Annotated in this window: 41 protein-coding genes, 1 rRNA gene, 1 other RNA gene and 1 pseudogene (1 of these 44 running past the window's edge); 33 read left to right on the plus strand and 11 right to left on the minus strand. The window is 73.9% G+C overall.

The features are described from left to right. Positions 1–111: ribosomal RNA gene (gene rrf / locus QSK52_RS19530) — 5S ribosomal RNA — on the plus strand; the annotation flags it as partial. Positions 112–333: 222 nt separating this feature from the next. Next, positions 334–819 carry a hypothetical protein gene (locus tag QSK52_RS19535; RefSeq protein WP_285737382.1) on the plus strand — a complete coding sequence of 162 codons (486 nt, stop codon included), beginning with the start codon at positions 334–336 and terminating at the stop codon, positions 817–819. 33 nt (positions 820–852) lie between these two features. Here the strand turns inward: QSK52_RS19535 and QSK52_RS19540 are convergent, their stop codons facing one another. The 5 genes from QSK52_RS19540 to QSK52_RS19560 all read right to left on the minus strand — a co-directional run bounded on the left by QSK52_RS19540 (position 853) and on the right by QSK52_RS19560 (position 6,193). Beyond that, entirely contained in the window at positions 853–2,166 is a 1,314-nt protein-coding gene (locus QSK52_RS19540; RefSeq protein WP_285737383.1) for a DUF58 domain-containing protein, read from the minus strand. 79 nt (positions 2,167–2,245) lie between these two features. Next, positions 2,246–3,250, minus strand: coding sequence for an AAA family ATPase (locus tag QSK52_RS19545; protein WP_435053295.1), 1,005 nt, complete (start codon positions 3,248–3,250; stop codon positions 2,246–2,248). Next, positions 3,229–4,461, minus strand: coding sequence for a DUF4350 domain-containing protein (locus tag QSK52_RS19550; protein WP_285737385.1), 1,233 nt, complete (start codon positions 4,459–4,461; stop codon positions 3,229–3,231). The genes QSK52_RS19545 and QSK52_RS19550 overlap by 22 nt, the downstream gene beginning before the upstream one ends. Next, a complete protein-coding gene (locus tag QSK52_RS19555; RefSeq protein ID WP_285737386.1) occupies positions 4,458–5,135 on the minus strand; it encodes a DUF4129 domain-containing protein in 678 nt (225 codons plus the stop codon). The genes QSK52_RS19550 and QSK52_RS19555 overlap by 4 nt, the downstream gene beginning before the upstream one ends. A gap of 5 nt (positions 5,136–5,140) precedes the next feature. Further along, the gene (locus QSK52_RS19560) at positions 5,141–6,193 is read right to left on the minus strand and encodes a glycerophosphoryl diester phosphodiesterase membrane domain-containing protein (protein WP_285737387.1); all 1,053 of its coding nucleotides are present in this window, start codon (positions 6,191–6,193) and stop codon (positions 5,141–5,143) included. A 227-nt stretch (positions 6,194–6,420) separates the two neighbouring features. Here QSK52_RS19560 and mtrA point away from each other — a divergent pair, with 227 nt between their 5' ends. Genes mtrA through QSK52_RS19575 form a run of 3 tightly spaced genes read left to right on the plus strand, consistent with a single transcriptional unit; the run spans position 6,421 to position 11,031 of the window. Beyond that, positions 6,421–7,098, plus strand: a complete 678-nt coding sequence (gene mtrA / locus QSK52_RS19565) for an MtrAB system response regulator MtrA (protein WP_030459579.1) — start codon at positions 6,421–6,423, stop codon at positions 7,096–7,098. Positions 7,099–7,100: 2 nt separating this feature from the next. Beyond that, entirely contained in the window at positions 7,101–9,203 is a 2,103-nt protein-coding gene (gene mtrB, locus QSK52_RS19570) for an MtrAB system histidine kinase MtrB (protein ID WP_285737388.1), read from the plus strand. After that, a complete protein-coding gene (locus tag QSK52_RS19575; RefSeq protein ID WP_285737389.1) occupies positions 9,178–11,031 on the plus strand; it encodes an LpqB family beta-propeller domain-containing protein in 1,854 nt (617 codons plus the stop codon). Before mtrB ends, QSK52_RS19575 begins: the two co-directional genes overlap by 26 nt. Here QSK52_RS19575 and QSK52_RS19580 read toward each other — a convergent pair. Then, entirely contained in the window at positions 11,015–11,806 is a 792-nt protein-coding gene (locus QSK52_RS19580; protein ID WP_285737390.1) for a ComF family protein, read from the minus strand. The two genes, QSK52_RS19575 and QSK52_RS19580, sit on opposite strands and share 17 nt — an antisense overlap. 388 nt (positions 11,807–12,194) lie before the next feature. On the opposite strand from QSK52_RS19580, the gene hpf reads away from it, so the two are divergent. Together hpf and QSK52_RS19590 are read left to right on the plus strand one after the other, a co-directional pair. Beyond that, on the plus strand, positions 12,195–12,890 hold the full coding sequence (gene hpf, locus QSK52_RS19585) for a ribosome hibernation-promoting factor, HPF/YfiA family (RefSeq protein WP_352230295.1): 696 nt from the start codon (positions 12,195–12,197) through the stop codon (positions 12,888–12,890). Positions 12,891–13,017: 127 nt separating this feature from the next. Then, positions 13,018–13,743 carry a response regulator gene (locus tag QSK52_RS19590; RefSeq protein ID WP_285737391.1) on the plus strand — a complete coding sequence of 242 codons (726 nt, stop codon included), beginning with the start codon at positions 13,018–13,020 and terminating at the stop codon, positions 13,741–13,743. 26 nt (positions 13,744–13,769) lie between these two features. On the opposite strand, the gene QSK52_RS19595 is transcribed toward QSK52_RS19590, so the two are convergent. Beyond that, positions 13,770–14,972 carry a winged helix-turn-helix domain-containing protein gene (locus tag QSK52_RS19595; protein ID WP_285737392.1) on the minus strand — a complete coding sequence of 401 codons (1,203 nt, stop codon included), beginning with the start codon at positions 14,970–14,972 and terminating at the stop codon, positions 13,770–13,772. 219 nt (positions 14,973–15,191) lie between these two features. On the opposite strand from QSK52_RS19595, the gene secA reads away from it, so the two are divergent. Continuing rightward, entirely contained in the window at positions 15,192–17,972 is a 2,781-nt protein-coding gene (secA, locus tag QSK52_RS19600; RefSeq protein WP_285737393.1) for a preprotein translocase subunit SecA, read from the plus strand. Positions 17,973–18,061: 89 nt separating this feature from the next. Here secA and QSK52_RS19605 read toward each other — a convergent pair whose 3' ends face one another. Beyond that, positions 18,062–18,631 (minus strand): Rv3235 family protein, encoded by a 570-nt coding sequence (locus QSK52_RS19605; protein ID WP_285737394.1) that lies wholly within the window; start codon positions 18,629–18,631, stop codon positions 18,062–18,064. A gap of 333 nt (positions 18,632–18,964) precedes the next feature. On the opposite strand from QSK52_RS19605, the gene QSK52_RS19610 reads away from it, so the two are divergent. From QSK52_RS19610 to QSK52_RS19635, 6 genes are all read left to right on the plus strand, one after another. Beyond that, on the plus strand, positions 18,965–19,474 hold the full coding sequence (locus QSK52_RS19610; protein WP_285737395.1) for a DUF6912 family protein: 510 nt from the start codon (positions 18,965–18,967) through the stop codon (positions 19,472–19,474). Between the two features lie 206 nt (positions 19,475–19,680). After that, positions 19,681–20,868: an MFS transporter gene (locus QSK52_RS19615; RefSeq protein WP_285737396.1), complete on the plus strand. Its 1,188-nt coding sequence runs from the start codon at positions 19,681–19,683 to the stop codon at positions 20,866–20,868. Positions 20,869–20,900: 32 nt separating this feature from the next. After that, the gene (locus QSK52_RS19620; RefSeq protein WP_285737397.1) at positions 20,901–21,728 is read left to right on the plus strand and encodes an aldo/keto reductase; all 828 of its coding nucleotides are present in this window, start codon (positions 20,901–20,903) and stop codon (positions 21,726–21,728) included. A gap of 19 nt (positions 21,729–21,747) precedes the next feature. Continuing rightward, the gene (locus tag QSK52_RS19625; RefSeq protein ID WP_285737398.1) at positions 21,748–22,404 is read left to right on the plus strand and encodes an HAD family hydrolase; all 657 of its coding nucleotides are present in this window, start codon (positions 21,748–21,750) and stop codon (positions 22,402–22,404) included. 95 nt (positions 22,405–22,499) lie between these two features. After that, a complete protein-coding gene (locus tag QSK52_RS19630) occupies positions 22,500–24,083 on the plus strand; it encodes an aldehyde dehydrogenase family protein (RefSeq protein ID WP_285737552.1) in 1,584 nt (527 codons plus the stop codon). Positions 24,084–24,377: 294 nt separating this feature from the next. Beyond that, positions 24,378–29,315, plus strand: a complete 4,938-nt coding sequence (locus tag QSK52_RS19635) for an NAD-glutamate dehydrogenase (RefSeq protein WP_285737399.1) — start codon at positions 24,378–24,380, stop codon at positions 29,313–29,315. A gap of 95 nt (positions 29,316–29,410) precedes the next feature. Here QSK52_RS19635 and QSK52_RS19640 read toward each other — a convergent pair whose 3' ends face one another. Continuing rightward, on the minus strand, positions 29,411–32,131 hold the full coding sequence (locus QSK52_RS19640; protein ID WP_285737400.1) for an FtsK/SpoIIIE domain-containing protein: 2,721 nt from the start codon (positions 32,129–32,131) through the stop codon (positions 29,411–29,413). Positions 32,132–32,471: 340 nt separating this feature from the next. Between QSK52_RS19640 and QSK52_RS19645 the strand changes: the two genes are divergently transcribed. The 3 genes from QSK52_RS19645 to prfB all read left to right on the plus strand — a co-directional run bounded on the left by QSK52_RS19645 (position 32,472) and on the right by prfB (position 36,895). Next, entirely contained in the window at positions 32,472–34,334 is a 1,863-nt protein-coding gene (locus tag QSK52_RS19645) for a serine/threonine-protein kinase (protein ID WP_285737401.1), read from the plus strand. 172 nt (positions 34,335–34,506) lie between these two features. Further along, complete coding sequence (locus QSK52_RS19650) at positions 34,507–35,757, plus strand: serine/threonine-protein kinase (protein ID WP_285737402.1); 1,251 nt, start codon at positions 34,507–34,509, stop codon at positions 35,755–35,757. A 34-nt stretch (positions 35,758–35,791) separates the two neighbouring features. Then, positions 35,792–36,895 (plus strand): peptide chain release factor 2, encoded by a 1,104-nt coding sequence (prfB, locus tag QSK52_RS19655; RefSeq protein WP_285737403.1) that lies wholly within the window; start codon positions 35,792–35,794, stop codon positions 36,893–36,895. 154 nt (positions 36,896–37,049) lie between these two features. Here prfB and QSK52_RS19660 read toward each other — a convergent pair whose 3' ends face one another. Continuing rightward, positions 37,050–37,238 (minus strand): hypothetical protein, encoded by a 189-nt coding sequence (locus QSK52_RS19660; protein ID WP_285737404.1) that lies wholly within the window; start codon positions 37,236–37,238, stop codon positions 37,050–37,052. Positions 37,239–37,499: 261 nt separating this feature from the next. Here QSK52_RS19660 and ftsE point away from each other — a divergent pair, with 261 nt between their 5' ends. From ftsE to QSK52_RS19710, 10 genes are all read left to right on the plus strand, one after another. Then, positions 37,500–38,189 (plus strand): cell division ATP-binding protein FtsE, encoded by a 690-nt coding sequence (gene ftsE / locus QSK52_RS19665; protein ID WP_285737405.1) that lies wholly within the window; start codon positions 37,500–37,502, stop codon positions 38,187–38,189. Positions 38,190–38,200: 11 nt separating this feature from the next. Then, complete coding sequence (gene ftsX / locus QSK52_RS19670; protein WP_285737406.1) at positions 38,201–39,109, plus strand: permease-like cell division protein FtsX; 909 nt, start codon at positions 38,201–38,203, stop codon at positions 39,107–39,109. Positions 39,110–39,160: 51 nt separating this feature from the next. Continuing rightward, a complete protein-coding gene (locus QSK52_RS19675) occupies positions 39,161–40,321 on the plus strand; it encodes a S41 family peptidase (RefSeq protein ID WP_285737407.1) in 1,161 nt (386 codons plus the stop codon). A gap of 44 nt (positions 40,322–40,365) precedes the next feature. Continuing rightward, positions 40,366–40,848 (plus strand): SsrA-binding protein SmpB, encoded by a 483-nt coding sequence (gene smpB / locus QSK52_RS19680; protein WP_285737408.1) that lies wholly within the window; start codon positions 40,366–40,368, stop codon positions 40,846–40,848. A gap of 123 nt (positions 40,849–40,971) precedes the next feature. Beyond that, positions 40,972–41,350: a transfer-messenger RNA gene (gene ssrA, locus QSK52_RS19685) on the plus strand. A 193-nt stretch (positions 41,351–41,543) separates the two neighbouring features. Then, a complete protein-coding gene (locus tag QSK52_RS19690; protein ID WP_285737409.1) occupies positions 41,544–42,914 on the plus strand; it encodes a nitrate/nitrite transporter in 1,371 nt (456 codons plus the stop codon). Positions 42,915–43,086: 172 nt separating this feature from the next. Beyond that, a complete protein-coding gene (locus QSK52_RS19695; protein WP_285737410.1) occupies positions 43,087–44,232 on the plus strand; it encodes a uroporphyrinogen-III synthase in 1,146 nt (381 codons plus the stop codon). 260 nt (positions 44,233–44,492) lie between these two features. Next, on the plus strand, positions 44,493–46,793 hold the full coding sequence (locus tag QSK52_RS19700) for a HelD family protein (protein WP_285737411.1): 2,301 nt from the start codon (positions 44,493–44,495) through the stop codon (positions 46,791–46,793). A 326-nt stretch (positions 46,794–47,119) separates the two neighbouring features. Beyond that, positions 47,120–48,595: an NAD-dependent malic enzyme gene (locus QSK52_RS19705; RefSeq protein ID WP_285737412.1), complete on the plus strand. Its 1,476-nt coding sequence runs from the start codon at positions 47,120–47,122 to the stop codon at positions 48,593–48,595. Between the two features lie 428 nt (positions 48,596–49,023). Then, entirely contained in the window at positions 49,024–49,305 is a 282-nt protein-coding gene (locus QSK52_RS19710) for an HU family DNA-binding protein (RefSeq protein WP_030459611.1), read from the plus strand. Positions 49,306–49,380: 75 nt separating this feature from the next. Here the strand turns inward: QSK52_RS19710 and murA are convergent, their stop codons facing one another. Further along, positions 49,381–50,736, minus strand: coding sequence for a UDP-N-acetylglucosamine 1-carboxyvinyltransferase (murA, locus tag QSK52_RS19715; RefSeq protein WP_285737413.1), 1,356 nt, complete (start codon positions 50,734–50,736; stop codon positions 49,381–49,383). A 215-nt stretch (positions 50,737–50,951) separates the two neighbouring features. Between murA and QSK52_RS19720 the strand changes: the two genes are divergently transcribed. From QSK52_RS19720 to QSK52_RS19745, 6 genes and pseudogenes are all read left to right on the plus strand, one after another. Further along, positions 50,952–51,530 (plus strand): YqgE/AlgH family protein, encoded by a 579-nt coding sequence (locus tag QSK52_RS19720; RefSeq protein WP_388033955.1) that lies wholly within the window; start codon positions 50,952–50,954, stop codon positions 51,528–51,530. 57 nt (positions 51,531–51,587) lie between these two features. Then, positions 51,588–51,863, plus strand: a complete 276-nt coding sequence (locus tag QSK52_RS19725; RefSeq protein ID WP_285737415.1) for a DUF3039 domain-containing protein — start codon at positions 51,588–51,590, stop codon at positions 51,861–51,863. A gap of 74 nt (positions 51,864–51,937) precedes the next feature. Beyond that, positions 51,938–53,575, plus strand: a complete 1,638-nt coding sequence (locus QSK52_RS19730) for a beta-N-acetylhexosaminidase (RefSeq protein ID WP_285737416.1) — start codon at positions 51,938–51,940, stop codon at positions 53,573–53,575. 220 nt (positions 53,576–53,795) lie between these two features. Beyond that, positions 53,796–54,692, plus strand: coding sequence for an FAD binding domain-containing protein (locus tag QSK52_RS19735; protein WP_285737417.1), 897 nt, complete (start codon positions 53,796–53,798; stop codon positions 54,690–54,692). 38 nt (positions 54,693–54,730) lie between these two features. Continuing rightward, positions 54,731–55,642 (plus strand): annotated as a pseudogene (locus tag QSK52_RS39690) ((2Fe-2S)-binding protein); the annotation flags it as partial. Then, positions 55,639–57,671, plus strand: the 5' portion of a protein-coding gene (locus tag QSK52_RS19745) for a xanthine dehydrogenase family protein molybdopterin-binding subunit (protein WP_285737418.1). 289 nt of this gene lie beyond the right edge of the window; only the first 2,033 of its 2,322 coding nucleotides appear in the window; it begins with the start codon at positions 55,639–55,641; its stop codon lies beyond the right edge, outside the window. The pseudogene QSK52_RS39690 and the gene QSK52_RS19745, both read left to right, overlap by 4 nt.

A 57,671-nucleotide genomic window follows, 5' to 3' on the forward strand; every position in this document is an offset into this window, starting at 1 on the left:
GGTCATAGCGTGAGGGAAACGCCCGGTTACATTCCGAACCCGGAAGCTAAGCCTCACAGCGCCGATGGTACTGCAGGGGGGACCCTGTGGGAGAGTAGGACGCCGCCGAACAATCTTTCAGAGAAAGGGCTCCAGCCATGCGGCTGGGGCCCTTTCCGCATTTCCGGGCCAGGTCGGAACGGGCCAGCTGCCATCCGAATACCCGTCCGTATTCCGAGCGGAGGCGTCATGATGATCGGCATGACGACGACTGACGGAGCCGGGCCGAGGGCGCACCACTACGGGTACGCGCACCGGGTGCTGCCGGGGCTGGTGCGGGATCTCGGGGGGAAGATGCTGGACCACGAGCCGACGGCCGGGTTCACCGGCGGGCTCACGGCGATCTGGCAGGGGTACGGCGAGAAGCTGTCGGAATCGGAGCGGTTGCCCGCTGACGGGCTGTCGGCGGACCTCGTCCAGGGGGACGGTTACCGGGCTCTGTTCGTCGTCCTGCCGCCCGCGGGGGCGCCGTCCGAAGCGCACTTCGTCGCGGTGGTGCAAGCTGCCGGGGCCGAGGGGTGTCGGTACCTGACGCTCGAACACGGGGTCAGCCCGGTCGACGGCCAGGCGTACACGGTCCTCGGCGAATGGACGGCTGACGGCCGGCACCTCAACCTCGGGTCCGGGCCTGCTGCGGAGCCGGGGGACTTCCTCGCAGCGGTGGGGCGGGTTCTGGCCCAGTCCGTTCCGGTCCACGCGGCCACCCGGGCCGGCGTGCCGGAGAGCGGGAAGTCCGGGGGACGGGGGCTGCGGGGGCTGCGGGGGCTGTTCGGGCGGTGAAGTGGTGGCTCCGGGCCGGACGTTGGGGAGGGCTCAGAGGCGGCCGGCGGCCTTGAGGGCGAGGTAGGTGTCGGAGAGGGCGGGGGCGATGGACTCCGGCGGTGCGTCGAGGACGGTGACGCCGCGGCGGGTGAGGAGGTCGGCGGTGCGGCGGCGGTCGGCGCGGGTCTGTTCGGCGGCCGCGGCGCCGTAGACGTCTTCGACGGTGGTGCGGGGGGCGTGGACGAGTTCGTCCAGGCGGGGGTCGGAGACGGAGGCGAGGACGAGTTCGTGGCGCTTGGTGAGGAGCGGGACCTGCGGGAGCAGGTGCTCCTGGATCTGGTGGGCGTCGAGACCGGTGAGCAGGACGATCAGGGAGCGGTGGGGGGCCATCCGCAGGGCGGTGGAGGTGAGGGCGCGCAGGTCGGTCTCGATCAGGGCGGGTTCGAGCAGGGCCATCGCGTCGGTGAAGGCGGGGAGTACCTCGGCGGGGGAGCGTCCGGCGACGGCGGCGCGGCGGTGGCGGTCGTGGGCGAGCAGGTCGACGCGGTCGCCCGCCTTGGTGGCGAGGGCGGTGAGCAGGAGGGCGGCGTCCAGGGCGGCGTCCAGGCGGGGGGCGTCGCCGACGCGGCCGGCGGAGGTGCGGCCGGTGTCGAGGACGATCAGGACGTGGCGGTCGCGTTCGGGGCGCCAGGTGCGGACGGCGACGGTGCTGCGGCGGGCGCTGGCGCGCCAGTCGATGGAGCGGACGTCGTCGCCGGGGAGGTACTCGCGCAGGGAGTCGAACTCGGTGCCCTGGCCGCGGGTCAGGACGGAGGTGCGGCCGTCGAGTTCGCGCAGGCGGGCGAGGCGGGAGGGGAGGTGCTTGCGGCTGGTGAAGGGGGGCAGGGCGCGGATGCGCCAGGGGGCGTCCAGGTTGGCCTGGCGGCCGGCCAGGCCGAGCGGGCCGAGGGAGCGGACGGTGACCTTGCCGGAGTGGTGGTCGCCGCGGCGGGTGGGGGCGAGCGGGGTGGTGAGGCGGCGGCGTTCGCCCGCGGGGACGGTGACGGTATGCCGGGAGGCGGTGAAGGCGGTGCCGGGGGCCCAGGCGGAGGGGTACCAGGCGTCGCGGATCCGGGCGCGCAGCGGGCGGCCGGAGGGGTTGGCGACGAGCAGGTCGACGGTGGTGGCCTCGCCGAGGCGGACGGTCGGGTCGCCGGAGCGCTCCAGGGTGAGGCGGCGGACGGGGGCGGCGAGCACCAGGTCGGCGGCGACGGCGGCGAGCAGGGGCAGCACGACCGCGCCGACGCCCGTCCAGGAGGGGAGGACGATTCCCACCAGGAGGGCGCCGAGGGCGGCGACGAGGGCCGTTCGGCCGGTCAGGGCCATGGGGTGCTGGGCTCGCTTTCTGGCGCAGGGGAGTTGCGGGCCGGGGGAGGGCGTCCCCCGGCCGCGGGGGTGCCGGGTCCTAGCGGGGCGCGGGCGTCTGGGCGAGGACGGCCTGGATGACGCTGTCGGCGGTGATGCCCTCCATCTCGGCCTCGGCGCGCAGCTGGACGCGGTGGCGCAGGGTCGGCAGGGCGAGCGCCTTGACGTCGTCGGGGGTGACGTAGTCGCGGCCGGCCAGCCAGGCCCAGGCCCGGGAGGTGTTGAGCAGGGCGGTGGCGCCGCGCGGGGAGACGCCCATGGCGAGCGAGGGCGACTGCCGGGTGGCGCGGACCAGGTCGACGATGTAGGCGAGGACCTCGGGGGAGACGGTCAGCCGGGCGATCTGGGCGCGGGCGGCGGCCAGGTGCGCGGCGTTGGCGACGGGGCGGACGCCGGCCGAGGCGAGGTCGCGCGGGTCGAAGCCGCTCGCGTGCCGGGACAGGACCTGGAACTCCTGGTCGCGGGTCGGCAGCGGGAGGATCAGCTTGAGCAGGAAGCGGTCGAGCTGGGCCTCGGGCAGCGGGTAGGTGCCCTCGTACTCGACGGGGTTCTGGGTGGCGGCGACCAGGAACGGTTCGGGGAGCTTGCGGGGTTCGCCGTCGACGGTGACCTGGCGCTCCTCCATGGCCTCCAGCAGGGAGGCCTGGGTCTTGGGCGGGGTGCGGTTGATCTCGTCGGCGAGCAGCAGGTTGGTGAAGACCGGGCCGGGCTGGAAGGAGAACTCGGCGGTGCGGGTGTCGTAGACCAGCGAGCCGGTGACGTCGCCGGGCATCAGGTCGGGGGTGAACTGGATGCGCTTGGTCTCCACGTCGAGGGCGGTGGCCAGGGTGCGGACCAGGAGGGTCTTGGCGACGCCGGGGACGCCCTCCAGCAGGACGTGGCCGCCGCAGAGCAGGGCCACGACGATGCCGGTGACGGCGGCGTCCTGGCCGACCACGGCCTTGGCGATCTCCTCGCGCAGGCCGGTGAGGGCGGCGCGGGCATCGCCGGTCTGCGCCGGGACGGTCTTGAGCAGCTGGTCGGTCACGGCTGTCGTACCTGCCATTCCATGTCGTCGAGCTCGTTGGCGAGCCGCAGCAGCGCGGCGTCGTCGGTGGGGGCCGGGCCGTACAGCAGGTGCTGGAGGTCGGCGGTGGGGCGTCCGAGCCGGGCGGCCGCGGCTTCGAGGAGGGCGGTCGGGTCGGGGTCCCCGGAGGTGTGCGGGAGGCCGAGGGCGGCGGCGGTGCGGCGGCGGGCGGCGCGGCGCAGCGTCTCGGCGGCGTGGCCGCGGGCGTTGGCGCGGCGGTAGAGCCGGGCGCGGCCCTCGGTGGTCTCGGAGGCGCGGACGACGGCGGGCAGCCGTTCGGTGAGCACCGGTCCGAGGCGGCGGGCCCGCCAGGCGACGGCGAGCAGTCCGGCCACCAGGAGTTGCAGGGTGCCCCAGTACCAGCCGTCGGGGATGTGGTCGCCGAGGCTCTTGGGGCGGCCGGTGGAGGTGGCGTGGTCGACCTGGTCGAGGGTCTGCCAGACCAGGTGCGGGTGGGCGCCGAGCAGGCCGAGGGCGAGGGCGGCGTTGCCCTCCTTGTCCAGGTACCGGTTGGTGAGCGGGTCGCCGTTGCCGAGGACGACGACCTGCTGGGTGCCGCGGGTGCGGCTGAGCAGCAGGTCGCGGCCGCCGACGGGGTAGCAGGCGGTGTCGCCGGGGCGGCCCTCGTAGCTCTGGCCGCCGAGGTCGACGGCCCCGGCCTCGCGGGCCTCGGGCAGGGTGCAGCTCGGGGTGGGCGCGGTGCCGGTGGGCTCGGCGTAGCTGGAGGCGGTGACGCCGGGGGCGAAGGCGTTGAGCAGGGGCTGCTCGGGGGCGATCAGGACGAGGCGGGTGCGTTCGCCGCGGGGGAGCGCGGAGAGCCCGGCGAGGTGCTGGTAGCTGAGCTCGTCGGGGTAGGTGAGGACGACGGTGGTGTCGTCGGCGCGCAGGGCGGCGGCGAGGTCGTCGGTGCGGGAGGCGGTGCGGGAGGAGATCCCGTGCCGCTGCAGCAGTTGGTCGACGGCGCGGGTGCCGTGCGGGTCGCCGCTGCGGGGGTCGAGCGGGTCGTGGACGGAGCCGCCGGGGATGCCGGCGATCAGGCCGCCGACCAGCAGCAGGACCAGGACGCTCAGCAGCCACCAGCGGGAGCGCCGCCAGTGGGCGCGCAGGCGGCTGCGGGCGGGGGCGGGGTCCGCGGGCGGGGCGGCGGGGGCGGCCTCGGCGGTGGCGGGCGGCGGTGCGGTGACGGTCATGCGGTTCCTCCGCCGGCCGGGACGGGCGTGGGGCGGGTGCGTCCGAGGGTCCGGTCGAGGTCGGCGAGCAGCCGGTAGGAGCGTTCGTCGGCGGGGTGCTCGCCGAACGCGATGTCGTCGAACAGCCGTGCCGCGGAGGCGAGTTCGCGGGCCTGGCCGGGCAGGGCGCGGCCGGCTTCGGCGGCGGCCTCGTCGGCGGTGCGGCCTGGGCGGGGGGAGAGGACGGTGCGCTCCTCCAGGCCGCGGACCAGGGCGCGCATCTGCTCGCGGACGGCGTCCTCCCACGCGCCCCGGGCGGCGTGCGCGGCGGCGTCGGCCCGGTGCTGGGCGGCGCTGCGCGGGCCCTGGGCACCGGTGAACAGCCCGCCGGCGGCGCGGGCGGCGCGGCGGGGCGCGCCGTAGCGGCGCCAGAGCACCACGCCCAGGACGAGCAGCAGGAGCAGCAGCACGACGAGCGCGGCGTTGCCGCCGCCGCCGAGCGGGGAGGCGACGCCGTCCACGGTCTTGCTGAACTCGTCCTTGATCCAGTCGAGGAGGCGTTCGACCGGCCCGGGCTCGTTCTGGTGGTAGACGGCCTTGCGGAGCTCCTCGTGCGCGGCCTCGCGGGCGGCGTCCCGCGGTACGTCGACGGGGGCGCCGTCGGTGAGCAGCGCCCCCTCCCCCCGGAATCCCATGGCGGTCAGGCTCCCGACGGGGCGGCCGCGGCGGGCCGGGCGTAGCCGGGCAGGCCCGCGGCGTGGGCGAGTTCCAGGTCGAGGGCCTCGCGGCGGATCCGCTGGTCGGCGTAGATCAGGGTCTGCAGGGCGCCTTCGAGCGGGATGGTGACGGTGCGGGCGACGATGCCGCAGACGGCGACGGCGGCGATGCTGATCGCGGCGGGGCCGTCCCCGGCGGCGCCGTTGCCGGGGGTGCCGCCGAGGACCATGGCGACGATCTCGCCGGGGCCGGCCAGGACGGTGGCGACCACGGTGAGGCAGATCCGGAAGACCAGGGTCAGGCCGAAGATCCGCCACCAGGCGCCGCGGGTCAGCCGCCAGGAGCGCTTGAGCGCGCCGAGGACGGGCTGCTTCTCCAGCATCAGGGCGGGCACGGCGAGGGTCAGTCGGATCGACAGCCAGATCACCGGCGGCACGGTGAGCAGCAGCAGGGCGAGCAGGCCGGGCAGGTCGGTGGCGAAGGCCAGCAGGGCCAGCGGGACGATCGCGAGGGCGAGCGAGCCGATGCCGATCGCGGCCAGCAGCAGGCACAGGCCGATCAGGCGGCCGAGCTGGCCGCGGACCCGGGCCCAGGCTTCGGCGAGCGGGGTGTCGCGGCCGAGCAGGCCGTTGCTGACCACGGGGGCGAGCAGGCCGGAGGCCAGGACGCCGAAGAACAGGGCGAGCGGGGCCAGGTAGTTGTTGGACAGCACCGCGTCGGTCCGGCTGCCGCTGGTGTGGATCCACCAGTCGATGCCGGCCTGGAGGAGTTCGAGGACCGCGGCGAGGGCCAGGGTGAGCCCGAACGCGGCCCGCCAGTTGCGGCGGACCAGGGCGAAGGTGCCGTCCATCAGTTCGCCGAAGCCGAGCGGCCGCAGCGGGATCAGGCCGATGCCCGGGCCGGTGGGGGCGGACTGCGGGGGGAGGGGCGCGGCGGGGGCCGCGGGGGGCGGGGTGGGCGCCGAGTGGCCGGTTCCGGTGGGGCCGGGCGGTGCTTCGGGAGAACCGGGTGAGGTCCAGCCCGGGGTCTCGGTCATCGACGCTCCTCGTCGGGGCACCCTGGCTCGGGTGCTTCGGGGTGCTTATCGTGCCATGGTGCGCACGCGTACCCCAGGGGTATCCCGTTGCTGATCCACAACGGTCCGGACAAGCCCACCGAGCCACAACCTTTGCGATGGTATGACTGGTTCGGCGGGGGGGTGGAGGCGCGGAGCGGCGGGGCCGTGCGGCGCAGGTCACATTCGGGTGATGAGAAGATGGAGACATGAAGGGACGTGTCCTCGTCGTCGATGACGACACCGCACTGGCCGAGATGCTCGGCATCGTGCTGCGGGGTGAAGGTTTTGAGCCGTTTTTCGTCGCTGACGGGGACAAGGCGCTGGCCGCCTTCCGGGAGACCAAGCCGGACCTCGTACTGCTCGACCTGATGCTGCCCGGACGGGACGGCATCGACGTGTGCCGCCAGATCCGGGCCGAGTCGGGCATTCCGATCGTCATGCTCACCGCGAAGACCGACACGGTCGACATCGTGGTCGGCCTGGAGTCCGGCGCCGACGACTACGTCACCAAGCCGTTCAAGCCCAAGGAACTGGTCGCCCGGGTGCGCGCCCGGCTGCGCCGGGCCGAGGAGCCCACGCCGGAGCAGCTGACCATCGGCGACCTGGTGATCGACGTCGCCGGGCACTCGGTGAAGCGCGAGGGGCGCGGCATCCCGCTGACCCCGCTGGAGTTCGACCTGCTGGTCGCGCTGGCCCGCAAGCCCTGGCAGGTGTTCACCCGCGAGGTGCTGCTGGAGCAGGTCTGGGGCTACCGGCACGCGGCCGACACCCGCCTGGTCAACGTGCACGTGCAGCGCCTGCGCTCCAAGATCGAGAAGGACCCGGAGCGCCCGGAGATCGTCGTCACCGTGCGCGGTGTCGGGTACAAGGCCGGGCCCAGCTGAGGATGAGCGACACCAGGGCTGACCGCTCCCCGTCGGACGACATCGCCGGCGGGGAGCACGCTGTGCGCGGCGACGTGCTGAGCTCCACCACCGGTCGGCCGCACCGGCGCCGGTGGTGGGCCGGGCTGCTCGCCCCGCTGGTCCGCCCGTTCCGGCACCCGGTGGGCCGGGTGCTGGCGCTGTACCGCCGCTCGATCCAGCTGCGGGTGGTCGCGATGACCCTGCTGCTGTCCTTCGTCGTGGTGCTGGTGCTCGGCGTGGTGGTGGTCGCCCAGGTGCGCACCGGCCTGCTGGAGGCCAAGCAGAAGTCCGCGCACGGGCAGGCCCTGGGCGGCTTCCAGATCGAGCAGGACAAGATCAACGAGGCGATCAACCTGCAGGCCAAGGCCGGCGCCACCGCCGACCCGACCCGCGACCAGATCAACGCCTGGCTGACCAAGCAGGTCTCCGACCTGGCCTCCGGCGGCTCCGGCGTCTACTCGGTGATCGCGCTCGCCCCCGGCGACCAGGAGGCCAGCGCCCCCAGCGCCGGGCTGCGCGGCGCCCGCTACTCCGGCTCGATCCTGCCCGACTCGATCACCCCGGAGCTGCGCGCCAAGGTCGCCGCCGACTCGTCCAACCCGCAGGAGCAGCCGGTCAAGCTGCACCGCGCCCCGAACAGCCAGACCCCGCCCGGCGACGACAAGGGCCTGGCGATCGGCAAGCAGTTCACCGGCCCGGACGGCACCCCGTACCAGCTGTACTACGTCTTCTCCTTCTACCAGGAGACCTCCACCCTCAACCTGGTCATCGGCACCCTGGCCACCGCCGGGCTGTTCCTGGTGATCCTGCTCGGCTGCATCGCCTGGGTGGTGGTCCGGCAGGTCGTCACGCCGGTGCGGATGGCCGCCGGGATCTCCGAGCGGCTCGCCGCCGGGCACTTCGACGAGCGGATGAAGGTCACCGGCACCGACGACATCGCCCGCCTCGGCGAGTCGTTCAACCGGATGGCCAACGGCCTGCAGGCGCAGATCCGCAAGCTGGAGGAGCTCTCCCGGGTGCAGCGCCGCTTCGTCTCGGACGTCTCGCACGAGCTGCGCACCCCGCTGACCACCGTCCGGATGGCCGCCGACCTGATCTACGACAGCCGCGAGGACCTGGACCCGATGGCGGCCCGCTCCGCCGAGCTGCTCCAGGACCAGCTGGACCGCTTCGAGTCGCTGCTCGCCGACCTGCTGGAGATCAGCCGGTTCGACGCGGGCGCGGCGATCCTGGACGCCGAACCGGTCGACCTGCGGGGCATCGTGACCCGGGTGGTGGAGGCCGCCGACCCGCTGGCCCGGGCCAAGGGCAGCGCGGTGCTGATCCGCGGCGCCGAGGAGCCGGTGCTGGCCGAGGTCGACGGCCGCCGGATCGAGCGGATCCTGCGCAACCTGGTGGTCAACGCGCTGGAGCACGGCGAGGGCCGGGACGTGGTGATCCGGCTCGGCTCGGGCGAGGGCGCGGTCGCCGTCGGCGTGCGCGACTACGGCATCGGCCTCAAGCCCGGCGAGGCGTCCCGGGTGTTCCACCGCTTCTGGCGGGCCGACCCGTCCCGGGTGCGGACCACCGGCGGCACCGGCCTGGGCCTCTCCATCGCGGTCGAGGACGCCCACCTGCACGGCGGCTGGCTGCAGGCCTGGGGCGAGCCCGGCGGCGGCTCGCACTTCCGGCTGACCCTGCCGCGCACCCGCGGCGGCGAGATCTCCCGGGCCCCGTTCCGGCTGGAGCCGGAGGACTCCCGGTACAACCGCGGGATGTCCTCGGCCGGCGCCCCCTACCGCCGCACCGCGCGCGGCGCGGGCGCGCTGCCCGCGGGCGAGTCCACGTCCGTCCCGGAGACCCCGGACACCGAGCGGCACACCTTCGGCTCCGGCCTCGGCGGCGTGCTCAGCATCGGCCCCGGCCTGGGCCGGCCCGCCGCCGCCCCGGTCTCCGACCCCTCGGACGTCACGGGTTACGGTGCCACCGGCGCGCAGGTCGTGGTCGACCGCGGCCGCCCGACCCAGCCGGCCCCGACCGATCCGGACGGCGCCGAGACCGACCAGGAGGGGACCGCCGGTGGACAGGACCGACAGGACGGCTGACCGGCGGGCCCTGGCGATCGGCTGGGCCGTGCTGCTGGCCACCGTCACCACCGGCTGCGTCTCGATGCCCTCCGGCGGCGCCCCCCAGCGCCTGGAGGCCCCGCAGAACGCCGCCGACGGCCTCCAGGTGCACGTCTACCCGGTCGCCCCGCGCAAGGGCGAGAGCCCCCGCGACCTGCTCGCCGGCTTCCTCGACTCCTCCAACGCCGACCAGGCCAACTACGACACCGCCAAGCAGTACCTGACCGCCGCCGCGGCCAAGTCCTGGAAGCCCGACGCGGGCGTGGTGGTGCTGGCCGGCGCCCCCAGCCCGAGCGGCCCCACCCCGTCCGACGACGACGTCACCGTCCGGCTGACCGTCGAGGGCAAGCAGGTCGCCGCGCTGGACGAGCAGCACACCTACCAGGCCCACTCCGGCGAGTCCTACCAGCGGGCCTTCACCTTCGTGAAGGAGTCGGACGGCCCCGACAAGGGCGAGTGGCGGATCAGCGACCTGCCCGACGGCCTGATCGTCGACCAGACCAACTTCAAGAACACCTACAAGCCCGTCCACCGGTACTTCTTCGCGCGGACCGACGCCTCCGCCGCCCGCCCGCAGGGCGCCCAGGTGCTGGTGCCCGACCCGATCTACCTGCGCCGCCGGATAGACCCGCTGACGGAGGCCGCCCAGGCCACCGTCGACGGCCCCTCGCACTGGCTCGGCCCGGTGGTGACCTCCAAGCTGGGCGGCGTCCGGGTGGAGAGCGCCGCGATCGGCGACAACCGGGTGGCCACCGTCAAGCTGCAGGGCGGCGACCCGGCCGCCTGCAAGCAGATGGCCCAGCAGCTCTTCCAGACCCTCGCCGACCAGCAGAGCAAGCTGGACCGGCTCGACCTGTCGGTCAACGGCGCCGCCTGCTCGCTCAGCAGCGCCGAGGCCGCCCTGGTCGCCCCCGGCGCGCTGGCCGGCGCCGACAACGGGGTGCAGGCGTTCATCCAGCTGGAGGACGGCCGGCTCACCCGCTACCTGCCGGAGGTGACGGAGCCGCTGCCCGTCCCCGGGGTGCTCGGCCAGGCCCCGCAGGCCGGGCAGTTCCACCCCGGCACCGTCGCGGTCCGCCGGGACGCCGCCGTCGCCGCCGTGATCGGGGCCGACGGCCGCGACCTGGTCGAGACCGAGCTCACCGAGGGCGGCAAGTACGGCGAGCCGGTCGTCAGCAGCCGCTCCACGCAGCCCGGCAGGGGCCTGGCCTCGCCCAGCTGGGACGGCCGCCAGGACCTGTGGCTGGTCGACCGCGACCCGGCCGGGCCGCGGGTGCTGATGGTGCGCGGCCGCACCGTCGTCCCGGTGCAGGTCGAGGGCCTGGACGGGCGCACCGTGCAGTCGCTGCGGATCTCCTCCGACGGCACCCGGATCGCCCTGCTGCTCAGCCAGGGCGGCGGCCCCACCCGGCTGGTGCTCGGCCTGGTCGAGCACGGCGGCACCGCCGAGGCCCCCACCGCGAGGATCACCGCGCTGCGCGACATCGCGCCGCAGCTGTCCGAGGTCGCCGCCGTCTCCTGGGGCGACACCGACCAGCTGGTGGTGCTCGGCAAGGAGACCGACCGGCTGCAGCAACTGCACTTCCTGGGCACCGACGGCTCGCAGTCCACCGACTCCCCGCTGCAGGGCGGCGAGTCGATGACCGCGCTGTCCGCGACCGAGGCCCGGCCGCCGGCCGACCCGACCAGCCCGTCCGGCCCCGCGGTGCTCACCTCCTCCGAGAACGGCCTGTACCGGCTCAAGGACAACCAGTGGCACGAGGTGCCCAGCAAGTCCGCGGCCAAGGCGTTCATCTACCCGGGCTGAGCCCGGCCTCCCCGGCGGCCTCCCCCGTCGCCGCACCGCGCCGCCCCGGCACCGCGCCGCGCCGGGCGGTGGCCGCGACGGTGGCCGCCGCCCGCGGCGGGCAGCCCGCCGCGCGCAGCGCCCGGGCCGCCTCGGCCAGGCTCGCCCCGGTGGTGACCAGGTCGTCCACCAGCACCAGCCGGTGCCCGGCCAGCCGGGGCGCGACCCGGGCCGGCACGGCCAGCGCCCCGTCCAGGTTGCGCCGCCGCTCGGCCGCTCCCAGGCCCGCCTGGTCGGCGACCGGGCGGCCGTGCCGCAGCACCGGCGCGACCAGCGCGGCGACGCCGCCGCGGCGCAGCTCGCGGGCGGCGGCGCGGGCCAGCCGCAGCGTCGGGTCGTGGCCGCGGGCCCGGGTCGCGGCGCGGGCCGAGGGCACCGGCACCAGCAGCAGCGGGGCGGCGCCCGCTCCGGTGGCGGAGCGCACGGCGGCGGCCAGGGCGCCCCCGAGCGGGGCGGCCAGTCGGAGCGCGCCGCGCTCCTTGTGGGCGAGCAGCAGTTGGCGCACCGGTCCGGCGTAGGGCGCGGCGGCGTGCACCGGCGGCAGTCCGGGCGGCGGGCGGTGCGGCCCGGCGGGCCCGGCGGCGGCGCCGTCGAGCAGCGCGCGGCAGGGCGGGCAGAGGCCGGAGAACCCGCTCCCGCAGCCGGCGCAGCGGGCGGGGAGCAGCAGGTCGAGCAGGGCGGCGAGGACCGGGGCGGGGTCGGATCCGGGCTGGTGGGCGGTGCTGCGACTCGTCACGGAACCCCTCCGGAACGCTCGCCGGGCGGCGACACAGCCATACGGTGGGCGGTGCCGGGCGTGTTGTCCAGCCGTTCGCCGGTGTTTCACCCGTAGGTGGGTAAACAGGGGGGAACAGCCGGGCCGCCGACCGTCCGTCGGTACGTTCGTTCGACCGAGGGGGTGCCGGAGGAGCGCTGGGGAGGCGAGATCCCCGCGGCAGGTGTTGCATGAGGCTTCCAGGGGTTTCGAACGCTCCTGGTGGGGAGGAAGTGAGGTAAGGGCCGGTGGTCCTCGCTGGTTCTCCGGGCGGTGCCCGGCGGGCGGCGGCGGCCGGCCGGTCCGGCTGGGTCTCACGCCGGTTCGGGACGCACTCCGGGCCGGTCAGCACGAGGGATCGGAGTTCTGCGTGGACATCGTCGTCAAGGGCCGCAAGACCGAGGTGCCCAAGAGGTTCCGCGAGCACGTGGCCGAGAAGCTGGAGAAGGTCCAGAAGTTCGACACCAAGGCGATCAGCCTGGATGTCGAGGTGTCCAAGGAGCCCAACCCGCGCCAGGCCGACCGCGCCGACCGGGTGGAGATCACCCTCCGCAGCCGGGGTCCGGTGATCCGGGCCGAGGCGTCCGCCAGCGACCCGTGGGCGGCCCTGGACCTGGCCTCCGCGAAGTTGGAGGCGCAGCTGCGCAAGTCCGCCGACCGCCGCCGGGTGCACAAGGGCGGCACCAACGGGCGGGCGCCGGTCAGCGTCGCCGCGGCGACCGCCGCGCTGGCCGACCTGCCCGCGACCGAGGCCGCCCCGAGCGTCAACGGAACGGCCCGCAAGACCGTCGCGGGCAACCTGGAGGTGGAGGGCGACGGGCCGCTGGTGGTCCGCGAGAAGACCCACGCCGCGGCGCCGATGTCGCTGGACCAGGCGCTGTACGCGATGGAGCTGGTGGGCCACGACTTCTACCTGTTCCAGGAGAAGGACAGCGGGCTGCCGAGCGTGGTCTACCGCCGGCACGGCTACCACTACGGCGTGATCCACCTCAAGGAGGACATGGCCGCGGCGGTGGACGTCGCCGGGGCGGGCGGCGCGATCAACAACGGGGCCGACGAGGACTGACGACGGGCCCCGCCCGCGCGCCCGGGGTCACCCAGCCGGGCGGTTCGGCGGCGCAGGGTGACCGGGACGGGCCCCGGCCGTGGAATGATGGGCGCGTCGACGTGACCTGAGGGCGGGGGAGGGGCGGATGGGGGAGCTTTCGCGCGAGGGCCTGGGCTCGGGGGACGCCGGGTACCCCCCGCACCGCGCGGAGCCGATCCGGGTGCTGGTGGTGGACGACCACGCGCTGTTCCGCCGCGGCCTGGAGATCGTGCTGGCCGAGGAGCCGGACATCCGGGTGATCGGCGAGGCCGGCGACGGGGCGGAGGCCGTGCTGAAGGCCGCCGACCTGCTGCCGGACATCATCCTGATGGACGTCCGGATGCCCCGGCGCAGCGGCATCGAGGCGTGCACCGCTATCAAGGACGTGGTGCCCAGCGCCAAGATCATCATGCTGACGATCAGCGACGAGGAGGCCGACCTCTACGAGGCGATCAAGGCGGGGGCCACCGGCTACCTGCTGAAGGAGATCTCCACCGACGAGGTGGCCACCGCGATCCGTGCGGTGGCGGACGGGCAGTCGCAGATCAGCCCCTCGATGGCGGCCAAGCTGCTGACCGAGTTCAAGTCGATGATCCAGCGCCGCTCGGACGACCGGGAGCTGCTGCCCGCGCCCCGGCTCACCGACCGGGAGCTGGAGGTGCTCAAGCTGGTGGCCACCGGGATGAACAACCGGGAGATCGCCAAGGAGCTGTTCATCAGCGAGAACACCGTGAAGAACCACGTGCGCAACATCCTGGAGAAGCTCCAACTCCACTCCAGGATGGAGGCCGTGGTGTACGCGATGCGTGAGAAGATCCTCGAAATAGGCTGAGTGCGGGCCGGGAGCCGCCGGGCGGCTCAGCCCAGCAGCTTCTCCAGCTCCGGCCGCAGCGACTCGTCCGCCAGCCGCTCCACCCGGACGTCCGAGCAGCCCACCCACTCGGCCGCCTCGCGCAGCGCCTCGGCCAGCGCGGGGACGAACTTCGGTGCCTCCAGCGAGACTTGGCGGGCGACCAGGGTGCGGCCCTCCCGCGCCGGGTCGACCCGGCCGACCAGCCGGCCGGCGGTGAGCAGCGGCATCGCGAAGTACCCGTGCACCCGCTTGTGCCTGGGGGTGTACGCCTCCAGGCGGTGGGTCATGCCGAAGATCCGCTCGGTGCGCGGCCTGTCCCAGATCAGCGAGTCGAACGGGGAGAGCAGGGCGGTGCGGTGGCGGCCGCGGGGCTCGGTGGCCAGCGCCGCCGGATCGGCCCAGGCGGGGGCGGACCAGCCCTCGACCTCGACCGGGACCAGGCCCGACTCCGGGAGCACGGCGTCCAGTTGGGCGCCCTTGAGGCGGTGGTAGTCCATCAGGTCGGCCCGGGTGGCCACGCCCAGGGCGGCCCCGGCCCGGGCCACCAGCTCCGTCAGGCACGCGGCGTCGGACGGCTCCCGGCCGAACAGCTCGGCCGGGACGGCCCGTTCGGCCAGGTCGTAGACCCGCTTCCAGCCGCGGCGCTCGGTGACCACGACGTCACCGAAGGCGAGCGCCCGCTCGACGGCGATCTTGGTGTCGGACCAGTCCCACCACTCCGACGTCCGCTTGGCGCCGCCGAGCCCGGTGGAGGTCAGCGGGCCCTCGGCGCGCAGCTGGTCGATCACCGCGGCGTACGCCTCCGGGGAGACCCGGTGGCCCCAGACGTGGCCCTTGTCCCGGTAGGCGCGGCGGCGGAAGGCGAACAGCGGCCACTGCTCGATCGGCAGCACGCAGGCCGCGTGCGACCAGTACTCGAAGGCGGTGCCCCGCCCCCAGTACGCCTGCTCGACCAGGCGGCGGCCGACCGCGCCGAGCCGGGCGTACGGCACCAGTTCGTGCGAGCGGGCCAGCACCGAGATGGTGTCCAACTGGACGGCGCCGAGCTGCTGCAGCACGCCGCGGGCACCGGCCCGGCGGTCGGGCGATCCGAGCAGGCCCTGGGCGCGCAGCGCGAGCCGACGGGCGTGGTCCGCGGTGATCCGGAGGGCGGGGGAGGGCAGCGCGGCGGGGGCCGCAGCGGGGATCTCGGCAGGGGTCTGGGCCATGGGCCGAGGCTAGGCCACGGCACTGACAACCGGCCGTCGGCGAACCGCTTTGACCGTTTGGACCCGGCATCGGCCGATGTGCTCCCAGGGGTGACACAGGAATAGCGTGCTGACGGACCTCCCGGCCGCTCGGGCTCCTCGCATACGATGGCCCGTACGGTGGGGTGCACTCCCCACCGGCAGTCATCCAGAGCCGAATGAGGCAAGGAGCCCGCTCACGTGTCCGTCTTCGACAAGATCCTGCGCGCAGGCGAGGGCAAGATCCTCCGCAAGCTGCAGCGGATTGCCGCCCAGGTCAACTCGATCGAAGAGGACTTCGTCAACCTCACCGACGAAGAGCTGCGCGCACTGACCGACGAGTACAAGTCCCGCCTGGCCGACGGCGAGAGCCTCGACGACCTCCTCCCCGAGGCGTTCGCCACCGTCCGCGAGGCCGCCAAGCGCGTCCTGGGCCAGCGCCACTACGACGTCCAGATCATGGGCGGCGCCGCCCTGCACCTCGGGTACGTCGCGGAGATGCGCACCGGCGAGGGCAAGACCCTGGTCGGCACCCTGCCCGCGTACCTGAACGCGCTGACCGGCAAGGGCGTGCACCTGATCACCGTCAACGACTACCTCGCCGAGCGCGACTCGGAGTGGATGGGCCGGGTGCACCGCTTCCTGGGCCTGGAGGTCGGCGTGATCCTGGCGAACATGTCGCCGGCCGAGCGCAAGCGCCAGTACGCGATGGACATCACGTACGGCACCAACAACGAGTTCGGCTTCGACTACCTGCGCGACAACATGGCGTGGTCGCAGGACGAGCTGGTGCAGCGCGGGCACAACTTCGCGATCGTCGACGAGGTCGACTCGATCCTGATCGACGAGGCCCGCACCCCGCTGATCATCTCCGGCCCGGCGGACCAGGCCACCAAGTGGTACAACGACTTCGCCAAGCTGGTGCAGCGCCTCAAGATCGACCGCGACTACGAGGTCGACGAGAAGAAGCGCACCGTCGGCATCCTGGAGGAGGGCGTCGGCCGGGTCGAGGACTACCTCGGCATCGACAACCTCTACGAGTCGGTGAACACCCCGCTGGTCGGCTTCCTGAACAACGCCATCAAGGCCAAGGAGCTGTACAAGGTCGACAAGGACTACGTCGTCATCAACGGCGAGGTCATGATCGTCGACGAGCACACCGGCCGCATCCTGGCCGGCCGTCGCTACAACGAGGGCATGCACCAGGCGATCGAGGCCAAGGAAGGCGTCGAGGTCCAGAACGAGAACCAGACGCTGGCCACCATCACCCTGCAGAACTTCTTCCGCCTGTACGACAAGCTGTCCGGCATGACCGGTACCGGCACCACCGAGGCGGCCGAGTTCCACCAAATCTACAAGCTCGGCGTCGTCCCGATCCCGACCAACAAGACCCCCAAGCGGATCGACCAGCCCGACCTGATCTACAAGTCGGAGCCGGCCAAGTTCGCCGCCGTGGTCGAGGACATCGCCAAGCGCCACGAGGCGGGCCAGCCGGTCCTGGTCGGCACCGTCTCGGTCGAGAAGTCCGAGTACCTGTCGCAGGAGCTGCGCAAGCGCGGCATCCCGCACGAGGTGCTGAACGCCAAGCACCACGAGCGCGAGGCGCAGATCGTCGCGCAGGCCGGCCGCAAGGGCGCCGTCACCGTCGCCACCAACATGGCCGGCCGCGGCACCGACATCATGCTCGGCGGCAACTCCGAGCACCTGGCCGCCGCCGAGCTGGCGCAGCGCGGCATCACTCCCGAGGAGACCCCGGAGGAGTACGAGGCCCAGTTCCCGGCCGCGCTGGAGAAGGCCAAGGCCGCGGTCAAGGCGGAGCAGGAGGAGGTGCAGGAGATCGGCGGCCTGTACGTCCTGGGCACCGAGCGCCACGAGTCCCGCCGGATCGACAACCAGCTGCGCGGCCGCTCCGGCCGCCAGGGCGACCCGGGCGAGTCCCGGTTCTACCTGTCGCTGGGCGACGACCTGATGCGCCTGTTCAAGGCCGGCATGGTCGAGCGCGTCCTGTCGATGGCGAACGTCCCGGAGGACGTGCCGATCGAGTCGAAGATGGTCACCCGCGCCATCGCCTCCGCGCAGACCCAGGTCGAGCAGCAGAACTTCGAGATCCGCAAGAACGTCCTCAAGTACGACGAGGTCCTCAACCGCCAGCGCGAGGTCATCTACGGCGAGCGCCGCCGCGTCCTGGAGGGCGAGGACCTGCAGGAGCAGGTCGGCCACTTCATGGACGACACCGTCGCCGCGTACGTCAACGCCGCCACCGGCGAGGGCTTCGAGGACGACTGGGACCTCGACAAGCTGTGGACCGCGCTCAAGCAGCTCTACCCGATCCAGCTCGACCTGGACGAGCTGGAGGAGGAGGCCGCGGACAGCGGCGGCCTCACCCCCGAGTTCCTCACCAAGGCCATCCAGGAGGACATCGCCGCCGCGTACGGCCGCCGCGAGGACCAGCTCGGCGAGCAGATCATGCGCGAGCTGGAGCGCCGGGTCGTCCTCTCGGTGCTGGACCGCCGCTGGCGCGAGCACCTCTACGAGATGGACTACCTGCAGGAGGGCATCGCGCTGCGCGCCTACGCCCAGCGCGACCCGCTGGTCGAGTACCAGCGCGAGGGCTTCGACCTGTTCTCCGCGATGATGGAGGGCATCAAGGAGGAGTCCGTCGGCTACCTGTTCAACCTGGAGGTCCAGGTCGAGCAGCAGGTCGAGGAGGTCCCGGTCTCGGACGACGAGCAGGTGCTGCTCGACAAGCTGGAGAAGGACGCCGCCGTCCCGGCCGCCCGCCCGGAGATCCGCGCCAAGGGCCTGGAGGCCCCCGAGCGCAAGAAGCTCCACTACATCGCCCCGTCCGACGAGGTCGGCGGCGGCGTCATCGAGGGCGACTTCGACGAGGACGGGCTGCCCGTCGAGGGCGACGGCCTGACCCGCGCCGAGCGCCGCAAGGCCGCCAAGGCCGCGAAGAGCGGCCGCCGCCGCAAGGCCTGACCGGTCCGCCGGTCGCCGGGGCGCCACTCCCTGCCGGGGGTGGCGCCCCGGTGCGTTCCGGGCGGCTCCCGCGGCCGCCGCGGGGCGCCTCACCGGGTCTCCACGGCCGCGCACTGCCACTGGCCGGTGCGGGTGTGCCGCTCCAGCCGGAACGCCAGCACGTGGTGCCGGGGCCCCAGCTCGACCCGTACGCACGCCTCCACCGCGCCCGGGCCCGGCGCGCAGTCGTGCACCCGGCCCAGCCGCGGACGCAGCACCCGGCCGCGCGGGCGCAGCGGGCCGGTGCGGACCAGCGCCGCGAGCTGGTGGAAGCCCGGCAGCGTGGTGTGCCGCTGCAGCTGGTGCACCGGGCGGGCCCCGCACAGCACCTCCACCAGCCGGTGCGCGAACCGCCCGGCCAGCTCGGCGTGCCCGGTGCTGCCGGGCGCGGCCGTCCGGGGCCGGAACGGCGGGCCGGAGCCGTCGCAGGCCGCCCGCGGGCTGCGGGCGGTGCGGGGCGCGGTCGGTCCGGCCGGGTGCGGTTCCGGGTGCGGGTGGCGCACCGGGCGGCGGGCGGCCGGGCGGACCAGCGGGCGGACCAGCGGGTGGGCCGGGGGGTCGACGGGGTGGTGGGCCGGGGGGACCAGGGGTCCGGGCGTCCGGGTGAGCTGCTCGGTCATCGGGGCCCTCTCGGTGGGGTGCGGGGTGCGGGGTGGGTCGGACGGGCCCATTGCTACCGGGCGGGCGGAGGCCGCTCCAAGGGGGTTTCCCGCGTTCCGGCCGTTCCCGGAAATCCACCCGTACGGGTGGCGGGCCGGTGGTCGCAAGGCCGGTGCGCCCGGTGCGGGGACGGAAGTTGACGCCAGGTCGGGTGCCGGAACGGCCCGTAGGGGGACGCCGGGCGTGACCTGATCGGCGCACCGGGCGGGCGGGCGGACCGGCCATCGCGGGCGGCCGGGCGGGCTGCGTATTCTTGACCCGTCGCACAGTGAGACCGTCAGAAGGGTGCCCCGATGCGCGTGTACGTGCCGACCACGTTGAAGGACCTGGCGGTGGCGCACCCCGAGGGCGTCCTGGAGCAGAGCGTCGCCTACGCGGTGACGCCCGCGCTGCGCGAGTGGTACGTCAGCGACGACCTGGAGGAGCTCGAGTACGCGGCCCTGAACCGGGCGGCCCTCTCCTCCGTCCGCCTGCTGGCCGCCGACCCGGACGCCCCGCGGCGCCGGGTCGTCCTCGCCGTCGAGGTCGCCGACTCCGCGGTGACGCCCTTCCCCGGCGACGAGTACCAGGACCAGGCCTCGCTCGGCCGGGTCGTCCTGGGCGGCCCGGTCCGGCTCGCCAAGGCCGCCGCGGTGCACGCCGACGACACCGACCCCGACGTCCTCGCCGACGTCACCGCCGCGGTCGGCGCGATCGCCGCCGCGGACGGCGGCGACCAGGACGCCCAGTTCACCGTGGACGGCGCGGAGGACCACGAACTGCTCTGGTTCGCGATCCAGGAGATCCCCGGCCTGATCGCCTGACGCCCGCCCGTCCGCCCCGAAGACCCCGCCACGGCCACCCGGCCGGGGCGGGGTCTTCGCGTTGCGGGGCGGGAGGGGAGGACGGCGGGGCGGGGCAGTGAGTTCCGGGGCGCGGGCGCGAGGTTCGTTGCGTTTGCAAGTTTGTGCGTCTGCAATTATTGTCGAAGCACGTAAGGCGCACCGGCAATCACCTGGAGGTCCGTGCCATGCCTCTCGCGCTTCTCGCCCTGGCCATCGGGGCGTTCGGGATCGGTACCACCGAGTTCGTGATCATGGGGCTGCTGCCCGAGGTCGCCTCCGACTTCGGGGTGGGCATCCCGACGGCGGGCCTGCTGGTCACCGGCTACGCGTTCGGCGTGGTGGTCGGGGCGCCGCTGATGACCGTGCTCGGGACCCGGATCAGCCGCAAGCGGATGCTGATGCTGCTGATGGGGCTGTTCGTCGCGGGCAACCTGCTGTCCGCGTTCGCGCCCGGGTTCGGGGCGATGCTGGCGGGGCGGATCGTGGCCTCGCTCGCGCACGGCGCGTTCTTCGGGATCGGGTCGGTGGTCGCTGCCGAGCTGGTCGCGCCGGAGAAGAAGGCCGGCGCGATCGCGACGATGTTCACCGGGCTGACGGTGGCCAACATCGTCGGCGTGCCGCTGGGCACCTTCGTCGGCCAGCAGGTCGGCTGGCGGACCACCTTCGCGGCGGTGGCCGGGCTCGGCGTGGTCGGGCTGCTGGGCATCGCGAAGCTGGTGCCGGAGCTGCCCCGGCCGGAGGGCGCCCACCTGCGGCGGGAGCTGGCGGCGTTCAAGAACGTGCAGGTGGTGCTGGCGATGGGCATGACGGTGCTCGGCTTCGGCGGGGTGTTCGCCGCGATCACCTACATCAAGCCGATGATGACGGAGGTCGCCGGGTTCTCGGAGGGCTCGGTCACCTGGCTGCTGGTGCTGCTCGGGACGGGCATGTTCCTGGGCAACCTGCTGGGCGGCCGGTTCGCCGACCGCCGACTGATGCCGATGCTGTTCACCACGCTGGGCGCGCTGGCCGTCGTGCTCGCGCTGTTCACCGTCACCGCGCACAACGAGGCCACCGCCGCCGTCACCCTGCTGCTGATCGGGGCGCTGGGCTTCGCCACCGTGCCGCCGCTGCAGAAGCGGGTCCTCGACCAGGCGCACGGCGCGCCGACGCTGGCCTCGGCCGTCAACATCGGAGCATTCAACCTGGGCAACGCGCTGGCCGCGTGGCTCGGCGGGGCCGTGATCAGCGCCGGGTACGGCTACACCGCCCCGAACTGGGTGGGCGCGCTGCTGGCCGCCTCCGCGCTGGTGCTGGCCCTGGTCTCCGCCGCCCTGGAGCGCCGGGAGCAGGCCGCCCCCGCAGCCGTCCGCGTCCCCGCACTGCACTCCTGAACAACCTCGAACTCCCGTACTGGAGAAGGAACATGAGCACCACCGTCCCCAACGTCACCCTCAACAACGGCGTCGAGATGCCGCAGCTCGGCTTCGGCGTCTTCCAGGTCCCGGACGAGGAGACCACCGCGGCCGTCGCCGCCGCGCTGGAGGCCGGGTACCGCAGCGTCGACACCGCGGCGGTCTACGGCAACGAGCGCGGGGTCGGCAAGGCGCTGGCCGCCTCCGGGCTGCCGCGCGAGGAGCTGTTCGTCACCACCAAGCTGTGGAACGCCGACCAGGGCCACGACGCCACGCTGCGGGCCTTCGACGCCAGCCTCGACAAGCTGGGCCTGGAGTACGTCGACCTGTACCTGATCCACTGGCCCACCCCGGCCCGGGACCTGTACGCCGAGTCCTGGAGGGCCATCGAGCGCCTCGCCGCCGAGGGCCGGATCCGCGCCGCGGGCGTCTCCAACTTCCAGCCCGCGCACCTGACCCGGCTGATCGAGGCGGGCGGACTCGTCCCCGCCGTCAACCAGGTCGAGCTGCACCCCGGCCTCCAGCAGGCCGAGCTGCGCGCCTTCCACGCCGCGCACGGCATCGTCACCGAGGCGTGGAGCCCGCTCGCCCAGGGCGCCGTGCTGGACGACCCGGCGGTCACCGCGATCGCCGCGCGCACCGGCAAGTCCCCGGCCCAGGTGGTGCTGCGCTGGCACCTGCAGCTCGGCAACGTGGTCATCCCCAAGTCGGTCACCCCGGCCCGGATCCGGCAGAACCTGGACGTCTTCGACTTCGCGCTCACCGAGGACGACCTGGCCGCGATCGCCGCCTCCGACCGCGGCCTGCGCACCGGCCCGGACCCGGACGCCTTCAACTGACCGCGCGTACCCTTGCCGGGTGCGTACACACATAGTCTGGGACTGGAACGGCACCCTGCTGTCGGACATGGCGGCCGTGGTGGGGGCGAGCAACGCCGCCTTCGCCACGGTCGGCATCGCGCCGATGACGCTGGAGGAGTACCGGGCGCAGTACGAGATCCCGATCCCGCGGTTCTACGAGCGGTTGATGGGGCGGATGCCGAGCCCGGCCGAGTGGCTGGCGCTGGACGACGCGTTCCACGTCAAGTACACGGAGCTGTTCCCGGAGTGCGGGCTGACCCCGGGCGTCGAGGCGCTGCTGGAGGGGTGGACGGCGGCCGGTCGCAGCCAGTCGGTGCTGTCGATGTACGAGCACGCGAAGCTCGTCCCGGCCGTGGACGCGTTCGGTCTGACCCGGCACTTCCTGCGGGTGGACGGGCGGCGCGGCGCGGCCGGCGGGCGCAAGGCCGGGGAGCTGGCGGTGCACCTGGAGGCGATGGGCGGGGCGATCGACCGCGGGCGGACGGTGCTGATCGGGGACGCCGCGGACGACGCCGAGGCGGCGCTCGCGGCGGGCATCAAGTCGGTGCTGTACACCGGGGGTTCGCACACCCGGGAGAAGCTGGTGCACCTCGGCGTTCCGGTGGTGGACTCGCTCGCGGAGGCCGTCGCGGTGGCGGAGGAACTCGCCGGGTAGGCGTGTCACGGCGCGGCGGCGGGGGCGGGCGCGTTCAGGGTGGGGGGAGCAGTACGAGGCAGCCGACCCCTAGGGAGCACCCCCGCACCATGCCGATCGACGCGGTCACCACCGTCCCCGCCCCCGTCCCCGAGCCGCCCCGCGGGTACGCGCCGGGCAGTGCCGAACGGGCCCGGCTGGTGCGGAGAATGGACGAGCTCGCCGGGCGGCACACCTCGCTGCCGATGGTGGTCGGCGGGGAGCGCAGGCTCGGCGGCGGAGAGCGGACTGAGCTGGTGCAGCCGCACCACCACGCGGCGAAGCTCGGCGTGCTGGGCGAGGCGACGGCCGCCGACGTGCGGGCCGCGGTGGACGCGGCGCTGGCGGCGGGGGAGGGCTGGCGGCAGCTGTCCTTCGACGACCGGGCGGCGGTGCTGCTGCGCGCCGCGGACCTGCTGGCCGGGCCGTGGCGGGAGACGCTGGTGGCGGCGACCGTGCTCGGGCAGTCGAAGAGCGTGCAGCAGGCCGAGGCCGACGCGGTGTGCGAACTGGCCGACCGCTGGCGCTCCGACGTGCACGCCGCCCGCCGGGTGCTGGCCGAGCAGCCGCGCTCCGGGCCCGGGGGGTGGAGCCGGGCCGACCACCGCCCGCTGGAGGGCTTCGTCTGCGCGCTCACCCCGTCCGGCTCCACCGCGGCCGCCGGGAGCCTGCCCACCGCGCCCGCCCTGCTGGGCAACACGGTGGTGTGGAAGCCCGCGCCCGCCCAGACCCTGGCCGCGCACCTGACGCTGCTGCTGCTGGAGGAGGCCGGACTGCCGCCCGGGGTGGTCAACCTGGTCACCGGCGGCGGGCAGGCGGTGGGCGAGGTGGCGCTGCGCGACCCGGCGCTGGCCGGGGTGCACTTCGCCGGGTCGACCGCCGTGCTGCAGCGGCTGTGGCGGGAGGTCGGCGCGAACATCGCCCGCTACCGCGGCTACCCGCGGATCGTCGGCACGGCCGGCGGCGGCCGGGACTTCCTGCTCGCCCACCCCTCGGCCGACCCGTCGGCGGTGCGCACCGCGCTGATCCGCGGCGCCTTCGAGCACCAGGGCCAGGGCCGCTCCGCGCTGTCCCGGGCGTACCTGCCGCGCGAGCTGTGGCGGCGGATCCGGGCGGACCTGCTCGGCGAGGTGGACGAGCTGGCGGTCGGCGACGTCAGCGACCTGAGCAACTTCATGGGCGCGCTGATCGACCGGCGGGCCTTCGACGCGGCCGTGGACGCGGTCGAGCGGGCGAAGGCCGACCCGGGGGTGCAACTGCTGGCGGGCGGCCAGTACGACGACGCGATCGGCTGGTTCGTCCGGCCCACCGTGCTGCTCGGCGGCACCGACCGGTACGGCGGCGCCGGGCCGCTGCTGGCCGTGCAGGTGTACGAGGACGCCCGCTGGGAGGAGGCGTTGGAGCTGGTCGCCCGGGAGGCCCCGGCCGGCGACCCGGCCGGCGGCTCGGTGTTCGGGCGGGAGCGGTCGGCGCTGGCCGGGGCGGTGGAGCGGCTGCGCTTCGCCGCGGGCGACCTGCGGGTCAACGGGGAGCCGTCCGCGGACGGCGGCGCGGACGCGGCCCGCGACCTGCTGCGCTGGACGTCCACCCGCTCGATCAGGGAGACGTTCACCCCGCCGACGGACTACGTCCACCCGCACATGGAGTGGTCACCCGAATGACGGACACCGAAACGGAAAGGCGTTGGACAAGGTGTCCAGGAAGGTTGGATCTTCCTGCGGGATTGTGCCTCGGTGTCCCCTGACACCTTCGTTTCGTCAGGCTAGGCTGACGGCGTCGCCGGTTATCGGTCAGGCAGGCCAAACGTGCTGTCGTACCCGGGCGGAACGCGACTCATGCGTGCCGTGAGCGCTTTTCACCCCTCGCGTACGGGAGGATTGCCGTGACGGGGCCCGGCGGTGCACCCACAGTCATCACCGAGTCACGCAACGGCGCGCGACAGGAGCCAAACAGCCATGCAGACCAAGCTGGACGCAGCCAAGGCCGACCTGCTCAGGAAAGCAGCAGCAGCCGCTGAGAACAGCCAGGTGGGGGGAGCGGCGCCGGGGGAGGGCCTGAGCAACGGTGCTCTGGCCGCTTACCTGCACCACTACTACCTCCACACCGCCCCCGAGGACGTGATCAACCGGGACCCGGTGGACGTGTACGGGGCCGCGGCCTCCCACTACCGGCTGGGCCTCAAGCGCCCGCAGGGCACCGCCGAGGTCCGGGTGCACACCCCGAGCGTCGAGGAGAACGGCTGGTCCTGCGGCCACACCGTGGTCGAGGTCGTCACCGACGACATGCCGTTCCTGGTCGACTCGGTCACCAACGAGCTGACCCGCCTGGACCGCGCCATCCACCTGGTCGTGCACCCCCAGCTCGCCGTGCGCCGCGACATCACCGGCAAGCTGCTGGAGATCCTCGACACCGACGCGTGCAACCGCGCCCAGGCCGGGGGCGCCGAGCTGCCCGCCGACGCCGTGGTCGAGTCCTGGATGCACATCGAGATCGACCGGGAGACCGACCGCGAGGACCTGCGCACCCTGGAGACCGGTCTGCGCCGGGTGCTGGGCGACGTCCGCGAGGTCGTCGAGGACTGGTCGAAGATGCGCGACTCCGCGCTCCGGCTGGCCGACGAGCTCGCCGAGCAGCCCCCCGCGCACCTGCCCGAGCAGGAGGTCGGCGAGGCCTGGGAGCTGATGCGCTGGCTGGCCGACGACCACTTCACCTTCCTCGGCTACCGCGAGTACGACCTGGTCGAGCACGAGGGCGAGGAGGTCCTCAAGGCCGTCGCGGGCACCGGCCTGGGCATCCTGCGCGCCGACCCGCTCAGCCACGACACCGACCACCACCCGGTCTCCGAGGCCTTCGGCCGGCTCTCCGCCCCCGTCCGCGCCAAGGCGCACGAGAAGAAGCTGCTGGTCCTCACCAAGGCCAACAGCCGTGCCACCGTGCACCGCACCGCGTACCTCGACTACGTCGGCGTGAAGAAGTTCAACGCGGCGGGCGAACCGGTCGGCGAGCGCCGCTTCCTCGGCCTGTTCTCCTCCGCCGCGTACACCGAGTCGGTCACCCGGATCCCGGTGGTGCGCCGCAAGGTGCAGGAGGTCATGAACGGGGCGGGCTTCTCCGGCGACAGCCACGACGGGCGCGACCTGCTCCAGATCATGGAGACCTTCCCGCGCGACGAGATGTTCCAGACCGCCGCCGCCGAGCTCCAGTCGATCGCCACCAGCGTCCTGTACCTGCAGGAGCGCCGCCGGCTGCGGCTGTTCCTGCGCCAGGACGAGTACGGCCGCTACTACTCGGCGTACGTCTACCTGCCGCGCGACCGCTACACCACCCGGATCCGGCTCGCCCTCACCGACATCCTGAAGACCGAGCTGAGCGGCGACACCATCGACTACACGGTGTACGCCACCGAGTCGGTCCTCACCCGCCTGCACTTCGTCGTCCGGGTCGCCCCCGGCACCGAGCTGCCGCAGCTGTCCGACGCCGACATCGAGCGGATCGAGAACCGGCTCGCCGAGGCCGCCCGGTTCTGGATGGACGGCTTCAACGACCAGCTGCAGAGCGAGTTCGGCGAGGAGAAGGCCGCCGAGCTGTCCCACAAGTACGCCACCGCCTTCCCCGACGGCTACCGCGCCGACTTCCCGCCGCGCACCGCCGTCGCCGACCTCAAGCAGATCGAGTCGCTCAGCGGCGAGGGCGACTTCCGGCTCAACCTGTACCAGCCGGTCGGCGCGGGCGACGACGAGCGCCGCTTCAAGATCTACCGGGTCGGCGGCCCGATCTCGCTCACCGAGGTCCTGCCCGTCCTGCAGCGCCTGGGCGTCGAGGTCCTCGACGAGCACCCGTACGCGCTGCGCCGCACCGACGGCACCACCGCCTGGGTGGTCGACTTCGGCCTCAAGCTCCGCGAGGGCACCGACCTCACCGAGGAGGACCGCGAGCGCTTCCAGGACACCTTCTCCGCGACCTGGCTCGGCCAGGCCGAGAACGACGGCTTCAACGAGCTCGTCCTCACCGCCAAGCTGACTTGGCGCCAGGCCGTGGTGCTGCGCGCGTACGCCAAGTACCTGCGCCAGGCGGGCTCCACGTTCTCCCAGGACTACATGGAGGACGCGCTCCGCAACAACACCCACACCACCCGGCTGCTGGTCAACCTGTTCGAGGCCCGGCTCTCGCCCAGCCACCAGTCCGGCAGCGAGGAGCTCACCGAGGGCATCCTGGAGGAGCTCGCGGGCGCCCTGGACGAGGTCGTCTCGCTGGACGAGGACCGCATCCTGCGCTCCTTCCTGCACCTGATCAAGGCCACCCTGCGGACCAACTTCTTCCAGCACGACAGCGAGGGCCGCTGGCACTCGTACGTGTCGATGAAGTTCGACCCCAAGGCCATCCCCGACCTGCCCGCGCCGCGCCCCGCCTTCGAGATCTGGGTGTACTCGCCCCGGGTCGAGGGCGTGCACCTGCGCTTCGGCAAGGTCGCCCGCGGCGGCCTGCGCTGGTCCGACCGGCGCGAGGACTTCCGCACCGAGATCCTCGGCCTGGTCAAGGCCCAGATGGTCAAGAACACCGTCATCGTGCCGGTCGGCGCCAAGGGCGGCTTCGTCGCCAAGCAGCTGCCCGACCCGTCGGTGGACCGCGACGCCTGGCTCGCCGAGGGCATCGCCTCGTACAAGACCTTCATCTCCGCGCTGCTCGACATCACCGACAACCTGGTCGCGGGCGAGGTCGTGCACCCGGTCGACGTGGTGCGCCACGACGAGGACGACACCTACCTGGTGGTCGCCGCCGACAAGGGCACCGCGACCTTCTCCGACATCGCCAACGGCGTGGCCGAGCAGTACGGCTTCTGGCTCGGCGACGCGTTCGCCTCCGGCGGCTCGGCGGGCTACGACCACAAGGGCATGGGCATCACCGCCCGCGGCGCCTGGGAGTCCGTCAAGCGCAACTTCCGCGAACTCGGCCTCGACACCCAGTCCGAGGACTTCACCGTCATCGGCATCGGCGACATGTCCGGCGACGTGTTCGGCAACGGCATGCTGCTGTCCGAGCACATCCGGCTGGTCGCCGCGTTCGACCACCGGCACATCTTCCTCGACCCGAACCCGGACGCGGCCGTCTCGCACGCCGAGCGCCGCCGCCTGTTCGACCTGCCGCGCAGCTCCTGGGACGACTACGACAAGTCGCTGATCTCGGCCGGCGGCGGCGTCTACCCGCGCTCCGCCAAGGCCATCCAGCTCTCCGCGCAGGTCCGCGAGCGGCTCGGCATCGACGCCGCCAAGCTCACCCCGGCCGAGCTGATGAAGGCCATCCTGCAGGCCCCCGTCGACCTGTTCTGGAACGGCGGCATCGGCACCTACGTCAAGGCCGCCACCGAGACCAACGCCGAGGTCGGCGACAAGGCCAACGACGCGATCCGGGTCAACGGCGGCGACGTCCGCGCCCGGGTCATCGGCGAGGGCGGCAACCTCGGCTGCACCCAGCTCGGCCGGATCGAGTTCGCCTCCAGCGGCGGCCCCGAGGGCACCGGCGGCTGGATCGACACCGACGCCATCGACAACTCGGCCGGCGTCGACACCTCCGACCACGAGGTGAACATCAAGATCCTGCTCAACCAGGTCGTCGCCGACGGCGACATGACGGTCAAGCAGCGCAACGCCCTGCTCGCCGAGATGACCGACGAGGTCGGCCACCTCGTGCTGCGCAACAACTACGCGCAGAACGTCGTCCTGGCCAACGCCGTCGCCCAGGCCGCCAGCATGGTCAACGTGCACGCCCGCATGATCAACCGGCTGGAGTCAAACGGACAGCTCGACCGGGCCCTGGAGTACCTGCCCACCGAGAAGCAGATCCGCGAGCGCCAGCAGGCCGGGCGCGGCCTGTCCCAGCCCGAGCTGTCGGTGCTGCTCGCCTACACCAAGATCACCCTGGCCGACGAGCTGCTCGCCACCGACCTGCCCGACGACCCGTACTTCCGGGACGTGCTGCACGCGTACTTCCCCAGCGCGCTGCGGGCCCGCTTCGCCGAGCAGATCGACCACCACCCGCTGCGCCGCGAGATCATCACCACCCTGATCGTCAACGACACGATCAACCGCGGCGGCTGCACCTTCGCGTTCCGGCTCCGCGAGGAGACCGGCGCGACCATGGAGGAGATCGCCCGCACCCACGCCGCGGCCCGCGCCGTCTTCGGCCTGGAGCAGATCTGGGACCAGATCGAGCGCCTCGACAACCGGGTCGCCGCCGGCGTCCAGACCAAGATGCGGCTGCACGCCCGCCGCCTGGTCGAGCGCGCCACCCGGTGGATGCTCAACAACCGGCAGCCGCTCGACATCGCCGACACCATCGCGTTCTTCCACGACCGGGTCAACCAGGTCTGGGACGCGCTGCCCAAGCCGCTGGTCGGCGAGGACCTCGCCTGGTTCCAGTCCGTCCACCGGGAGCTGTCCGCGGCCGGCGTCCCCGACGAGCTCGCCACCCGGATCGCCGGGCTGTCCTCCGCGTTCCCGACCCTCGACATCGTCGGCGTCGCGGACCGCTCGGACACCGACGTGATGGAGGTCGCCGAGCTGTACTACGACCTCGGCGACCGGCTCCAGATCAGCCACCTGCTCGACCGCGTCATCGACCTGCCGCGCACCGACCGGTGGTCCTCGATGGCCCGCGCCGCGATCCGCGAGGACCTGTTCGCCGCGCACGCCGCCCTCACCGCGGACGTGCTCGCCGCCGGGCCGGCCGGGTCCAGCCCCGAGGAGCGCTACACGGCCTGGGCCGAGCTCAACAGCACCCTGCTCAGCCGGGCCCGCACCACGCTCGACGACATAAGGGGTTCGGACAACTACGAGCTGTCCAGCCTCTCCGTCGCCATGCGGGTGATCCGCACGCTGCTGCGCAACGGCCGCTGAGGCGGCGGAGGTCCGGAGGCCGGCCGGGGGCCGGGAGCGAGAACTCGCTCCCGGCCCCCGGCCGTTGGGCGGGCGGGCCCCGACGGGCCCGCCCGTCAGCTCTCCGTCGCGCGGCGCAGGGCGGAGGCGAGCAGGGCCAGGTCGGTGGGGCCGTTGCCGAGTTCGCGGACGGGGCGGGGCGAGGGCGCGGCGCCGTGGTCCTCCAGGCGCTGGGCGACGACGGTGGGGCGGAGCGTCGCGGTGCGGGGGATGCGGCCGCTGACCCGGGCGCCCTGGAAGGCGGTGACCGCGCCGTCCGGGCGGCGCAGGTAGCCGCGGCCGGGGGTGGTGCCGGGGAGGGCGGCGGCGTCGGGCAGGTGGACCAGCAGGTCGGAGTCGCCGGACTGCTCGGTGCGCAGGGCGATCCGCAGCTGCGCGGCCTCGTCGACCTCGGTGCCCGCGGTGCTCTCGGGCGAGCCGGTCGCGGCGATCACGTGCACGCCGAGCCGGGCGCCGTGCACCGCCACGGAGGCCAGCGCGCGGGCCAGCGGGCGGCCGCCCGGGGAGGCGGGGCCCAGCAGCGCGTCGTAGTCGTCGACCAGGACGACCAGCCGGGGCGGGGCGGGGTCGGCCGGGGGCGCGTCGGGGGAGCGGCGGGGCTCGACGACGCGGACCTGCGCGGTGGCGTCCGCGGCGGCGGGGCCGCCGACCAGGGCGGGGGTCTTGTCGAGGGCGAGGGCCCGCCGGGTGTGCCACTCGGTGAAGGTCAGGCCGTCGAACAGGGCTTCGCGGTGGGCGAGTTCGTCACTGAGCCGCTCGGCGGCCAGCAGCGCGCCGCGCGGGTCCTCGGCGGCGTTGACGTGGCCGGTGACGTGCGGGAGGTCGGTGCAGCCGGCCAGGCCGCCGTCCTCGGCGCGGTCCCCGTCGACCATCAGCAGGGCGAGGCGGTCGGGGCGTTCGGCGACGGCGAGCGAGGCGGCGAGGCTGCGCAGCAGTTCGGACTTGCCGGAGCCGGGGCCGCCGCCGATCAGCAGGTGGTCGCCGTCCTCGGCGAGGTCCACGGTGCAGTCCTCCTCGCCGTCGGCGGTGCGGGCGGTGCCGAGCAGGGCGGTGGCGCCGCCCGCCCCGGCGGGCAGCGACTGCCAGCCCTCGGCGAGCCGGGCGGGGGAGAGCGATTCGGCGCGCAGCAGGTCGAGCAGGCGCAGCGCCTCGGGCAGCGGGCCGCGCGGCGGCGCCTCGGTGTCGGCCTCGGCGAGCGGGGCGAGGGTGCGGGCCAGGCGCTCGGCCCAGGCCGGGGAGACCGCGTCGAGGGCGACGTCGGTGAGGCGCTCGCGGGTGCCGTTGGCGGGGCGGTCGAGGGTGAGGCGGGTGGAGACCTCGCCGGTGACCACGCCGAGCGCGCCGAGGCCGGTGGGGAGCTCCTCGGGGGCCTCGGCGAGGCAGAGGACGAAGACCCCGGCCGCGGGGCCCTGCCGCAGCAGCAGGCCGAGGGCGTGCCGCCCGGCGTCGGTGCCCGGGTCCCCGTCGACCAGGACGACGGTGGCGGGCGGCCCGGCGGTGGCGGCGGCGAGTTCGGTGAGCCGGGCCTCGGCCTGTTCGGGGCCGAGGCCGTACAGCAGGCGGCAGGCCTGGCCGTGGGCGGGGCGCAGGTGCGGGAGCCACTGGGCCCAGGCCCAGTCCTCGGCGGGCCGGTCGGCGCTGACCACGACCAGGGCGAGGCCGCTGGGCGGGTGCAGGGCGGCGAGCTGGGCGAGGGCGGCGCGGGCCAGGCCGGTGAGGCGGTGCCGGGGCCCGGCCAGGCCGAGGCTGCCCGCGGTCTGCAGGTCGACGGTGACCGGGACGGCGGGCAGCAGGCTGCCGGGGGCGGTGCCGGGGCCGCCGGGCAGGTCGGCGGTGCCGAGCCGGAGGGTGAGCGCGTCGGGGTGGTCGGGGCCGCGCTCCCACAGCCGGGGGCCGGTGCCGAGCGCGGTGAGCAGCAGGGCGGCCGGGTCGGGCCAGCGTTCGCGCTGGTTGGCGGCCTGGCGCAGGCGGGCGGCGTCGTGCTGGCGGCCGGGGTCGGCGGCGGCCGGTTCGGCCTTGCCGCGGCGCAGCCAGCGGCTGCCGCGCCCGGCGGCGGGGGCCGGTTCGGGCTCGGCGGCGGGGGGCGCGGCGGCGCGGCCGTGGGCGCTGCGGGCGCCGGTGCGCGGGGCGAGCCGGATCCGGCCCTCGCCGTCGGGCGCGGTGGGGCGGGCCGCTATGCCCTCGGCGCGGGCGAGCTGGAGGGTGGACTCGCCGATCCGCAGCAGGGCGCCGGGGGCGATGTCGGCGCCGTCCTCCGGCAGCCAGTGCTCGTCGAGGCGGGTGCCGTTGGTGGAGCCGAGGTCCCGTACGGTGGCGCGGCCGTCGGCGGTCAGGTGCAGGGAGAGGTGCAGGCGGGAGACGTCGGGGTCGTCGACCGGCACGTCGGCCTCGGTGGAGCGGCCGATCCGGATCAGTTCGCCGTGCAGGCGGTGGACGCCGCCCGCGTCGGGGCCGCCGACCACGCGCAGTTCGGCGGCGGCGGGCCCGTCGGCGGCCTCGGCCTCCGGGTCGGGTTCGCCGAGGGCGAGGACCGCGCCGTCCACCAGCGGGGGGTGGCCGAGCGGGGTCTGCTCGTCCAGCCGCCGTTCCCCGTCGTAGAGGTGGACGTGCGTGGCGGAGCGGGCGCCGCGGACGCCGACCGCGCCGGCCAGGGCGGTGGCGACGGCGCCGAGCACGGTGCCGACCGGCGCGGTGACCAGTACGTCGGCGGCGGTGCCGGCGCTGCCGGGGGCGGCCGGGCCGCTGCGCGGTCGAAGGACGGTGAGCCGGATCTGCATCTCGCCCGGGGTCCCTTCTGCACACGTGTGGTGCCTGCCATCCTGCCACTCGGGACGGACAGTCCGCGCACGGTACCGGATTTGACGATCTTGCGATCATCGCCATGGTGAATCCGACGGCACATCAGGTCAAGGACGCCCGGTCGCCCCGCCGCCCGACCGCGCGCGGCCCGGCCGGGGAACACCTCGGAAACCCGCGCGGGCACCGTTAGAGTTGCCGAAAATACGGAGTCCGCCCGGCCGGGAGGGCTCCTCAGGCCCCGGCGCCGTTCACGGGAACGGGGGAGTGCCGGAACGCGGCCCCGGCAGCGGGCGCCGGGTGACCGAACGGAGTGCACAGGTGCGGCCTGTCGGCAGCAAGTACGTGTTGGAGGAGAGCCTCGGGCGCGGCGCGACCGGAACGGTCTGGCGCGGCCGGGTGCGCGAGGACGCCGCGGTGCCGGGCCTGGTGCCCGGGCAGGCGGTCGCGGTCAAGGTGCTGCGCGAGGAGCTCGCCGCCGACCCGGACGTGGTGATGCGCTTCCTGCGCGAGCGCTCCGTCCTGCTCCGGCTGACCCACCCCAACATCGTCCGCACCCGCGACCTGGTGGTCGAGGGCGAGCTGCTCGCCCTGGTGATGGACCTGGTCGACGGCCCCGACCTGTACCGCTACCTGCGCGAGTCCGGCCCGCTGTCGCCGATCGCGGGCTCGCTGCTGATGGCCCAGGTCGCCGACGCGCTGGCCGCCAGCCACGCCGACGGCGTCGTGCACCGGGACCTCAAGCCCGCCAACGTGCTGCTGGCCACCCTCGCGGTGGACGGCGACGAGCGGATGCACCCGATGCTCACCGACTTCGGCATCGCCCGGCTCGCCGACTCCCCGGGCATCACCCGCACCCACGAGTTCGTCGGCACCCCCGCGTACGTCGCCCCCGAGTCCGCCGAGGGCCGCCCGCAGACCGCCGCGGTGGACGTCTACGGCGCGGGCATCATGCTGTACGAACTGGTCACCGGCCGCCCGCCGTTCCAGGGCGACAACCCGCTGGCGGTCCTGCAGGCGCACCTCGCGCAGGAGCCGCAGCGCCCCCGCACCATGCCCGAGCCGCTGTGGACGGTGGTCGAGCGCTGCCTGCGCAAGGACCCGGCCCAGCGCCCCACCGCCACCTCGCTGGCCCAGGCGCTGCGGGTGGTCGCCGCCGGGGTCGGCGTGCACTCCGCCCCGGCCGCGGTGGACGCCGCGCTGGCCGTCGGCGACCTGCTGGTGCCCGACCCGGCGCTGGCCGCCGCCGCGCCCGTCGCCGCCCCGCACGAGGCCACGCTGGCGGGCGTCGGGTACGACCCGGCCGCCGCGACCCAGGTGATGGCGCACCGGCCGCCGGTGCCCGGGGCCGAGGACCGCACCCAGCTGATGAGCCCGCAGCCGCCCGCCGCCGCGCCCGCCGCGCCGTCCGGGGACCGCACCCGGGTGATGCCCGCGATGCCGCCCGGCCCGGAGCAGGCCCCCGCCCGGCCGGAGGACCCGCACCCCTGGCAGACCCAGCTGCGCGCCGCCCGGGACCGCAACGCGCAGACCCGGATCGGCCACTTCGAGCCGGAGGACCTGGGCGAGCCGCAGGTCGCCCCGCGCCCCTACCAGGCCGGCCAGTACCCGCAGCAGGGCCAGTACCCGCAGCAGGGGCAGGGCGGCCGTCCGCCGGTCGCCCCGCCGCCCTACCAGGGCCAGCCGGGCCGCCCTCCGCAGGACGGCCGCTACGCCCCGCAGCAGGGCCCGTACCGGCCCCACCAGCCGCAGCAGCAGCACCCCCAGCCGCCGCAGGGCCGCTACCCGCAGCAGGGGCAGGGCGGCCGTCCGCCGGTCGCCCCGCCGCCGTACCAGGCCCAGCAGGCGCCGCAGTCCGCCCCGCCCGGCGCCTACGGCGGGCAGCCGCCGGGCTACGGCGCCCCGCAGCGCCGCCCCGAGCCCGCGCCGCCGCGCCACCAGGAGCCGCCGCGCCGGGAGCCGGAGCCCGCCCGCGAGGCGCCCCGGGAGCGGGAGCCGCGCCGCCGCAGCCCCAACCGGATGCGGATCCCCGGCCTGGGCTGCCTCAAGGGCTGCCTGCTGGTGCTGGTGGTGCTGGCGCTGGGCTGCCTGGCGCTGTGGAACTTCACGCCGCTGCCGCACTACTGGGACAACGTGGTCGGCTGGTACCACACCGCGAGCGACTGGGTCACCAGCCACACCTGACCTCCCGGGGGACCGGACGGCCGGTCCGGGAGGCGGAATTGACGCTTTGTCGACAATCCCGCGAAATTCCACCGGATCGGTACCTCCGAGGGGCCCCTCCAAGCCCCCCGGAGGCCCCGCGGGCGCGTAGGTTGTTCGTCGAGCACCGACCTCACGAGCCCACGGAGCAGCATTGGCACGCAAGATCGGCAGCCGGTACACCGTCCACCAGGTGATCGGCCGCGGCTCGGCCGGCACCGTGTGGCTCGGCGAGGGCCCCGACGGCCCGGTCGCGGTGAAGCTGCTGCGCGAGGACCTCGCGGCCGACCAGGTGCTGGTCGGCCGCTTCGTCCAGGAGCGCGCCGCCCTCACCGGCCTCGACCACCCGCACGTGGTCGGCGTCCACGACATGGTGGTCGACGGCAGCGACCTCGCCCTGGTGATGGACCTGGTCCAGGGCAGCGACCTGCGCACCCGGCTGGAGCGCGACGGCGTGCTCAGCCCGGCCGTCGCCGCCTCGGTGATCGCCGACGTCGCCGACGGCCTGGCCGCCGCGCACGCCGCGGGCATCGTGCACCGCGACGTCAAGCCGGAGAACGTCCTGCTCGACCTCGCCGCCCCGCCCGGCCCCGGCGGCGCCCCGCGCGCCAAGCTCACCGACTTCGGCATCGCCCGGCTGGTCGACGCCCCGCGCCGCACCCGCGCCACCCGGATCATCGGCACCCCCGACTACCTCGCCCCCGAGATCATCGAGGGCCTGGAGCCGCGCGCCGCCGTCGACATCTACGCCACCGCCACCGTGCTGTACGAACTGCTGACCGGCACCACCCCGTTCGGCGGCGGCCACACCGGCGCGGTGCTGCGCCGGCACGTCACCGAGAACGTCCCCCCGGTCGAGGGCATGCCGGACGGCCTGTGGCGGATCATCTCCGAGTGCCTCGCCAAGGCCCCCGCCTCCCGGCTGCGCGCCGCCGAGCTCGCCGCCCGGCTGCGCGCCCTGCTCCCCGAGCTGTCCGGCCTCGGCCCGATCGCGGTGCCCGCCCAGCGCGGCGCCCCCGAGGAGGTGCCCACCCCCGGCGAGGCGGTCTACGCCGAGGCCGACGCCTTCGCGGGCAGCGGCACCCACCGCCGCCGCCGCGGCCCGGCCGTCCCGCTGGTGCCCGGCCCGCAGCCCGACTCCACCCGGGACACCCACACCAGCCTGCGCCGCCCCTCCCCCCGGGAGCTCGCCTCCTACGCCGAGGAGTCCCGCGCCCAGCGTGCGCAGCCCGCCACCCACCGCCGCACCAGGGCCCAGATGATCCGCCGCCGCCGCACCCTGGCCGTGCTGATCGCCGTCGTCCTGCTGCTGGCGGGCGCCGCCGCCGCGTGGACGGCGTTCGCCGCCGAGCCCCCCGCGGGCGCCTCCGCCGCGGTGCACGCCTCCTGGCACCCCCGGTTGTAGCCGAGCCCCCCCGCGGAACCATTACCCTTGAGGCGTGGCAGCCGTCGATCCTTCCGAAGAGCTCAAGAACCTCGACTCGACCATGGCGTCGATCGAGGCAGTCCTCGACCTGGACAAGATCCGGGCCGACATCGCGACCCTGGAGGAGGAGGCAGCCGCCCCCACCCTGTGGGACGACGTCGCGAACGCGCAGAAGGTCACCAGCCGGCTCTCCTTCCTGCAGGGCGAACTGCGCAAGTTCGAGTCCCTGCGCGGCCGGGTCGAGGACCTGGGCGTCCTGTTCGAACTGGCCGAGGCCGAGGACGACGCGGACACCCGCACCGAGGCCGAGGCCGAGCTGGTGTCGGTCAAGAAGGCCGTGGAGGAGCTGGAGGTCCGCACCCTGCTCTCCGGCGAGTACGACGCCCGCGAGGCCCTGGTCAACATCCGGGCCGAGGCGGGCGGCGTCGACGCCGCCGACTTCGCCGAGCAGCTGATGCGCATGTACCTGCGCTGGGCCGAGCGGCACGGCTACCCGACCGAGGTCTACGACACCTCGTACGCCGAAGAGGCCGGCATCAAGTCCGCGACCTTCACCGTCAAGGCCCCCTACGCCTACGGCACCCTCTCCGTCGAGCAGGGCACCCACCGCCTGGTGCGCATCTCCCCGTTCGACAACCAGGGCCGCCGCCAGACCTCCTTCGCGGGCGTCGAGGTGCTCCCGGTCGTCGAGACCTCCGACCACGTCGACATCGACGAGGGCGACCTGCGGATCGACGTCTACCGCGCCTCCGGCCCCGGCGGCCAGGGCGTCAACACCACCGACTCCGCGGTCCGCATCACCCACCTGCCGACCGGCATCGTGGTCTCCTGCCAGAACGAGCGCTCGCAGATCCAGAACAAGGCCTCGGCGATGAACGTCCTCCAGGCCAAGCTGCTGGAGCGCCGCCGCCAGGAGGAGCGCGCCGCGATGGACGCGCTCAAGGACGGCGGCTCCTCCTGGGGCAACCAGATGCGCTCCTACGTCCTGCACCCGTACCAGATGGTCAAGGACCTGCGCACCGAGCACGAGGTCGGCAACCCGCAGGGCGTGCTGGACGGCGACATCGACGGCTTCATCGAAGCCGGCATCCGGTGGCGCAAGCAGCGGGAGAGCTGACAGCGGGCGTGAGGAGGCCGGCTGAGATGAACATCGGGCGCAGCATCGAAGCCGGCATCCGGTGGTGCAAGCAGCGGGAGAGCTGATCGCGCACCCCGCACGCACGCGAAGGGCCCCTCCGCCTCGGCGGAGGGGCCCTTCGGGGTCTCTCGGGTCAGTGCAGCAGCAGGGCGAGCATGAACAGCGCGGCGAACAGCAGGGCCAGCAGCACCGCGGGGTTGAGCGTCGCGAACGGCCCGTGCTGCTCCTGCTGGAGCCGGGCGCGGTTGGCGCGGCAGACCGGGCAGCGGCCGTCGCTCACGCGGCCGTTGCAGTTGGCGCACACCAGTTGGTCGCAGGTCATGCGATCTCCTCCTTGCTGCAGAGCCAACGCGCCGGAGGCGGATTCGGTTCCGACTGCCTACCACTCTGCCAGGTTCCGCACCCCTCGGCTCCCGGAGGAGAAGGGTTACCGATCTGTGACGTACCTCGCAATTTCCGGTCCGAACCGGAACAACACCTGACGAAACCACGGTCAGTAGGCGTCCGGCGACTGCGGGTGCAGTGGGGCATCGCGTAAGGTCACTGGCTCCGATCCACCTAGGATGGCCCCCGTGATGCAGCCGTGATCAGATTCGACAACGTCTCCAAGACCTATCCCAAGCAGAACCGTCCGGCCCTGGACAACGTCTCGCTGGAGATCGAGAAGGGCGAGTTCGTCTTCCTGGTCGGTTCGTCCGGTTCCGGCAAGTCGACGTTCCTGCGTCTGTGCCTGCGCGAGGAGCGCCCGACCACCGGCGCGGTGCACGTGCTGGGCAAGGACCTGGGCAAGCTCTCGAACTGGAAGGTGCCGCACATGCGGCGCCAACTGGGCACCGTCTTCCAGGACTTCCGCCTGCTGCCGAACAAGACGGTCGGGCAGAACGTGGCGTTCGCCCTGGAGGTCATCGGCAAGCCGAAGAGCGCCATCAACAAGGTCGTGCCCGAGGTGCTCGACCTGGTCGGCCTCGGTGGCAAGGAGAGCCGGATGCCCGGTGAGCTCTCGGGCGGTGAGCAGCAGCGCGTGGCGATCGCCCGCGCGTTCGTGAACCGGCCGATGCTGCTGATCGCCGACGAGCCCACCGGCAACCTCGACCCGCAGAACTCGGTCGGCATCATGAAGCTGCTCGACCGCATCAACCGGACCGGCACCACCGTGCTGATGGCGACCCACGACCAGGCCATCGTCGACCAGATGCGCAAGCGCGTCATCGAACTCGACAAGGGCCTGCTGGTCCGTGACCAGGCCCGCGGCGTCTACGGCTACCAGAGCTAGAAGAGAGAAGCATGCGCGCCCAGTTCGTTCTGTCGGAGATCGGCGTCGGTCTCCGCCGCAACCTGACCATGACCATCGCCGTCGTGGTCAGTGTCGCGCTGTCGCTCGCCCTCGCCGGTGCCTCGCTGCTGGTCCGCGACCAGGTCAACTCCATGAAGGACTACTGGTACGACAAGGTCGAAGTCAGCATCTACTTCTGCATCAAGGCGGACCACAACTCGCCGCAGTGCGCGTCGGGCGAGGCCACCGACCAGCAGGTCGCCGACGTCAAGGCCGCCCTGGACAAGATGGCGCCGCTGGTGCAGAGCTCGACGTACGAGTCCTCCCAGGAGGCGTACAAGCACTTCAAGGACAGCAACCCGGACAACCCGCTGCTGGCGGCGGTCGGTCCGGACGCGATGCCGCAGTCGTGGCGGGTCAAGCTGAGCGACCCGACCAAGTTCGACGTCATCCAGAGCGCCTTCGCGGGCAAGCCCGGCGTCAAGTCGGTCGACGACCAGCGGAAGATCCTGGAGAACCTGTTCGGCCTGCTGCGCGGCCTGCAGACCGCGGCGTTCGTGATCATGGTGCTGATGCTGTTCGTCGCACTGCTGCTGATCGTCAACACCGTCCGGGTGTCCGCGTTCAGCCGACGGCGCGAGACCGGCATCATGCGGCTGGTCGGCGCGTCCAACTTCTACGTGCAGATGCCGTTCATCGCGGAGGCCGCGTTCGCCGCGCTGCTCGGTTCGGCGCTGGCTTCCGGGCTCCTGATCGGCGGGCACTTCTTCGTCCAGCACTGGCTGGCCAAGAAGGTGCAGTTCATCACCTTCATCGGCCTGTCCTCGGTGATGGCGGTCATCCCGCTGCTGGTCGTGGTCGGTATGGGGATGGCGGCGGTCGCCGCGTTCTTCACCCTCCGCAAGTACCTGAAGGTCTGACGCCCCGTCGGTGCTACCGGTGGGCGCGCCCGCCCGCCTAGACTCGCAGGCATGCCGACAGCACCGCGGGTACGCCAGGGGATGACGCTCGGGCTGGTGTTCGGCGCGGTGCTGTTCGCCGGAGCCGCGTCGGGGGCCTGGGGGGAGCCGGAAGGCTCCACCCGGGCCCCTTCGTCGTCCGACGCCCGCCCGCCCGCCGACCTCACCGGGGCCGACCTGACCCCGCAGCAGGCCCGGCAGCTGGTCGGCAGCAGCGGCGACCGCTGGGCCGCCTACCTGAGCCCGCAGCAGTACGCGGACCTCACCGGCGGCCGGTACGCGGGCGTCGGCCTGAGCGTGGACCGGGAGGCCGGCGGCCCGACCCTGGTCGCCGAGGTGCTGCCCGGCTCGCCCGCCGCCCGGGCCGGGATCGCGGCGGGCGAACGGCTGGTCACCGTCGACGGGACGCCCGCCGAGCAGCTGCCGGTCACCGAGGTGGTCTCCCGGCTGCGCGGCGGACCGGCCGGCAGCGCGGTGGCCGTGGGCGTCCGGGGCGACGAGGGCGGGCCGGTGCGCCAACTCACCCTCACCCGGGCCGAACTGGCCGCCCGCGAGGTCGAGGTCGACCACCCCGCGCCCGGCGTGGCCCGGATCGCCGTGCACGCCTTCACCGAGGGCGTCGCCGACCAGGTGCGGGCCGCCGCGGCCGACGCCCGGGGCGTGGTGCTCGACCTGCGCGGCAACTCCGGCGGACTGGTCGCCGAGGCCGTCGCCACCGCCTCGGTGTTCCTGGACGGCGGCCCGGTGGCCAGCTACCAGGCGAACGGCGAGCACCGCGAACTGACCGCGACCGGGGGCGGCAGCACGCCCGTCCCGCTGGTGGTGCTGGTCGACGGCGGCACGATGAGCGCCGCCGAGCTGCTGGCCGGGGCGCTCCAGGACCGCGGCCGGGCCGTCCTGGTCGGCAGCCGCACCTTCGGCAAGGGCACCGTCCAGCAGCCCAGTCGGCTCGCCGACGGCTCGGTGCTGGAGCTCACCGTCGGCCGCTACCAGACCCCGGCGGGCCGCTCCCCGGAGGGCACCGGCGTCCAGCCCGACGTGCCCGCCGCCGGCGAGGACCCGCGGGCGCTGGCCCTGCGGGTGCTGGAAGGGCTCAGCAGTTCCGCCCCCGCGTCCCCCGCAGCCCCGGCGGCCCCCGCGTCCGGCCCGCCCGCCGGGTCCGCCGCGCCGTAAAGGGGCTGCCGCGGCCGCCGCCGAGGTGCGAGAATGGCCGGGCTATGGCAAAGGAAACGGGCAAGAAGCTGGTCGCGCAGAACAAGAAGGCGCGGCACGAGTACACCATTCTCGACACCTACGAGTGCGGCATGGTGCTCACCGGTACCGAGGTCAAGTCGCTGCGCGAGGGCCGGGCCAACCTGGTCGACGGCTACGCGTACGTCCAGGGCGGCGAGGCCTGGATCGACAACGTCTTCATCCCCGAGTACGCGCAGGGCACCTGGACGAACCACTCGGCGCGGCGCAAGCGCAAGCTGCTGCTGCACAAGATGGAGATCCGCAAGATCGAGTCCAAGGTGAAGGAGACCGGCCACACGCTGGTCCCGCTGTCCCTGTACTTCAAGGACGGCCGCGCCAAGCTCGAACTCGCCCTCGCCGTCGGCAAGAAGCTGTACGACAAGCGGCAGACCCTGCGCGAGCGCCAGGACCGCCGCGAGGCCGACCGCGCGGTGGCCGCCGCCCGCCGCCGCTCCGGGCAGGGGTGAGGCCGGCCGGAGCGCCACGGTCCGTTAATGCGCTGGACCCTTGACGCGCCGATTGAGTACTATGGCGGTGCACCACCCGGAGAGGGGTTCGCCTCCCGCCGGAGCTGTTTGTCAAGAAAACATGGGGATGATCGGTTTCGACAGTGACAGTCGAAACAGGAGAAGCGAGCCGAGGAACGCGGCAATGATCTCGTTAACCATCTGTCGCAAAAAAATAATCGCCAACTCTAAGCGCGATTCCCAGCAGTTCGCTCTCGCTGCCTGATCAGCGAAAGTGAATGGGTGTCAGCCCGGGGCGTTCCCGACCCGGATCCTGGCATAATCTAGGGAACTCAACCTTCCACCCCGGTCGCGGGGGTGGCGGGGAAACCAAACAGTGACTGGGCCTGTTGGCGGCTTGTCCGCGTGACCGCCAGGGCCGAGAAAATCACAGCGGACTGCGCTCGGAGAAGTCCTGAATCCACTTCACTGGACCCGGGTTCGATTCCCGGCATCTCCACCACCCCATGTGCATCGCAGAGCCGTCCTCCACCCCGGAGGGCGGCTCTCGTGCGTTCCGGCGCCCTCACACGGAAGCCTCCCGGCGGGTGAGAGGACGGTTCCGCGCCCTTCACACCGCACAACGAACCCGAAATCGTGGACTCCTAGCGTCAGTGGCACAGGGTCTTGGACACCCGCACTCGAAGGAGCGACCCATGGACGGCACCACCACGAACGGCAGGACGGGCGGCCGCTGGATCCAGCACTGGGACCCGGAGGACGCCGCGTTCTGGGAGGCCACCGGCCGCCGCACGGCCCGGCGCAACCTCGCCTTCTCGGTGCTCTCCGAGCACATCGGCTTCTCGATCTGGAGCCTGTGGTCGGTGATGGTGCTCTTCATGGGCAAGGGCTACGGCATCGACCCGGCCGGGAAGTTCTTCCTGGTCGCGATGCCCACCCTGGTCGGCTCCTTCGTCCGGATCCCCTACACCGTCGCGGTCGCCCGCTTCGGCGGTCGGAACTGGACGGTGGTCTCCGCGCTGCTGCTGCTCCTGCCCACCCTCGCCGCCGCGTACGTCATGCACCCCGGCACCTCGTACACCACCTTCATGCTGGTCGCGGCGCTCACCGGGTTCGGCGGCGGCAACTTCGCCTCCTCGATGACCAACATCAACGCCTTCTACCCGGCCCGGCACAAGGGCTGGGCGCTCGGCCTCAACGCGGGCGGCGGCAACATCGGCGTGCCGGTGATCCAGCTGGTCTCGCTCGGCGTGATCGCCTGGACCGGGGCCGGGCACCCGCGGCTGGTGCTGGGCATCTACCTGCCGCTGATCGTGGTCGCCGCGCTGTGCGCCGCCCTGTTCATGGACAACCTGGCCCCGATGAAGGCCGACACCGGCTCGCTCGCCGCGATCGTCCGGGAGAAGCACACCTGGCTGATGTCGGTGCTGTACGTCGGCACCTTCGGCTCCTTCATCGGCTTCTCGTTCGCCTTCGGCCTGGTGCTGCAGAACCAGTTCGGCCGCACCCCGCTGCAGGCCGCCCAGCTGACCTTCCTCGGCCCGCTGCTGGGCTCCGTGGTCCGCCCGCTCGGCGGGAAGCTCGCCGACCGGTTCGGCGGCGCCCGGATCACGCTGTGGAACTTCGCCGCGATGGCCGTCGCCGCGAGCGTCGTCACCTACGCCTCGTCGATCCGCTCGCTGTCGGTCTTCCTGGTCGGCTTCGTCGCCCTGTTCGCCCTCGCCGGGCTCGGCAACGGCTCCACCTACAAGATGATCCCCGGCATCTTCGACGCCAAGGCCCAGGACCGGATCGCGGCCGGCGCCACCCCCGAGGAGGCCGCCGCCTGGTCCCGCAAGATGTCCGGCGCCGCGATCGGCGTGATCGGCGCGGTCGGCGCCCTCGGCGGGCTCTTCATCAACCTCGCCTTCCGGCAGTCCTTCCTGGTCGCCAAGTCCGGCACCCCCGCCTTCGCCTCCTTCCTCGCCGCCTACGCCCTCTGCTCCGCCCTCACCTGGGCCGTCTACCTCCGTCGCCCGGCGGCCGCCGCCTCGACCGCCGACGCCCCCGCCCTCGCACAGGTCTGAACCACCGTCACGCCCCCCGGGACCGCTCCGACCGGCGGTGAAACACGCCGGTAATCGGAGCGACCCGGGGGCGACACCGCGAGCGGACACGATTGATCACCCACCCACCCGACCACCGCCGCCCCCGTCCCCCGCCAGGACGCCGGGGCGGCGCACCTAAGGACGACACCGCATGGCCGACCCGACCCGACGCCTGCAGGACGAACCCGAGCCCGCCGAGACCGGCCCGCTCGCCGGCTGGACCATCGGCATCACCGCCGCCCGCCGCGCCGACGAGCTCGCCGCCCTGCTGCAACGCCGCGGCGCGAACGTGCTGCGCGCCCCCGCCCTGCGGATCGTCCCGCTCGCCGACGACACCGAACTCCACACCGCCACCCGCGCGCTGATCGCCGACCCGCCCGACCTGGCCGTCGCCACCACCGGCATCGGCTTCCGCGGCTGGATGGAGGCCGCCGACGGTTGGGACCTCGGCGAGGACCTGCGCACCGCCCTCGGCCGCGGCTCCGTGCTCGCCCGCGGCCCCAAGGCCAAGGGCGCGATCCGCGCCGCCGGGCTGCGCGAGTCCTTCTCCGCCGCCACCGAGTCCTCCGCGGAGGTGCTCGCCCACCTCCTGGACCAGGGCGTCGACGGCCGCCGGATCGCCGTCCAACTGCACGGCGCCCCGCTGCCCGGCTTCGTCGAGTCGCTGCGCGCCGCCGGGGCCGAGGTCGTCGAGATCCCGGTCTACCGCTGGCTCCCGCCCGTCGACCTCGGCCCGCTCGACCGCCTCCTCGACGCGACCTGCGCCGGTGCGCTCGACGCCGTCACCTTCACCTCCGCGCCCGCCGCGATCAGCCTGCTCGACCGGGCCGCCGAACGCGGCCGCACCGAGGAACTGCTGCACGCCCTGCGCCGCGACGTCCTCGCGGTCTGCGTCGGCCCGGTCACCGCCGCCCCGCTCGACGAACTCGACGTCCCCACCGTCTGGCCCGAGCGGATGCGCCTGGGCGCGATGGTCCAGACCCTCACCGCCGCCCTCCCCGAACGCACCCGCCGCCTCCCGGTGGCCGGCCACACCCTCGAACTCCGCGGCCAGGCCGCCCTCGTCGACGGCCACCTCCGCCCCGTCCCCCCGGCGGGCATGGCCCTGCTGCGCACCCTCGCCCGCCACCCGGGCTGGGTGGTGCCCCGCGCCGACCTGCTCAAGGCCCTACCGGGCAGCGGCGACGACGAGCACGCCGTCGAGACCGCGATGGCCCGCCTGCGCCAGGCGCTGGGCGCGCCGCGACTGATCACCACCGTCGTCAAGCGGGGCTACCGGCTGACGCTCGACCACTGAGCCGGGCCCCGGCAGGGGCCCTCCAGGGGTGCGGCGAACGGCGGGCCCGGGGCTCTGCGGGTTCACTGCCGTGGCGTGCCACGGGCTTCGGGTCCTGTTCCTGCGGCCCGAAGCAGCACGGACACGCCGATGGGTTCCGGCCGCCAGCAGCACGGACTCGCCGTTCCCCGAGCCCCTGGCGGGGCTCTGCCTGTCGGAAAGGTGTCCGGTTCCCTGTAAGATCTTCCGTCCGCCTTTTTCTCCGCACCTTTGGGGGCTCCTTGGGCGCGCACGGTACAGCCGAGCACCGATCCGACACTGTCCGCGACCGCGAGATCGCGGGGGAGCAGCAGCATCTCGACACCGTCTACCGGCGGTTGGAGGAGAAGCTCGCCGAGGCGGAGTACATCCTCGAGGACGCCGCCCGGAGGGTGCAGGTCGGCACGCCCGGCGCGCTCGCCGAGCGCGACGCGCAGGTGTACCGGGCCGGGGCGCACCTGCAGCGGCTGAACAACGAGTTCGAGGACTTCCTGTTCGGGCGCATCGACCTGCAGCAGGCCGACGCGCCGGAGGAGCACGGGATCCCCTCCCAGACGCCGCTGGACCCCGCCGACCCGGCGGTCGCCGAGACCCTGCACATCGGGCGGCTCGGCGTCCTGGACGCCGAGTTCGGCCCGCTGGTGATCGACTGGCGGGCCCCGGCGGCCGCGCCGTTCTACCGGGCGACGCCGCTGGAGCCGGGCCGGGTGGTCCGGCGGCGGGTGATCCGGTCGAAGGGCCGGAAGGTGATCGGCGTCGAGGACGACCTGCTGCGTCCCGACCTGACGCCGACGCTGGACGGCGAGGAGCTGGCCGTGGTCGGCGACGGCGCGCTGATGGCGACGCTGGGCCGGGCCCGCGGGCACTCGATGCGCGACATCGTCTCGTCCATCCAGAAGGAGCAGGACGAGGTGATCCGGGCGCCCGCCGCGGGCGCGACCCTGGTGACCGGCGGCCCCGGCACCGGCAAGACCGCGGTGGCGCTGCACCGGGCCGCGTTCCTGCTCTACCAGGACCGCCGCCGGTACGCGGGCGGCATCCTGGTGGTCAGCCCGACGCCGCTGCTGGTCTCGTACACCGAGGGCGTGCTGCCCTCGCTGGGCGAGGAGGGGCAGGTGGCGATCCGCGCGGTCGGCAGCCTGGTGGACGGGATCGAGGCGTCCCGCTACGACAGCCCCGAGGTGTCCCGGATCAAGGGCTCGGCGCGGATGGTGCAGCTGCTGCGCCGGGCCGCCCGGGCGGCCCTGGAGCTGGGCGCGCCGACCGAGCTGAAGGTGTTCGCCCGCGGCCGGGCGCTGCGGCTGGACGCGGGCCGGCTGAAGGCGGTGCGCGGCAACGTGGTGGGCGGCGGCGGCACGCCGCTGAACCTGCTGCGCCCGCGGGCCCGCCGCCTGCTGCTGGACGCGCTCTGGTCGGAGGCGGTGCGCGACCTGCCCAAGCCGACCTCGTACGCGGAGCGCGAGCAGCGCCAGGAGGAGCGGGAGTCCTTCGACGAGTACGTGTCCGACGAGGCGCCGTTCCTGGCCTTCCTGGACGCCTGGTGGCCCGCCCTGACCCCGCGCCGGGTGCTGGCGACCCTCAGGCAGCACCGGCACACCAACCGGATCGCCCGCCGCGCGGTCACCCCGGAGGAGTCCCGGCTGCTCGCCGCGTCCTGGCGGCACCTGGACGAGCGCGGCGCGGGCGAGCTGTCCGCGCACGACGTGGCGCTGGTGGACGAGCTGCAGGTGCTGCTCGGCGAGCCGGCCCGCCCGAAGGTGCGCGAGGTGGACGCGGTGGACCTGCTGACCGGCCTGGACGAGGTCACCACGTACGGCGAGCGGGCGTACCGCCAGCGCGAGCGCGAGCGCGTCCCGGAGGAGCGGCGCGAGTACGCGCACGTGATCGTGGACGAGGCGCAGGACCTGACCCCGATGCAGTGGCGGATGATCGGGCGCCGCTCGCGGACGGCCACCTGGACGATCGTCGGCGACCCGGCGCAGTCCTCCTGGCCGTTCCCGCAGGAGGCGCAGGCGGCGATGGACGAGGTGCTGGCGGGCAAGCCGCGCCGTCGGCACACGCTGACCGTGAACTACCGCAACCCCGCGGAGATCGCCGAGGTGGCGGCGAAGGTGCTGGAGCTGGCCGCCCCGGGCACCCCGTCGCCGAGCGCGGTGCGGGCCACCGGCGCGCACCCGCGGTTCGCGGCGGTCCGCGAGCCGGACGCGGCGGCGTTCGGCGCGGCGGCCCGGGCGGAGCTGGAGCGGCTGCTGGCCGAGGTGGACGGCACCGTCGCGGTGGTGGTCCCGATGGACCGCCGCGCCGAGGCGGCGGGCTGGGCCGAGGGCCTGGGCGACCGGGTGGTGGCGCTGGGCAGCCTGGAGGCGAAGGGCCTGGAGTACGACGCCACGGTGGTGGCCGACCCGACCGGCATCGCGGGCGAGTCGGAGGCGGGCCTGCGGGTGCTGTACGTGGCGCTGACCCGCGCGACCCAGCGGCTGACGGTGCTCTCCGGCCCGGACGACCTGCCGGACGCCGCGGGCGTGCCCGCGCTGCTGAAGTAGCGGCCGGGAAGACCGGAGGCCCCCACCCGGTGGGTGGGGGCCTCCGTCACGCTGAACACCGACCCGCCATGCTCGCCTCGCGGCAAGTGGTCCCTCGAAGGGACGAAGGTTGGGCCCGGGGGCTTGGATCGAGCCGGTGCCGTTCCAATGTAACGCATCCACGCCGACGGGCAAGGAGAACCAGGTGCGGGCCGGTCGGTTTGTCGGATCCGCACACTCAATGCACGTTATTTCTGGCAACCCCTTGGTCGGTGCGACCATCGAGGTCTAGCATGCCGAGCGGCATGAACTTCAACAATTTGTTGATTCAGGAAGAAGGAACGTCGATGGCGACGGCGCCCAGTGTCTCGAACTCGATCACCGTCCGGTTGGAGGTCCCGGCCACCGGCAACGCGGTGAGCTCGATCACCACCGCGGTGGAGTCCTCCGGCGGTTCGGTCACCGGCCTCGACGTCACCGCCTCCGGCCTGGAGGCGCTGCGCATCGACGTCACCGTGGCGGCGTCCTCGGTCGCGCACGGCCAGGAGATCGTCGAGAAGCTGCGCACCATCGACGGCGTCAGCATCGGCAGGGTCTCCGACCGCACCTTCCTGATGCACCTCGGCGGCAAGATCGAGATGTCCTCGAAGCTGCCGATCCGCAACCGCGACGACCTGAGCATGATCTACACCCCCGGCGTGGCCCGGGTCTGCATGGCGATCGCCGAGAACCCGGAGGACGCCCGCCGCCTGACCATCAAGCGCAACAGCGTCGCGGTGGTCACCGACGGCTCGGCGGTGCTGGGCCTGGGCAACATCGGCCCGAAGGCCGCGCTGCCGGTGATGGAGGGCAAGGCGGCCCTGTTCAAGCGGTTCGCGGGCATCGACGCCTGGCCGCTGTGCCTGGACACCCAGGACGCCGACGAGATCGTGGCGATCGTGAAGGCGATCGCGCCGGGCTTCGCGGGCATCAACCTGGAGGACATCTCGGCGCCGCGCTGCTTCGAGATCGAGGCCCGGCTGCGCGAGGCGCTGGACATCCCGGTCTTCCACGACGACCAGCACGGCACCGCGATCGTGGTGCTGGCCGCGCTGACCAACGCGCTGAAGGTGGTCGGCAAGGAGATCGGCGAGATCCGGGTGGTGATGAGCGGCGCGGGCGCCGCGGGCACCGCGATCCTCAAGCTGCTGATGGCGGCCGGCGTCGCCCACGCCACCGTGGCGGACGTCCGCGGCGTGGTCCACCGGGGCCGCGACGACCTGAACGACAGCCTGCGCTGGATCGCCGAGAACACCAACCGCTCCGGCCGCACCGGCACCCTCAAGGACGCGGTGGCCGACGCCGACGTGTTCATCGGCGTCTCCGCCCCGAACGTGCTGGACGGCGACGACCTGGCCACCATGGCCAAGGACGCGATCGTCTTCGCGCTGGCCAACCCGGACCCGGAGGTCGACCCGGCGGTGGCCCGGCAGACCGCCGCGGTGGTCGCCACCGGCCGCAGCGACTTCCCCAACCAGATCAACAACGTGCTGGTCTTCCCCGGCGTCTTCCGCGGCCTGCTGGACGCGCAGAGCTCCAGCGTGGACACCGAGATGATGCTGGCCGCCGCCCGGGCGCTGGCCACCACCGTCACCGACGAGGAACTGAACCCGAACTACATCATCCCCAGCGTCTTCCACCCCGGCGTGGCCAAGACCGTCGCGGCCGCCGTCCGGGACGCCGCGGTGGCGGCCCGCGGCGACGCCGAGATGGCCCCGGAACGGCCCACCGCGGGCATCGTCGGGACGCTCGACACCGGTGCTTTCCCGGCCGTTCAGCTCTGAGCTGCGCCGCTCCGGCGCCCCCGCCGCGCGCGGGGGCGCCGGAGCCCTTGCGACACAAGGGCAAGGGGCGTGTTTGGGCTTGTCGGTGCCAGGGCGTACGGTAGCCCTGCGACGGGGAGGCGTGTCCGACAAGTACGGTACGTCCCCGGTTGTGCCACGGCGTGCCGTCCCGGCCGCCGCCCGCTCCGGCCCTGCCGGAGCCGACGGAGCGTCACACCTCCGCCTGGCGGGCGCTGTTCGGGTCAACCACGCCGGTTCCCGATTGGCTTTCTCAGTGCCGGTCGGGGCAGGATTCGTACCCAGGCGGGCAGTTTGCGGCGCTTCGCGGTGCGAGCCCGGCCCCTGACCACCCCTCGCCTGAACGAACACCGTCGCGCGGACCGGCCATGCCTCCGCGCACGGCAGAGCAACAGACCACAGGAGTACACATGAACCGCAGTGAGCTGGTGGCCGCGCTGGCCGAGCGCGCCGAGGTGACCCGCAAGGACGCCGACGCCGTGCTGGCCGCCTTCGCCGAGATCACCGGCGAGGTCGTCGCCAAGGGCGACGAGAAGGTCACCATCCCCGGTTTCCTGACCTTCGAGCGCACCCTGCGCGCCGCCCGCACCGCCCGCAACCCGCAGACCGGTGAGCCGATCCAGATCGCCGAGGGCTACAGCGTCAAGGTGAGCGCCGGCTCGAAGCTGAAGGAAGCCGCGAAGGGCAAGTGACCCCCCGCAGCTGAACGCACCGGTGGCCGGCCTCCCCTCGGGGAGGCCGGCCACCGGCTTTTCCGCGGGCCGCGCTCAGGCGGTCAGCTGGACCTCGGCCACCTCGGTCGCCGACGGCAGCTCGATGTGCGCGCCCAGGTCGCGCAGCTTGTCCATGAAGTTCTCGTAGCCGCGGTTGATCAGGTCGATGCCGTGCACCGTGGAGGTGCCCTCGGCCGCCAGCGCCGCGATCAGGTACGAGAAGCCGCCGCGCAGGTCGGGGATGACCAGCTCGCCGCCCATCAGCTTGGACGGGCCGGAGACCACCGCGGAGTGCTTGAAGTTGCGCGCCCCGAACCGGCACGGGGTGCCGCCCAGGCACTCGCTGTACAGCTGGATGTGCGCGCCCATCTGGTTCAGCGCCCCGGTGAAGCCCAGCCGCGACTCGTACACCGTCTCGTGCACGATGGACAGGCCGGTGGCCTGGGTCAGCGCGACCACCAGCGGCTGCTGCCAGTCGGTCTGGAAGCCCGGGTGCACGTCGGTCTCCAGGGCGATCGCCTTGAGCTCGCCGCCCGGGTGCCAGAACCGGATGCCCGCGTCGTCGATCTCGTAGGCGCCGCCGACCTTCCGGAAGGTGTTCAGGAAGGTCATCATCGGGATCTGCTCGGCGCCGCGGACGTAGATGTCGCCCTTGGTGGCCAGCGCCGCGCACGCCCAGGAGGCCGCCTCCAGGCGGTCCGGCAGGGCCCGGTGGGTGTAGCCGTCGAGCTCGTCCACGCCGGTGACCAGGATGGTGCGGTCGGTGCCCAGCGAGATGATCGCGCCCATCTTCTGCAGCACGCAGATCAGGTCGACGATCTCCGGCTCGATCGCGGCGTTGCGCAGCTCGGTGACGCCCTCGGCGAGCACCGCGGTCAGCAGCACCTGCTCGGTCGCGCCGACCGAGGGGTAGGGCAGCTCGATCTTGGTGCCGCGCAGCCGCTGGGCGGCGACCAGGTAGGTGCCCTGCGGGTGCTTCTCGATGGTCGCGCCGAACTGGCGCAGCACCTCGAAGTGGAAGTCGACCGGACGGCCGCCGATGTCGCAGCCGCCCAGGCCCGGGATGAAGGCGTGGCCGAGGCGGTGCAGCAGCGGGCCGCAGAACAGGATCGGGATCCGCGAGGAGCCGGCGTGCGCGTCGATGTCCGCGACGTTGGCGGCCTCCACGTGCGACGGGTCGAGGATCAGCTCGCCGTCCTCGTCGCCGGTGCGGACGGTGACCCCGTGCAGCTGCAGCAGGCCGCGGACGACCTTGACGTCCCGGATGTCCGGCACGTTGCGCAGTCTGCTGGGGCCCTGGCCGAGCAGTGCGGCGACCATGGCCTTGGGGACCAGGTTCTTGGCGCCGCGGATCTGGATCTCGCCTTCGAGCGGGTTTCCGCCGTGGACCAGCAGGACGTCGTCGGTCATCGTTCTCGCAATCCGGGTGCGCAGGAGGTTTTCGGCTGCGGAGTCGGGGGAAGGGCCCCTCGCCACCCCTAGATGGTAGGGGGTGGGTGATTGGTTCCCGTGTGCCCTAATGGTGATCATGCTGTAGGAGCGGCTCCACAGCACCGCCACTGGGCCGTCCGGGTGGCCCGCGCGGAGGGCCGCCGGGTGTCCCGGGGAGGCCGGTACGGGGCATGATGTCAGACATGGAAGCGGCCCCCTCGCTCACCGGGCGACTGCTCGTGGCGACGCCCGTGCTGACCGACCCGAACTTCGCCAGGTCGGTGGTCCTGCTGCTCGACCACGACGACCAGGGGGCGCTGGGCGTGGTCCTCAACCGGCCCACCCCGGTGGACGTGGCCGCGGTGCTGGACGGCTGGGCGCCGCTGGCGGGCGACCCGCCGGTGCTCTTCCAGGGCGGCCCGGTCGCGCTGGACTCCGCGCTGGCCGTCGCCGTCGTCCCCGGCGAGGAGCACCACGAGGCGCCGCTCGGCTGGCGCCGGGTGCACGGCGCGATCGGCCTGGTCGACCTGGAGGCGCCGCCCGAGGTGCTGGCCGGGGTGCTCGGCGGGATGCGGGTGTTCGCCGGGTACTCGGGCTGGTCGCCCGGGCAGTTGGAGGACGAGATCGCCGAGGGCGCCTGGCACCTGGTCGACTGCGAGGCGGGGGACCTCTCCTGCGCCCGGCCCGACCGGCTCTGGCGGGAGGTGCTGCGCCGCCAGCGCGGCCCGCTGGCGATGCTCGCCACCTATCCCGACGACCCGCTGCTGAACTGAGCCGGGCTCCCGTCCGTGGTGGCCCGGTTCCGGGCGGCCCCCATAGACTTGGCACCCATGAGCACTCTTGAGCCCGAGCGCGGTCTCGGCACCGGCACCCTGGTCGAGCCCGTCCCGCAGACGTCGCACGGGGACGGCGACCACGAGCGCTTCGCCCACTACGTCCAGAAGGACAAGATCATGGAGAGCGCGCTCTCCGGGTCCCCCGTGGTGGCGCTGTGCGGCAAGGTCTGGGTGCCCGGGCGGGACCCGAAGAAGTACCCGGTCTGCCCGATGTGCAAGGAGATCTTCGACGGGCTGAACAACCCGGGCGGGGACGACAAGCAGGACTGACCGCGGGGCGACCTGCGGAAATCCTCCCCAACTGGTCTATGCCAGTCGGGGAGGTCCGGGGCAGGATGGGGCGCATGGACCTCATCCCCGCCCCGTTGCGCGTCCAGCCCCGCCCCGACGCCCCGCCCTTCGTCCTGCACGCCGGCTCCCGGATCGCCGTCGCCCCCGGCGCCGAGGCCGCCGCCCGCCGGCTGCGCGCCGAGCTCTCCGCCGCCACCGGCTTCGACCTCGACCCGGCCCCCGCGGGCGAGGACGGCGACCTCCGGCTGGCCCTCGACCCGGAACTCGGCGCCGAGGAGTACCGGCTGAGCGCCGACGCCGACGCCGTCCGGCTCACCGGCGGCGGCCCCGCGGGCCTGGCGCACGCCGGGCAGACCCTGCGCCAGCTGCTCGGCCCCGCCGCGTACCGCAGCGCCCCGCTGCCCGGGGCGGACTGGACGGTGCCCGCGGTGGAGGTCCACGACGCGCCCCGGTTCGGCTGGCGCGGCGCCATGCTGGACGTCGCCCGGCACTTCATGCCCAAGGCCGGGGTGCTGCGCTTCGTCGACCAGCTCGCCGCGCACAAGCTCAACGTCCTGCACCTCCACCTGACCGACGACCAGGGCTGGCGGATCGAGGTCCGGCGTTACCCGAAGCTCACCGAGGTCGGCGGCTGGCGCGAGCGCTCGATGGTCGGCTTCCGGGCGGGCGGGCGGCGCGACGACCAGCCGCACGGCGGCTACTACACCCAGGACGACCTGCGCGAGATCGTCGCGTACGCGGCCGCCCGCGGCGTCACCGTCGTCCCCGAGATCGACCTGCCGGGGCACAACCAGGCCGCCGTCGCCGCGTACCCCGAGCTCGGCAACACCGACGTGGTCGACACCGCCGCGCTCGGCACCTGGACCGACTGGGGCGTCAGCGAGAACATCCTGAACGCCTCCGAGGCCACCCTGCGCTTCTACGAGCACGTGCTGGAGGAGGTGCTGGAGGTCTTCCCCTCGACCTTCGTGCACCTCGGCGGCGACGAGTGCCCCAAGGAGCAGTGGAAGCGCTCCGACGCCGCGCAGGCCCGGATCGCCGAGCTCGGCCTCAAGGACGAGTTCGAGCTGCAGAGCCACGTCATCCGGCACTTCGACCGCTGGCTGGCCGAGCGCGGCCGCCGCCTGATCGGCTGGGACGAGATCCTGGAGGGCGGGCTCGCCCCCGGCGCGGCCGTCTCGTCCTGGCGCGGCTACGAGGGCGGGATCGCCGCCGCGAGCGCCGGGCACGACGTGGTGATGTGCCCCGAGCAGCACGTCTACCTCGACCACCGGCAGGCCGACGGCCCGGACGAGCCGGTGCCGGTCGGCTGGGTGCGCACCCTGGAGGACGTCTACCGCTTCGAGCCCGTCCCGCCGCAGCTGGACGCGGCCGCCGCCGCGCACGTCATCGGCACCCAGGCGAACATCTGGACCGAGTTCATGCCCACCGGCCGGGAGGTCGACTACAAGGCGTTCCCGCGGCTGGCCGCGTTCGCCGAGGTCGCCTGGTCCGACCTGCCGCGCGACCCGGCCGCCCGCGACTGGGCGGACTTCGAGCGCCGGATGGCCGCCCACTACCCGCGGCTGGACGCGCTGGGCATCGAGTACCGCCGCCCGGAGGGCCCGCGGCCCTGGCAGCGCAGGCCCGGCGTCGTCGGCCGCCCGCTGGAGGGCCCGCCCGGCCCGTCCGCCGGGGTCGCCGCTCCGTGACGGAGCGTCAGCACGAGGGAACTCCGGGCGGGGCCCGCACGTCATGACCAGGTGAACAACCGATCACCTCGGTCACGACCTGATCGTGGTCGCGTCCGGAGTTGTCCCGAGTTGTTCGGACCTGTCCGCGACCCGGGAAGTGATCAGCGGTCTTTGTGTGCCAGAGTTGCCCAACCCGCACCGATCGCCCGTACCCTACGGGCGGCAGGCCGCACTGCAAATGGAGCACGGTGGGAACCTGGTGAACCGGACGATCATGTTGCCGGCCTCGGTCGACGAGGCGGTCGAAGCGCTGGCCGTCACCCCGGGGGCGGTGCCGGTGGCGGGTGCCACCGACCTGATGGAGGCCGTCAACGCCGGGCGGCTGCGGCCCGCCGCGCTGATCGGACTCGGCCGGATCACCGAACTGCGCGGCTGGCGCTACGAGGACGGCGGCACCGCCGTCCTCGGCGCCGGACTCACCCACGCCCGGATGGACCGCCCCGACTTCGCCGCGCTCATCCCCGCCCTCGCCGACGCCGCCCGCACCGCCGGGCCCCCGCAGGTGCGCAACGTCGGCACCCTCGGCGGCAACATCGCCACCGCCGCCCCGACCGGCGACACCCTCCCGGTGCTCGCCGCCCTCGAGGCCACCGCCACCCTCGCCCGGGCCGGCGCCGTCCGCGAGGTGCCGATCAGCCACCTGCTCACCGGCCTCGACCCGCTGCGCCCCGGCGAGCTCCTCACCTGGGTGCGGGTCCCGCTGCTGCACGCCCCCCAGGTGTTCCTGAAGTCCACCGGCCGCAGCGGCCCGGCCCGCGCCGCCGCCTCCGTCGCCCTCGTCCTCGACCCCGCCCGGCGCGGCGTGCGCTGCGCCGTCGGCGCCGTCGCCCCCGTCCCGCTGCGGCCGCTGGAGGCCGAGAGCTGGGTGGCCGGCTGCATCGACTGGGACGCCCGCGGCGCCGAGGGCGCGGTCCTGATCGACCCCGCCGCGCTCGCCGCCTTCGGCGAGTACGTGGCCGGAGCGTGCGTGCCCGAGGGCGGGGCACACGGAGAGGGGGCGGGCTCGGCCGCGGCCCGGCTGCGGCGTACCGTGGCGGTGCTGGCCCGCAGGGCACTGGGAAGGGCGCTCAAGTGACGGACGAACTGCTGAACCACCCCGGGGCGCTCACCGGCGACGTGCGCCCCACCGCCTCGTACACGCTGCGCGTCAACGGCGTCGAACGGCCCGTCACCGACGCCTGGATCGGCGAGAGCCTGCTCTACGTGCTGCGCGAGCGGCTCGGCCTGGCCGGCGCCAAGGACGGCTGCGAGCAGGGCGAGTGCGGGGCCTGCTCGGTGCAGGTCGACGGGCAGCTGGTCAACGGCTGCCTGGTGCCCGCCGCGCTCGCCGCCGACAGCGAGATCGGCACCGTCGAGGGCCTGTCCGGCGCGGGCGGCGCCAGCGACGTCCAGCAGGCGCTCGCCGACTCCGGCGCCGTCCAGTGCGGCTACTGCACCCCCGGCCTCGCGATGGCCGTGCACGACCTGCTGCAGCGCAACCACCGCCCCGGCGAGGTCGAGGCCCGCCAGGCGCTGTGCGGCAACCTGTGCCGCTGCACCGGCTACCGCGGCGCGCTCGCCGCCGTCCAGGCCGTCGCCGACGCCCGCGAGGCCGCCCTCGAAGCCGAACTCGACGCCGCCGAACAGGCCGCCGCCGCGGGCCCGGCCGCCGAGCCCCCCGCCGCGGCCCCGCCGCAGCCCGACCACGGCGCCGAACTCCCGCTCTACGCCGACTCCGAGCTCTGGCACGAGGCCGACCAGCTGATCCCCGCCCAGCCGCAGGGCGAGACCCCGCGCACCGGCGGCTACGCCTACCCGCCCACCCCGCCGCACGGCACCCCCGTCCCGGCCGACTGGCAGCAGGCCCCCGGCGAGCCCTTCGGCGCCCCCGCCCCGGGCACCGACCCGTTCGGCACCGTCACGTACCAGGACGCGGGCCCCTACGACGGCACCGTCTACGCCACCGACGGCTACGGCACCCAGTACCCCGGCTACGACGCCACTCCCGCCCACGGCATCCGCCTCCCCGAGGACGAGAACGCATGACCTCCGCCACCGAGCTCCCGGCGCCCGCCCCCGCGGACCCCGGGACGGGCACCACCGGCCTCGGCACCTCCCCGCTGCGCACCGACGCCCTGCCCAAGGCCCTCGGCATCTACCCGTACGCCGCCGACCTGTGGGCCGAGGGGCTGCTCTGGGGCGCCGTGCTGCGCTCCCCGCACCCGCACGCCCGGATCGTCTCGGTCGACACCGCCCCCGCCCTCGCCATCCCCGGCGTGCACGCCGTGGTCACCGCCGCCGACCTGCCCCCGGGCCCCGACGGCACCCCCGACGGCGCCCCCGCCGGGCCGGTCACCGCCGACCGCCCGGTGCTCGCCGCGGGCGTCGTGCGCCACCACGGCGAACCCGTCGCCGCGGTCGCCGCCGACCACCCCGACACCGCCCGGCTCGCCGCCGCCGCGATCCTCGTCGAGTACGAGCCGCTGGAACCGGTCACCGACCCCGAGGCCGCCTTCCACGCCGCCCCGCTGCACCCCGACGGCAACCTGCTGCGGCACCTGCCGCTGCGCACCGGCGACCCCGACGCGGTCGGCGCGGTCGTCGTCGAGGGCCTCTACCAGGTCGGCCGCCAGGACCCGGCCCCGATCGGCGCCGAGGCCGGCCTCGCCGTGCCCCGCCCCGACGGCGGCGTCGAACTGCACCTGTCCTCCACCGACCCGCACGGCGACCGCGACCGCACCGCCGCCTGCCTCGGCATCGACCCCGACCGGGTCCGGCTCGTCGTCACCGGCGTGCCCGGCGCCACCACCGACCGCGAGGACCTCTCCTTCCAGGTCACCCTCGCCCTGCTCGCGCTGCGCACCGGCCGCCCGGTCAAGATGACCCTCACCCGGGCCGAGTCCTTCCAGGCCCACACCACCCGCCACCCCGCCCTGCTGCGCTACCGCCACCACGCCGACGCCGAGGGCCGGCTGGTCAAGGTCGAGGCGCAGATCCTGCTCGACGGCGGCGCCTACGCCGACGTCTCCGCCGAGGCGCTGGCCGCCGCCGTCGCCTTCTCGGTCGGCCCCTACACCTGCCCCAACGTCTTCGTCGACGCCTGGGCGGTGCGCACCAACAACCCGCCGGCCGGCCGGATGCGCGGCGAGGGCGCCCTGCAGACCTGCTTCGCGTACGAGTCGCAGCTCGACCAGCTCGCCAAGCAGCTCGGCATCGACCCGGTGGAGATCCGCCGCCGCAACGCCATGACCACCGGCGACCCGCTGCCCACCGGCCAGGCCGTCACCTGCCCCGCCCCGGTCCGGGCCCTGCTCGACGCGCTCGACACCACCCCGCTGCCCGCCCTCCCGCTCGACGACCCCGAGGCCGACTGGCTGCTGCCCGGCGGCCCCGGCGGCGCGGGCGACCCCGCCGCGGTGCGGCGCGGCATCGGCTACGCCGTCGGCATGGTGCACATGCTCGGCGCCGAGGGCGAGGACGAGGTCGCCACCGCGACCGTCCGGGTCTCCGGCGACCACGCCACCGTCATCTGCGCCGCCGTCGACTCCGGCCAGGGCTTCGCCACCCTGGCCCGGCAGATCGTGCAGAGCGTGCTCGGCGTCAGCGAGGTCTACATCGCGCCCGTCGACTCCGACCAGTCCGCGGCCGGCCCGTCCGCCCGCGGCCGCCACACCTGGGTCTCCGGCGGCGCCGTGGAGCGGGCCGCGCTGATGGTCCGCCACCAGATGCTGCAGCCGATCGCCGCCGACTTCGGGATGTCCGTCGAACTGCTCACCATCAACGACGGGAAGATCACCAGTTACGACGGCGTGCTCGGCATGCCGGTCAGCGAGGCGCTGGAGGGCCGCGAGCTCTGGGCCACCGCCCAGTGCCGCCCGCACCCCACCGAACCGCTCGACCCCGAGACCGGGCAGGGCGACGCCTTCGTCTCCATCGCGTTCTGCGCGATGCGCGCCGTCGTCGACGTCGACATCGAGCTCGGCGCCGTCCGGGTCGTCGACGTCACGGTCGCCCAGGAGGTCGGCCGGGCGCTGAACCCCCGGCAGATCGAGGACCGGATCGAGGGCGCCGTCGC

The organism is Kitasatospora phosalacinea (assembly GCF_030268885.1).
Taxonomy (GTDB): domain Bacteria; phylum Actinomycetota; class Actinomycetes; order Streptomycetales; family Streptomycetaceae; genus Kitasatospora; species Kitasatospora phosalacinea_C.

Bases quoted from the DNA above. Each gene is read 5' to 3' on its own strand.
- QSK52_RS19535 (WP_285737382.1), top strand. From the start codon at position 334: ATGCTGGACCACGAGCCGACGGCCGGGTTCACCGGCGGGCTCACGGCG.
- QSK52_RS19540 (WP_285737383.1), bottom strand. From the start codon at position 2,166: ATGGCCCTGACCGGCCGAACGGCCCTCGTCGCCGCCCTCGGCGCCCTC.
- QSK52_RS19545 (WP_435053295.1), bottom strand. From the start codon at position 3,250: ATGGCAGGTACGACAGCCGTGACCGACCAGCTGCTCAAGACCGTCCCG.
- QSK52_RS19550 (WP_285737385.1), bottom strand. From the start codon at position 4,461: ATGACCGTCACCGCACCGCCGCCCGCCACCGCCGAGGCCGCCCCCGCC.
- QSK52_RS19555 (WP_285737386.1), bottom strand. From the start codon at position 5,135: ATGGGATTCCGGGGGGAGGGGGCGCTGCTCACCGACGGCGCCCCCGTC.
- QSK52_RS19560 (WP_285737387.1), bottom strand. From the start codon at position 6,193: ATGACCGAGACCCCGGGCTGGACCTCACCCGGTTCTCCCGAAGCACCG.
- mtrA (WP_030459579.1), top strand. From the start codon at position 6,421: ATGAAGGGACGTGTCCTCGTCGTCGATGACGACACCGCACTGGCCGAG.
- mtrB (WP_285737388.1), top strand. From the start codon at position 7,101: ATGAGCGACACCAGGGCTGACCGCTCCCCGTCGGACGACATCGCCGGC.
- QSK52_RS19590 (WP_285737391.1), top strand. From the start codon at position 13,018: ATGGGGGAGCTTTCGCGCGAGGGCCTGGGCTCGGGGGACGCCGGGTAC.
- QSK52_RS19595 (WP_285737392.1), bottom strand. From the start codon at position 14,972: ATGGCCCAGACCCCTGCCGAGATCCCCGCTGCGGCCCCCGCCGCGCTG.
- QSK52_RS19605 (WP_285737394.1), bottom strand. From the start codon at position 18,631: ATGACCGAGCAGCTCACCCGGACGCCCGGACCCCTGGTCCCCCCGGCC.
- QSK52_RS19610 (WP_285737395.1), top strand. From the start codon at position 18,965: ATGCGCGTGTACGTGCCGACCACGTTGAAGGACCTGGCGGTGGCGCAC.
- QSK52_RS19615 (WP_285737396.1), top strand. From the start codon at position 19,681: ATGCCTCTCGCGCTTCTCGCCCTGGCCATCGGGGCGTTCGGGATCGGT.
- QSK52_RS19620 (WP_285737397.1), top strand. From the start codon at position 20,901: ATGAGCACCACCGTCCCCAACGTCACCCTCAACAACGGCGTCGAGATG.
- QSK52_RS19635 (WP_285737399.1), top strand. From the start codon at position 24,378: ATGCAGACCAAGCTGGACGCAGCCAAGGCCGACCTGCTCAGGAAAGCA.
- QSK52_RS19640 (WP_285737400.1), bottom strand. From the start codon at position 32,131: ATGCAGATCCGGCTCACCGTCCTTCGACCGCGCAGCGGCCCGGCCGCC.
- QSK52_RS19660 (WP_285737404.1), bottom strand. From the start codon at position 37,238: ATGACCTGCGACCAACTGGTGTGCGCCAACTGCAACGGCCGCGTGAGC.
- ftsX (WP_285737406.1), top strand. From the start codon at position 38,201: ATGCGCGCCCAGTTCGTTCTGTCGGAGATCGGCGTCGGTCTCCGCCGC.
- QSK52_RS19675 (WP_285737407.1), top strand. From the start codon at position 39,161: ATGCCGACAGCACCGCGGGTACGCCAGGGGATGACGCTCGGGCTGGTG.
- smpB (WP_285737408.1), top strand. From the start codon at position 40,366: ATGGCAAAGGAAACGGGCAAGAAGCTGGTCGCGCAGAACAAGAAGGCG.
- QSK52_RS19690 (WP_285737409.1), top strand. From the start codon at position 41,544: ATGGACGGCACCACCACGAACGGCAGGACGGGCGGCCGCTGGATCCAG.
- QSK52_RS19695 (WP_285737410.1), top strand. From the start codon at position 43,087: ATGGCCGACCCGACCCGACGCCTGCAGGACGAACCCGAGCCCGCCGAG.
- QSK52_RS19705 (WP_285737412.1), top strand. From the start codon at position 47,120: ATGGCGACGGCGCCCAGTGTCTCGAACTCGATCACCGTCCGGTTGGAG.
- QSK52_RS19710 (WP_030459611.1), top strand. From the start codon at position 49,024: ATGAACCGCAGTGAGCTGGTGGCCGCGCTGGCCGAGCGCGCCGAGGTG.
- murA (WP_285737413.1), bottom strand. From the start codon at position 50,736: ATGACCGACGACGTCCTGCTGGTCCACGGCGGAAACCCGCTCGAAGGC.
- QSK52_RS19720 (WP_388033955.1), top strand. From the start codon at position 50,952: ATGTCAGACATGGAAGCGGCCCCCTCGCTCACCGGGCGACTGCTCGTG.
- QSK52_RS19725 (WP_285737415.1), top strand. From the start codon at position 51,588: ATGAGCACTCTTGAGCCCGAGCGCGGTCTCGGCACCGGCACCCTGGTC.
- QSK52_RS19730 (WP_285737416.1), top strand. From the start codon at position 51,938: ATGGACCTCATCCCCGCCCCGTTGCGCGTCCAGCCCCGCCCCGACGCC.
- QSK52_RS19735 (WP_285737417.1), top strand. From the start codon at position 53,796: ATGGAGCACGGTGGGAACCTGGTGAACCGGACGATCATGTTGCCGGCC.